The 57,671-nt window shown below is 54.5% G+C and carries 48 protein-coding genes and 1 pseudogene (1 of these 49 running past the window's edge); 24 read left to right on the forward strand and 25 right to left on the reverse strand.

Annotated features, from left to right (window positions below; genetic code table 11):
* The 9 genes from N2245_RS00515 to N2245_RS00555 form a co-directional block, all read right to left on the reverse strand.
* A partial coding sequence (locus N2245_RS00515; protein ID WP_494534776.1) for a cupin domain-containing protein occupies window positions 1–225 on the reverse strand: 225 nt, incomplete at its 3' end.
* Between the two features lie 26 nt (window positions 226–251).
* Window positions 252–1,391, reverse strand: a complete 1,140-nt coding sequence (locus tag N2245_RS00520) for a carbohydrate kinase family protein (protein WP_494534777.1) — start codon at window positions 1,389–1,391, stop codon at window positions 252–254.
* A complete protein-coding gene (locus tag N2245_RS00525; protein WP_494534778.1) occupies window positions 1,388–2,554 on the reverse strand; it encodes a Gfo/Idh/MocA family protein in 1,167 nt (388 codons plus the stop codon). Before N2245_RS00525 ends, N2245_RS00520 begins: the two co-directional genes overlap by 4 nt.
* Window positions 2,541–3,389: a class I fructose-bisphosphate aldolase gene (locus N2245_RS00530; RefSeq protein WP_494534779.1), complete on the reverse strand. Its 849-nt coding sequence runs from the start codon at window positions 3,387–3,389 to the stop codon at window positions 2,541–2,543. The genes N2245_RS00525 and N2245_RS00530 overlap by 14 nt, the downstream gene beginning before the upstream one ends.
* Window positions 3,390–3,434: 45 nt before the next feature.
* Window positions 3,435–6,041, reverse strand: a complete 2,607-nt coding sequence (locus tag N2245_RS00535) for a beta-sandwich domain-containing protein (RefSeq protein ID WP_494534780.1) — start codon at window positions 6,039–6,041, stop codon at window positions 3,435–3,437.
* Window positions 6,041–8,965 (reverse strand): sugar-binding protein, encoded by a 2,925-nt coding sequence (locus N2245_RS00540; RefSeq protein ID WP_494534781.1) that lies wholly within the window; start codon window positions 8,963–8,965, stop codon window positions 6,041–6,043. The genes N2245_RS00535 and N2245_RS00540 overlap by 1 nt, the downstream gene beginning before the upstream one ends.
* A gap of 159 nt (window positions 8,966–9,124) precedes the next feature.
* Entirely contained in the window at window positions 9,125–10,060 is a 936-nt protein-coding gene (locus N2245_RS00545) for a carbohydrate ABC transporter permease (RefSeq protein WP_494534782.1), read from the reverse strand.
* 17 nt (window positions 10,061–10,077) lie between these two features.
* Window positions 10,078–11,007, reverse strand: a complete 930-nt coding sequence (locus N2245_RS00550; protein ID WP_494534783.1) for a carbohydrate ABC transporter permease — start codon at window positions 11,005–11,007, stop codon at window positions 10,078–10,080.
* 12 nt (window positions 11,008–11,019) lie between these two features.
* On the reverse strand, window positions 11,020–12,600 hold the full coding sequence (locus tag N2245_RS00555) for an ABC transporter substrate-binding protein (RefSeq protein WP_494534784.1): 1,581 nt from the start codon (window positions 12,598–12,600) through the stop codon (window positions 11,020–11,022).
* Between the two features lie 219 nt (window positions 12,601–12,819).
* On the opposite strand from N2245_RS00555, the gene N2245_RS00560 reads away from it, so the two are divergent.
* From N2245_RS00560 to N2245_RS00575, 4 genes are all read left to right on the forward strand, one after another.
* The gene (locus N2245_RS00560; protein WP_494534785.1) at window positions 12,820–14,955 is read left to right on the forward strand and encodes a glycoside hydrolase family 38 N-terminal domain-containing protein; all 2,136 of its coding nucleotides are present in this window, start codon (window positions 12,820–12,822) and stop codon (window positions 14,953–14,955) included.
* 105 nt (window positions 14,956–15,060) lie between these two features.
* A complete protein-coding gene (locus N2245_RS00565; RefSeq protein ID WP_494534786.1) occupies window positions 15,061–16,512 on the forward strand; it encodes an ABC transporter substrate-binding protein in 1,452 nt (483 codons plus the stop codon).
* 17 nt (window positions 16,513–16,529) lie between these two features.
* Complete coding sequence (locus tag N2245_RS00570) at window positions 16,530–17,465, forward strand: carbohydrate ABC transporter permease (RefSeq protein WP_494534787.1); 936 nt, start codon at window positions 16,530–16,532, stop codon at window positions 17,463–17,465.
* The gene (locus N2245_RS00575) at window positions 17,465–18,358 is read left to right on the forward strand and encodes a carbohydrate ABC transporter permease (RefSeq protein WP_494534788.1); all 894 of its coding nucleotides are present in this window, start codon (window positions 17,465–17,467) and stop codon (window positions 18,356–18,358) included. The genes N2245_RS00570 and N2245_RS00575 overlap by 1 nt, the downstream gene beginning before the upstream one ends.
* A gap of 51 nt (window positions 18,359–18,409) precedes the next feature.
* Here N2245_RS00575 and N2245_RS00580 read toward each other — a convergent pair whose 3' ends face one another.
* The gene (locus N2245_RS00580; RefSeq protein ID WP_494534789.1) at window positions 18,410–20,119 is read right to left on the reverse strand and encodes a hypothetical protein; all 1,710 of its coding nucleotides are present in this window, start codon (window positions 20,117–20,119) and stop codon (window positions 18,410–18,412) included.
* An 89-nt stretch (window positions 20,120–20,208) separates the two neighbouring features.
* Here N2245_RS00580 and N2245_RS00585 point away from each other — a divergent pair, with 89 nt between their 5' ends.
* The 11 genes from N2245_RS00585 (at window position 20,209) to N2245_RS00635 (ending at window position 34,946) form a co-directional block, all read left to right on the forward strand.
* Window positions 20,209–21,054, forward strand: coding sequence for an IclR family transcriptional regulator (locus tag N2245_RS00585; protein WP_494534790.1), 846 nt, complete (start codon window positions 20,209–20,211; stop codon window positions 21,052–21,054).
* Between the two features lie 11 nt (window positions 21,055–21,065).
* Window positions 21,066–22,022 carry a carbohydrate ABC transporter permease gene (locus tag N2245_RS00590; protein WP_494534791.1) on the forward strand — a complete coding sequence of 319 codons (957 nt, stop codon included), beginning with the start codon at window positions 21,066–21,068 and terminating at the stop codon, window positions 22,020–22,022.
* The gene (locus N2245_RS00595) at window positions 22,019–22,897 is read left to right on the forward strand and encodes a carbohydrate ABC transporter permease (protein WP_494534792.1); all 879 of its coding nucleotides are present in this window, start codon (window positions 22,019–22,021) and stop codon (window positions 22,895–22,897) included. Before N2245_RS00590 ends, N2245_RS00595 begins: the two co-directional genes overlap by 4 nt.
* A 100-nt stretch (window positions 22,898–22,997) precedes the next feature.
* Window positions 22,998–24,326, forward strand: coding sequence for an ABC transporter substrate-binding protein (locus N2245_RS00600; RefSeq protein ID WP_494534793.1), 1,329 nt, complete (start codon window positions 22,998–23,000; stop codon window positions 24,324–24,326).
* A gap of 42 nt (window positions 24,327–24,368) precedes the next feature.
* Window positions 24,369–26,492, forward strand: coding sequence for a glycoside hydrolase family 36 protein (locus tag N2245_RS00605; RefSeq protein WP_494534794.1), 2,124 nt, complete (start codon window positions 24,369–24,371; stop codon window positions 26,490–26,492).
* A gap of 3 nt (window positions 26,493–26,495) precedes the next feature.
* The gene (locus N2245_RS00610; protein WP_494534795.1) at window positions 26,496–28,532 is read left to right on the forward strand and encodes an alpha-galactosidase; all 2,037 of its coding nucleotides are present in this window, start codon (window positions 26,496–26,498) and stop codon (window positions 28,530–28,532) included.
* 135 nt (window positions 28,533–28,667) lie between these two features.
* A complete protein-coding gene (locus N2245_RS00615) occupies window positions 28,668–29,438 on the forward strand; it encodes an SDR family NAD(P)-dependent oxidoreductase (protein WP_494534796.1) in 771 nt (256 codons plus the stop codon).
* Window positions 29,439–29,474: 36 nt separating this feature from the next.
* Window positions 29,475–30,593 carry a mandelate racemase/muconate lactonizing enzyme family protein gene (locus tag N2245_RS00620; protein ID WP_494534797.1) on the forward strand — a complete coding sequence of 373 codons (1,119 nt, stop codon included), beginning with the start codon at window positions 29,475–29,477 and terminating at the stop codon, window positions 30,591–30,593.
* A gap of 12 nt (window positions 30,594–30,605) precedes the next feature.
* Window positions 30,606–31,610 carry an aldose epimerase family protein gene (locus N2245_RS00625; RefSeq protein WP_494534798.1) on the forward strand — a complete coding sequence of 335 codons (1,005 nt, stop codon included), beginning with the start codon at window positions 30,606–30,608 and terminating at the stop codon, window positions 31,608–31,610.
* Window positions 31,611–31,629: 19 nt separating this feature from the next.
* A complete protein-coding gene (locus tag N2245_RS00630; RefSeq protein ID WP_494534799.1) occupies window positions 31,630–32,793 on the forward strand; it encodes a glycoside hydrolase family 99-like domain-containing protein in 1,164 nt (387 codons plus the stop codon).
* An 80-nt stretch (window positions 32,794–32,873) separates the two neighbouring features.
* On the forward strand, window positions 32,874–34,946 hold the full coding sequence (locus N2245_RS00635) for an alpha-galactosidase (protein WP_494534800.1): 2,073 nt from the start codon (window positions 32,874–32,876) through the stop codon (window positions 34,944–34,946).
* A 9-nt stretch (window positions 34,947–34,955) separates the two neighbouring features.
* Here N2245_RS00635 and N2245_RS00640 read toward each other — a convergent pair whose 3' ends face one another.
* The 4 genes from N2245_RS00640 to N2245_RS00655 are packed head-to-tail and all read right to left on the reverse strand — an operon-like array spanning window position 34,956 to window position 39,784.
* Window positions 34,956–35,846 carry a carbohydrate ABC transporter permease gene (locus N2245_RS00640; protein WP_494534801.1) on the reverse strand — a complete coding sequence of 297 codons (891 nt, stop codon included), beginning with the start codon at window positions 35,844–35,846 and terminating at the stop codon, window positions 34,956–34,958.
* On the reverse strand, window positions 35,843–36,769 hold the full coding sequence (locus N2245_RS00645; RefSeq protein ID WP_494534802.1) for a carbohydrate ABC transporter permease: 927 nt from the start codon (window positions 36,767–36,769) through the stop codon (window positions 35,843–35,845). The genes N2245_RS00640 and N2245_RS00645 overlap by 4 nt, the downstream gene beginning before the upstream one ends.
* 19 nt (window positions 36,770–36,788) lie before the next feature.
* Window positions 36,789–38,432, reverse strand: a complete 1,644-nt coding sequence (locus tag N2245_RS00650; protein WP_494534803.1) for a glycoside hydrolase family protein — start codon at window positions 38,430–38,432, stop codon at window positions 36,789–36,791.
* 29 nt (window positions 38,433–38,461) lie between these two features.
* Complete coding sequence (locus N2245_RS00655) at window positions 38,462–39,784, reverse strand: extracellular solute-binding protein (RefSeq protein ID WP_494534804.1); 1,323 nt, start codon at window positions 39,782–39,784, stop codon at window positions 38,462–38,464.
* A 288-nt stretch (window positions 39,785–40,072) separates the two neighbouring features.
* Here N2245_RS00655 and N2245_RS00660 point away from each other — a divergent pair, with 288 nt between their 5' ends.
* The gene (locus tag N2245_RS00660) at window positions 40,073–41,104 is read left to right on the forward strand and encodes a LacI family DNA-binding transcriptional regulator (RefSeq protein ID WP_494534805.1); all 1,032 of its coding nucleotides are present in this window, start codon (window positions 40,073–40,075) and stop codon (window positions 41,102–41,104) included.
* A 330-nt stretch (window positions 41,105–41,434) separates the two neighbouring features.
* Complete coding sequence (locus N2245_RS00665) at window positions 41,435–41,950, forward strand: hypothetical protein (protein ID WP_494534806.1); 516 nt, start codon at window positions 41,435–41,437, stop codon at window positions 41,948–41,950.
* A gap of 289 nt (window positions 41,951–42,239) precedes the next feature.
* On the opposite strand, the gene N2245_RS00670 is transcribed toward N2245_RS00665, so the two are convergent.
* The 4 genes and pseudogenes from N2245_RS00670 to N2245_RS00685 all read right to left on the reverse strand — a co-directional run bounded on the left by N2245_RS00670 (window position 42,240) and on the right by N2245_RS00685 (window position 45,411).
* Window positions 42,240–42,785: a sensor histidine kinase gene (locus tag N2245_RS00670; protein WP_494534807.1), complete on the reverse strand. Its 546-nt coding sequence runs from the start codon at window positions 42,783–42,785 to the stop codon at window positions 42,240–42,242.
* On the reverse strand, window positions 42,767–43,474 hold the full coding sequence (locus tag N2245_RS00675; protein WP_494534914.1) for a GAF domain-containing protein: 708 nt from the start codon (window positions 43,472–43,474) through the stop codon (window positions 42,767–42,769). The genes N2245_RS00670 and N2245_RS00675 overlap by 19 nt, the downstream gene beginning before the upstream one ends.
* Before the next feature lie 51 nt (window positions 43,475–43,525).
* Window positions 43,526–44,350: pseudogene (locus N2245_RS00680) on the reverse strand (PAS domain S-box protein); the annotation flags it as partial.
* A gap of 296 nt (window positions 44,351–44,646) precedes the next feature.
* On the reverse strand, window positions 44,647–45,411 hold the full coding sequence (locus N2245_RS00685) for a DoxX family protein (protein WP_494534808.1): 765 nt from the start codon (window positions 45,409–45,411) through the stop codon (window positions 44,647–44,649).
* 33 nt (window positions 45,412–45,444) lie between these two features.
* Between N2245_RS00685 and N2245_RS00690 the strand changes: the two genes are divergently transcribed.
* The 3 genes from N2245_RS00690 (at window position 45,445) to hxlB (ending at window position 47,951) form a co-directional block, all read left to right on the forward strand.
* On the forward strand, window positions 45,445–46,620 hold the full coding sequence (locus N2245_RS00690; RefSeq protein WP_494534809.1) for a GAF domain-containing sensor histidine kinase: 1,176 nt from the start codon (window positions 45,445–45,447) through the stop codon (window positions 46,618–46,620).
* 14 nt (window positions 46,621–46,634) lie between these two features.
* The gene (locus N2245_RS00695) at window positions 46,635–47,285 is read left to right on the forward strand and encodes a response regulator (RefSeq protein ID WP_494534810.1); all 651 of its coding nucleotides are present in this window, start codon (window positions 46,635–46,637) and stop codon (window positions 47,283–47,285) included.
* A gap of 111 nt (window positions 47,286–47,396) precedes the next feature.
* On the forward strand, window positions 47,397–47,951 hold the full coding sequence (gene hxlB, locus N2245_RS00700; RefSeq protein ID WP_494534811.1) for a 6-phospho-3-hexuloisomerase: 555 nt from the start codon (window positions 47,397–47,399) through the stop codon (window positions 47,949–47,951).
* 177 nt (window positions 47,952–48,128) lie between these two features.
* Here hxlB and N2245_RS00705 read toward each other — a convergent pair whose 3' ends face one another.
* Complete coding sequence (locus N2245_RS00705; RefSeq protein WP_494534812.1) at window positions 48,129–48,395, reverse strand: hypothetical protein; 267 nt, start codon at window positions 48,393–48,395, stop codon at window positions 48,129–48,131.
* Between the two features lie 297 nt (window positions 48,396–48,692).
* Window positions 48,693–49,061, reverse strand: coding sequence for a DUF4258 domain-containing protein (locus N2245_RS00710; RefSeq protein ID WP_494534813.1), 369 nt, complete (start codon window positions 49,059–49,061; stop codon window positions 48,693–48,695).
* Between the two features lie 654 nt (window positions 49,062–49,715).
* Here N2245_RS00710 and N2245_RS00715 point away from each other — a divergent pair.
* Window positions 49,716–50,111, forward strand: coding sequence for a hypothetical protein (locus N2245_RS00715; protein ID WP_494534814.1), 396 nt, complete (start codon window positions 49,716–49,718; stop codon window positions 50,109–50,111).
* On the opposite strand, the gene N2245_RS00720 is transcribed toward N2245_RS00715, so the two are convergent.
* Window positions 50,083–50,376 carry a hypothetical protein gene (locus N2245_RS00720; protein WP_494534815.1) on the reverse strand — a complete coding sequence of 98 codons (294 nt, stop codon included), beginning with the start codon at window positions 50,374–50,376 and terminating at the stop codon, window positions 50,083–50,085. The two genes, N2245_RS00715 and N2245_RS00720, sit on opposite strands and share 29 nt — an antisense overlap.
* A gap of 438 nt (window positions 50,377–50,814) precedes the next feature.
* Between N2245_RS00720 and N2245_RS00725 the strand changes: the two genes are divergently transcribed.
* Together N2245_RS00725 and N2245_RS00730 are read left to right on the forward strand one after the other, a co-directional pair.
* Window positions 50,815–51,198 (forward strand): hypothetical protein, encoded by a 384-nt coding sequence (locus N2245_RS00725; RefSeq protein WP_494534816.1) that lies wholly within the window; start codon window positions 50,815–50,817, stop codon window positions 51,196–51,198.
* Window positions 51,199–51,426: 228 nt separating this feature from the next.
* Window positions 51,427–51,696, forward strand: coding sequence for a hypothetical protein (locus N2245_RS00730; protein ID WP_494534817.1), 270 nt, complete (start codon window positions 51,427–51,429; stop codon window positions 51,694–51,696).
* A gap of 1,027 nt (window positions 51,697–52,723) precedes the next feature.
* Here N2245_RS00730 and N2245_RS00735 read toward each other — a convergent pair.
* The 4 genes from N2245_RS00735 to N2245_RS00750 form a co-directional block, all read right to left on the reverse strand.
* Window positions 52,724–53,161 (reverse strand): hypothetical protein, encoded by a 438-nt coding sequence (locus tag N2245_RS00735; protein WP_494534818.1) that lies wholly within the window; start codon window positions 53,159–53,161, stop codon window positions 52,724–52,726.
* Window positions 53,162–53,320: 159 nt separating this feature from the next.
* Window positions 53,321–54,085 (reverse strand): SDR family NAD(P)-dependent oxidoreductase, encoded by a 765-nt coding sequence (locus tag N2245_RS00740; RefSeq protein WP_494534819.1) that lies wholly within the window; start codon window positions 54,083–54,085, stop codon window positions 53,321–53,323.
* Between the two features lie 13 nt (window positions 54,086–54,098).
* Complete coding sequence (locus N2245_RS00745) at window positions 54,099–55,400, reverse strand: aspartate aminotransferase family protein (protein WP_494534820.1); 1,302 nt, start codon at window positions 55,398–55,400, stop codon at window positions 54,099–54,101.
* Window positions 55,401–55,402: 2 nt separating this feature from the next.
* The gene (locus N2245_RS00750; RefSeq protein WP_494534821.1) at window positions 55,403–56,095 is read right to left on the reverse strand and encodes a GntR family transcriptional regulator; all 693 of its coding nucleotides are present in this window, start codon (window positions 56,093–56,095) and stop codon (window positions 55,403–55,405) included.
* Between the two features lie 243 nt (window positions 56,096–56,338).
* On the opposite strand from N2245_RS00750, the gene N2245_RS00755 reads away from it, so the two are divergent.
* Window positions 56,339–57,671 carry the 5' portion of an ABC transporter substrate-binding protein gene (locus N2245_RS00755; RefSeq protein ID WP_494534822.1) on the forward strand. Its footprint extends 17 nt past the window's final position, so 1,333 of the gene's 1,350 nt are visible here — the first part of the coding sequence; the start codon lies at window positions 56,339–56,341; its stop codon lies beyond the right edge, outside the window.

A 57,671-nucleotide genomic window follows, 5' to 3' on the forward strand; every position in this document is an offset into this window, starting at 1 on the left:
GTGCTCGGGACAGGTCTGGTGGGGGAAGAGCACCAGCTCCTTGGCACACACCCTCTGGGTGTTGATGTAGGTCACCAGCTGCAAACCCGTGTGCTCCAGCTCTCCCAGCCCGAAGTCGGCCACCTCGATATGAGCTCTCTCCTGGGGCGTGAGCACTATGCCCGCCTCCTCCAGCATCCTCGCCGCCCTCTCCTGCGCTTCCTTGTACTCCCTCTCCGTTAGCATCCTCTTTCCTCCTTGCAAGTTATTTTTCATCGATCTTTATCCCTAGGGCCCACCCATATACCAGGGGGATGGGCCTGGGACCAATCTGGTCCAGGCTGCTGGAGTCGTCTAGCCCATCCCGAATCCATCCGGGCCCTTAAAGTATCCCAGCTAGGTATCCCGCTTGTAGCGTCCTGTGACTCCACGCTCGAGGCTCCTACCGCACAGGCTATAGCGATGGCCTCCTTGGGGCCTATGCCTCTCAACAGCGCTGTCAGCAGTCCGGCTACTGTAGCATCACCCGCACCAGTAGTGCCCACAACCTCGGCCTGGAATGCGTTACACCAGAGCTCCCTCTCTGCCCAAACCTTAGCGTCGGGGATGCCCCGGCCGGCAGTCATCAGCCTATCGATGGATCCGGTGCGTAGGTACAGACCATTTTCACCAAGCTTGAGTGCTACCACTGCTGGCCCCATCGCGAGGAGTCTATTCCCAATGTTTACCACAAGCTCGGCATCGACCTTTTGAGTATTATGACCCAGCATGGCTAGCACTTCGACTATACTCGGAGCGAACACATCCACCCACGGTAGGATCCTAGTAAGTATCTCTTGCCAGTTGGCACGGCCAGCAGGAGAGTTTGGATCTGGGTAGGCCATGTCCAAGGATGTGGTCACTCCAGCCATCTTTGCTTTTTTCAGTAGTTGCTCGAGCTCAGCACCTCCATCAGAGTACATCATCCTCATGATTGGGGGATAGCCGAAGTGTAGAATACTAGCATCTACTAGTGCTTCCATGGGTACGTCCCTGCTGCTAAAAGTGTCGTTAGTGCCTGGATAGTGTAGTACCACTCTGTCGATCCCTGGGGGGCTGAGGATCACGCTGTAGGAAGAATATTCACCAGCTGCGATGAGCAGGTTGCATGTTGAGCGCTCGCTCAATCGCCCCAACAGCTCCTTTATCAGATTACCGATTTCGTCATCTCCTATCCTGCCTAGTAGGAGGGTGTTAACTCCGAGCTTCCCAAGTGCTATGCCTGTGTTCGGTACGCACCCCCCAGTGGAGATATCTGCTGGGCCTACGCTCTTGATAGTCCCTGGTGTGACTTCTAGTTCGGATTCCGGGGGCCATCGCAGGATAACATCTAGGCAAATATGCCCTACCACTACGACTTCCGCGCTGCTCATAACTCACCCACCTCCGTTGAGAGGGGCACTACAGAGGCAGCTTCTGATGACTCGAGAGCCGCCGTGAACAATCTATGGCTCATTCCTGCTTCCTCTGGCGTGGCGCATTTGAAGTTCCCGATCATCGCTTCGCCATGTGCTAGCTCGTCCACAAACGCTGCCCACATTTGTAGGATAGCATCCGGCAATCCAAACTCGAATATGCTTCCGGTGATGGTCCGATAGACGCTCTCGTAGCCTAAGTCCAAAGTACGCCAGGCTTGTTCACCTCCTGGCTGGTACTCCAGCACTCGCAATGTCCTAGGATGCTTTGTGCTGAAACCAACTGCTCCCCGCGTGCCCAATACTTCCAGGTACCATGTATTAGTGTCTCCAGGGGAAATACGCTTTGTCTCCAGGGTCATTGGGAAGGTTCCGTCCTCTCCTTCTACCTCCGTGATGAGTAATGCATTATCCCAGGTGTCACAGGGCACCATCTTACCATCCTTATCAGGTCTCTCCGTAACGATCTTAGATAGAATGGCCCGTACATTCCGTGGTATCCATCCAAACCTGGCGGGCAAATGTACTACGTGCATTCCAAGGTCACCCATACATCCATATGCACCGTTAATTGCCGCGACTCGTTTCCAATTGATTGGCTTGTTTGGGTCTAGGTCGCTGGAGTGTAGGAAGCCTGCACGGACCTCGATAAGCTTTCCCAACCTCCCTTCTTGGACAGCTTGCACGATTCGCTGTGCTCCTGGGTAGAATGGGAACTCAGAAGATACCCGCACGAGCACCTCTGGATGAGCTCGTACAGCGCGCATGATGCGCTCGTACGCAGGCAAGTCCATACCAAAGGGCTTCTCACCCAAGAGATGTTTGCCCGCCTCAATCACATCTACGTACAGCTCAGCGTGCAGGTTATGGGGCACGGCACAGTACACCGCCTCAACATCAGTCCTCTCCAGTAGTTGGTAGTGATTCTTGGTAGCTAATCGAATGGATGAAAAGTTATCAGTGTACCAGGGCAAAACAGCTGGATTGACATCGCACACCGCCACCAGCTCGGGCACTATATCCAGATCTAGCAGTGCTGGCCATCGGGCACATGCGATAGCAAACTCCCTACCCATGAGTCCTGCACCAATGATTCCGAAACCAATTCTACGCCGTGGCATGTTCGAACTCCCGCAGCGCCAGTATTACTTGTTCAGGGCTGGCATCATCGTGAACGATCATCATGAGGGCCCGCACCATGGCTTTGGGATAGGTGTGCTGGATGACGTTACGTCCGTAGACTATCCCGCGTGCTCCCTGTTGCAGCAGTGTGTGGGTACGCCTGAAAATCTCCTCTTCTAGCACCTTACCGCCACCCCTTACAAGCACCGGCACGTCGCCGGCGGCTTGTACGACGTGCTTATAATCCGATGGATCCTCAGTAGGATCTGCCTTGATAATGTTTGCACCTAGCTCCACTGCCTGTCTTACCAGTGGGACTATCTTCTCCGGATCCCCGTCCCACATGTAGCTACCGGCATTGTTGGGGCGCATTACTAGCGGCTCCACCATTAAGGGCATACCGTAACGCTCGCACTCGGGCTGCAGCCGGGCTACGTTGCGCAGGCACTCATGGTATAGTTCAGGCTGGCCGGGTAGTTGAAGAATGTTGACCACCACGCAGGCTGCATCTAGTCGTAAAGCCTGTTCTACAGGGGACTCTATCAACTGACTGAACAGGTGGCGAGGTAAAGACTTCCCGTACACATTAGCGACGTCGACGCGTAGCACGAGAGCTGGCTTGTTTCTGCTCGGGATGTCACCTAGCAGCCTAGCCTGCCCAACGGAAAGCTGAATGGCATCGGGGCCGGCCTCCACTATGGTGTGAACCGCAGTCCGCATATCCATAATACCTTCGAGTAAGGACACCTCGTTGAAAAGCCCATGATCTATCGCAACATCGAAGCACCTGCCGTCTGGGGCGAATAGCCTGTTGAGTCTAGGTGTGTAGTTCATGTTCACCTCCTTTCTTCTACCATCTTTCTTCTACCATATAGAAAGCTAGCCACTTTCAGTACTCACACCGGAGATCGCGAATATGTGTAGGTTTGGCTCGCTGGGCAGACCAAGATAGGTTAGCCTGTTGCTTGAATCCACTGGTATCTCTAGGTAGTATATGTAACAGGAGGGTGTGGTATCCCCAGAAGAGCTGTGTCGGTGATCGAACCAGATCACGGGCTCCTCATCATGCTCAGCACCTGTACACCAATCGCTTACTGATAGCGATACAGTGTTCCGCTGTCCGTTGGCATAGATAAGAGTAAACGTGCCGCTATGTGCCCCGTTGGTTGCGTTCGCTAAGATCCCGATCGCGTTGTAGATGCCCTCTGGCACCTCTATCAGCTGGCCGACAGGTACTACCTCATTGTCGAAGCCGTCAGCCACGTCTGGCATCTGAAAGAGCACACCCATGTAGCGTGCCTGCTGCCCTCCTGGAAAGGTGTCTGCTGGTAGCGAGAAGGCGGAGTGGTCTAAGTCGCCGTCTCCTGGATTGCTGTCGTACGAGAAGCCGTCTCCGTTATAGTAGGAAGAGAGATCTACTATCACGCTGGGTCGCTTGGGGTCATACTGCTTGACCACGATCCTAATTGGTTGAGTGTAGGTATCCGCATTAATTGTCGCTCGTGCATAGGCCACGGTGGTACCAAGTGCTACATCTATTGGCGCCGTCAGCGTGAAGTCGTACTCCTGTACCTGGTTGGGCTCCAGCACCAGCACCTGGGGGTCTGAGGTCGTCCATCCAGCCGGCCCCTCGAGCGCAATTGTACCGCTGACCTTGCCATCAATGTTGTTAGTGAGACTAAGAGTGAACTTGCGTGTCTCCCCAGGTGCAAAGTAGCTGTAGTCCGGTACTGACAAGATCTTTACCGGGCGAAGCACTTGCACTCGCACCGGTATGGAGTGTATGGTCTCACCTTCGTGCAGCCTGGCCTGGGCGTAGAACGCTAAGGCCCCATCAGTAACTGAGTTCGCGTGAATGCGCCAAGTTGTCCGGACACTATCGCCAGTGAGTACTCCTTGGAAGAATGTGCTTCCAGCTACCATCTCCACCTGCCATTCGGATGGCAGTCCCTCTAGAGAAAGCGAGCCGCTGATGGGGGTGGGGGTAGAGTTGAGCAGAGTAGCTGTTGCCTCAAAGCTGCCATGGAGCGGCAGCTCAACTTCCGAGGTCTCGAGCCCCAGCCAGGGAGCACGCGCCTTGGAAGCGTCTTCCAACTTTATGGAGAGCGCATCGCCAGGAAGTAGTCTTGTGACATAGCTTGCGCAGCTAACCCTGCCGGACACAGTGCGAGCGTCCACCACCTCTCCTCTCGTGCCGCGCAGCCGCGAGATAGTCATTACTCTGCGTATCCTGTCGCGGGGCAGAAGGAAAGTAATGTGCACGTCCTCCTCTGGAGCATCCTCTGGCAACCAGCATACCAGGTTGACCTCTAGACCATCCTCTGAGCGGGTGGCTAAGTACTTGGCAGGATCGTCAGCGGAGGTTGTCCTCAGTCTTCTACCGGAAGCATCGCGTAGTATCCAGTATGGCCAATAGTTGCGGGCGAACACCGAACCGTCACCGTGGATCAACCCAAAGGTATAAGAGCCCTCCTCATACTCGTACAGACAGAACTGGTGCCAGCCAAGCAAGATGTCTGCGTGCTCCATCAGCGCGAACTGCCTATCCAGAAGGTACTGAATCTTAGCTGCGTCGTCGGAGATGAACTGCTCCGACTCAGTGACCATGAGTTTGGGCCGGCGTTTGGAGGTATGTGAAGCGATGTAGTCGTGCCACAGCAGAACATCTGAGACTATTTTGTCGACGGAGTCTCCATAGGAGTGGTACACAAAGAAGTCCATATCCTCCCCTACTGCGTCAATAAATCTACGACCATAGTCGTAGTAATCTGGATCCCCAGGCGAGTACACGGGACCACCCACCATTACCCCTGGGAAGCGTGTGTGAATGGTGCGCGCTGTGGTCCGGAAGAGCTCGAAGTATTCCTCGTCCGTGCCCATCCAGAACTGCTCTAGGTTAGGCTCATTCCACACCTCGATGTATCTCACTCTCAGTCTATATTGGGGATCTCTGCCGCTGCCGTTATAGTGCTCAACTATCTGGGCAACTATGTTCGCCCACTCCTGTGGATCGGTGGGAGGTTGGTTAGTAGCTCCCGTGGGTGATATCCATGGTGTATTGTAAGCGCAGAGCAACACAGGCTCCATTCCTTTGTCAATGACCTCATGGAAGTAGGCATCATCAGTGTTATCTACGAAGCGGAACATCCTGTCTGGATAGAACGCCCCGGGCTGGGGCGACACTTGATCGATCATAGTCTCAATGCGCTGTTGGAAGCCATTTGGGTTGAGTAGAGCAAATGTATCCTGAGCTATTGCCTGGGCAGACACCTTTAGCTGGGCGTAACCTGTGATGCTCAGCAGTGCTCGATTGAACCTTCCGAGCATTGAACGCGTATCTACAATCACTTCTTTGGATCTACGTGCGCTGCTAATCCCAACACTCATGCCTAGTACGGCCAACACTCCAGCAATCAGCCTCAGGAATTGCCTTCGCGTCAGCCTCCATCTGGCCACAGATCTTCTAATCACGTGCCCACCTTCCATTAGTACACCTCCAGCACTGCCCAGCCTTCTGGTCTGCCTAGGGGCTTGGCTATCAGGGTGTTGCGACCCTGCAGCACATACGGGCTAAGGTCTAAGGCAGTGTCATCCCACAGCGCTATGTGGTGGCTGCTGTGCTCGCTAGTCCCAGCAACTAGCATGAGTCTGCTACCGTTGACGCCCAACTCGATCGCCCTCATACCATGGTTATGCACTACAAGCCTCGCCGAACGCTGAGGTAGCTCGAAAACGATCGATTCTTCCTGCTGGCGTCCAGCGCGACGTTCGATGCGCATCGCAGCCTTGCTAATAGCATCTACGAACCACCATGTAGCAAAGAGCGATGGGTTCCAGGCATTGCCCACGCCAGGGGTGAGCGCCATCCAGCCCTCACGACCGCTGCCGTCGTCCTCATTGACTAGGAATGTGAAGCCCATTCGTGTTCCGTTTCGAGGTTCCAGCGGCGCTAGCTCCGATAGGGGTATGGCCAGTTCATAGATTATGTTCCCTCTCGCACCACGTTTAGCGACTAACTCTGCTGTCTCCACTAGTCCTGGGGCCTGATCACCTCTCCAGCGGTACACTTGGGGACCATCAGAGGTGAGCGCGATGCCCCACTCCTGATCGTCGGGCTGAGGACTAGTGCCTCCGTCATCAAGGGGATCAAAGAACAGCTGGATACTGTCACCCATCCAGATATTGCCGTCAGTGTTGTGTTGACTGAACACGTCATCCGTCACGCGGGCAGCGAAGAAGAGGTGCTCATCATCCCACATCACCCGAACTTCAGCAGATAGGTCCTCGGGAGACCAATTCGGCAAGCCGACAACCTGGTCTGGAGAGTCCAACATGACAGGGAGGGCTGGGCCCCAGTCGGAGAGAGCACCATTGATCACGGGTTTACCGCGCACTGCTGCCGTCGCGAAGAGTCGCCTGGTGGTCGACACCTCCCTCCCATCACTGGTAGTGGCTTTGGCGGTAACCGGGTAGGCATTAGCACTATTTGTCACCACCTTCTGCAGGCGATAGATAAGAGTGATGCTCTGGCCTGGATCAAGGGGCCCGAACGGAAGCGACGCATTCTCCACCTGCCAACCTTCAGGCAGTGACAGTTGCACGATGCCCTCCTGAACTAGATTGATTCTGTTGGTCACAGTTACCCGCAGAGTAGGAAGGTTGGTCGGCAGATCGTCTAGTCCTGCTATCTCCAGCCCCAGTGGGGTGATGCCACTGACGACGCCCTGAGCCAATATACTCCGCATTTGAGCTCCTAATACACCCTCGCCAGTGACAAAGGTAGGCCCACCCTCTAGCGGGACAACGAGCTTATTGTTACTGTGCTCTCCTACTGGCGCATGCATCATGTCGTACGCGGTCAATGAGTTTGGAGCCCCAAGCGCGATCTCGCCAGCCTCGGCAACGCTCCAAAGCACTGCAACTGATCCATCTTCTATCTCGAACACGTAGGCGCGGATCGCGGAGCCCATGGGCACTTCTCCGTATTGCTGTGCACTTCCTAGCAGGTGGGTAAGAGTGGCGTAGGCTGCGTAAGCTGGTTTTGGGGTTAGGTTGGGATGCACTATACCCCAGCCAGGAGGCTCCGAGCCATAGTTGAATGTGAACACCAGATTGCGTGACGAGCCTGCGGCGACCGTTTGTGTGTTGGTCCGGACTATGTAACTGGCTTGCTCCCACTCAGAGACTCCACCGTAGGTGTCCCATCCCATCTCAGTGATCCAGATAGCTACGCTCTTTCCTCCGTGCTCATCTAGGAATTTGCGCGTATCTCGGACGCTCTGCACGAAACCGCCGGTCTCGGGCCCCGTGGGACCAGGATATAGGTGGATTGCCAGCGCATCGTAAGAGTCAATGCCAGCCACAGCAATTGCAGTTGCATCGAAGCTTGGGCCGCCGCTGGAAACAACAACTGTCGCACTTGGGTCTGCTCTGCGGATAGCATCGGCAGCTGCCCTTACAAGCAGCCCAAACTGCTCAGCGGTGCCAAACCAGAAAGTTGGGGGCTCGTTCCAGACTTCCCAGTACTGTATGCCATAGCCATCGGTCCAGTCCGCCTGTTGCGCGAGCAAACCTCCAGGCTTGTAGCGACTTACCACCTGGTACACATAGTTAGCATAATTGGCCACTGCCGTATCGAAATCCACATTACCCTCTTGTCCACCGTAACCATAAGGCACAGACCAGGAAGCAAAGTAGTCCAGCAAACCAAGCATGAGTACGCCCTGTTGGCGGGCGCTCATCACTGCCGGATCGAATACCTCCCAGTGGAACTCGCCCTGGCTGGGCTCAACACTGTCCCAGAATATCTCCTCGCGTGTAAAGGCTATGCCTGCCTGGTGCACGAGCTGCAACCTCTGGCGTGCCTCCAGTTCATCAAAGCGGATGCCAATGAACGCGCCTCCTCCCCCGATCCCCCAAGGAGATGAGGGCTGTATCCCTGATAGAGGTGGTGGAACGACTGCCAGGGAGGTGGCGGCCGAGACCACTACCTCAGTGTCAGACAATAGCTCAAAAGTTGCCGAGTAGTATCCGTGCCTCGTGTTGCCCATACGCAGGACTTGGCTTATATCCACCCCCTTTGACAGAGTGACCTCCTCGGTTCCTCGTAGCACGCTCCGGTTGCGAGCGTCCCGTACGTCGTACCGAAGAGTGTAGTTGCCTTCTAGCCCCTCCTGAACCCTCATGATGGCTCTCAGCAAGACCTCCTCACCCTCCAGGAAAACGTTGCCTAGATGTCCTGTGTCTATAGTTAGGCTAATGGAGTCCTCTTCGGCATATGCTATAGTCTGATGGGCACACGGCCTTATACCTCTTAGCCTGCCGAGGCCGAGCACGCCTAGGCAACCAGCTCCCAGCTCAAGGAACCTTCTGCGCGTAAGCTTCAATCCGTAAGCCGCCCTTCTAGCCATGACACACCCCTTGATCAATATAATACGTTAACACATGTAATAAATTTTTAATTATATAAGTTATCATATTAATTTCAACGTCTGGGGGTATGGTGTATCTTATATCATCATCCGGGCTTGAAATGGGATTATCATTGAGGTGTGGCACTTGTCTCTCCTTCAACCCTTCAATCCAGTGAATGCTATGCCTCTTACCAGCTGTCTTTGGAAAATCAGCGCAGCCATGATTGGAGGTAAGGCGGTGATGAGTAGGCCCGCCATCATCGCGTTCCATTGCACATTGGAGGTGTTCAAGTAGTAGAGTGCTACTGAAATCGGCTGCTTGTTGGGATCCTGGATAACGAGCAAAGGCCACAGAAAGTCGTTCCAAGAACCTGTGAAGGTGAAGATGGCCACAACTGCAAGTACCGGCCTGGAGAGGGGCAGGACTATCCGCAGGAATATCTGCAGAGCGGAAGCGCCATCAACACGCGCTGCCTCTACCAGCTCATCCGGTATGTCGTCGAAAAAACCCTTAAACAAGAAGATGTTGAATGCGCTAGCCGCAGCAGGTAGCCAAATAGCCCAATAGGAATTGAAGAGGCTTATGTGCAGGATAGGCAGAGACCTTATGTTCAGGAACTGCGGGATGAGATACGCCACACTAGGTACCATAAGCGTACTTAGGAAGGCCAACAGTACCACGCGGCCGAAGGCGGGCCGCAGCTTGGAGAGCGCGTATCCTGCCATGCTGCTCACGGAGATTTGGAGCAACAGTGTGCCGAGGGCGATAATCAAGGTGTTTTTGAAGTATTTGGGGAAAGGGAACACCTGCCAAATCAGTCGAAAGTTAGCTGGATCCCAAGATCTGGGCAGCAGACTGGGCGGAAACCTGTAGATCTCTGCTGTGGGCTTGAAGGCGTTCGTGAACATCCAGTACAAGGGAAAGATGGCTGTCACAAGTGCTATGGAGAGCACCAGCAGGATCATAGCATACAACAGCCTGTAGCGCCAAGTGCGTAGATCCATCTGCGAGATTAGTGAGCGTTCCTGTGCTTCCGCTCTGGTGCTTACCTCTTCCACCAATGGTGCGGGCTTTCCTATGGGTATGGCCATGACTTATCCCCCTGATTTTATGGCTGCTGCAACTTGCGTGTCAGCGCGAAGTACACGATCGAGAAAGCCACAAGCACAACAAACAACATCAGCCCCAGGGCCGTAGCCGCTCCGAAATTGGAGTATGCGAAGGCATACTGATAGATCAGCAACATCACAGTGAGCGTAGCGTTGTTTGGTCCTCCTCCAGTCATGACGAAAGGCTCCGTGAACACCTGCATAGTGCCAATTATCTGTAGGATCAGCATGATCAGCATCACGCCGCGCAGCTGGGGCAGCGTGATATACCGCATTCGCTGCAGCACCGTAGCCCCATCGATCTCGGCAGCCTCGTATAAGTAAGCTGGGATACCTTGCAGGGCCGCCAGGTAGATCAGAGTGGTCGCGCCCGCATAGGTCCAAGTGGACATAATAACCAAGCTTGGCATTGCCAGCTTGGGATCCTGATACCAGCCCAGTTGTGGTAGCCCAAGCTGTTGGAGCAGGCCATTGAGCAACCCGTTGCCTGGGTCGTAGATCCACTTCCATAGTAGCACGACTACTACTAATGGCATGATCGATGGTAGGTAGAACCCCACCCTGAACAGCGCCTGACCACGGCGCACCTCGTTGACAAGTATAGCCAGTACCACGGGCACAAAGAATCCTATCACCAATCCCAATCCAGCAAAGTACAAGGTATTCCGCCAGGCGATCGGCAGGAGAGGATCGCTTAACACGTACCTGAAGTTCTCCAATCCTACCCACCTCGCATCCCCACCAAGCGTAACTTGCTGCAAAGCTACTGTGAAGCCTTTTGCTATCGGGTACCAACTGAAAAGCGCGAACACTAGCAGCGCCGGGAATAGGAAAGCGTAGGCTATCATCTGCTCTAGCAGCTTCCTCCTGAAGTGCACCCACGCCATCCCTCGCACTATCGATCTCGAGTCGGCCCTTGCAGTGCGCATGTCAGCTCCCCTCTACGAAGCCTTGTCCAGGAATCTGGTCTGGAACTCCCGAGCAGCGCGACTAAGCAGCGTTGCAGGGGCGGCATTCCTATCCGTTAGTACTGCCTGCACTACAGGGTCCAGCAGAGCGTACAGCGCCTGAGCTTCTATTGGCGGCTCGGGTCGAGCGTACCTGCCGGCTTCCTGAATGTATAGCCTATAGTTCTGTGTGGGCACGTTCGTGTACCGACTAATGATCTGTTGGAGCTTGCGCTGGTACTCCCCGCGCATTAGCGGTATATCGGGCAGTCCCACGAGCTTACCTGCCATCGCCGCTGCCTGGGTGTTAAACAGCACCTCATTGAGATCAAACTCCTCCCATATAGCGAACCAGAAGGCCGCCTCTCTTGCCTCAGGGCTACTCTTAGCGTTGATGAAACGAACCGCACCACCTGTTTGCTCCGCACGACCCGCAGGACCAGCAGGTAGGGGCGCCATGCCAAAGTCTTCCAGCTTGCCTCCGTGCTGGCTCACAACTATGTCGATCCAGCCAGGGGAGAAGATCGCCATCGCCAGCTGCTCTGAAGCCAGCATAGGGAAAATATCGTCCGCCTTCAGCAGCGTGTTGCGCGGCAGCACGTCGTATCTCCATCGCAAGTCATGGTAAAACTGCAGTGCACGGGCAGCCTGAGGGGAGTCAAACACTGCTTGCCACTTACCATTGACCTGCCTCTCGAAGTCCCCACCAGCCTGCCAAACAAAGTTCAACAACTGCCACCCCCCCTGGTTGCCGGTGGTCAGCACTGCAAAGCCAGCTTGGTTCTTGCTCCTATTTGTTAGCTTCTGGGCATAGGTTGCTAGCTCGTCCCAGGTCCTGGGAGGCTTTTCAGGGTCGAGTCCGGCCTGCTTATAGAGTGCCCGGTTATAAACCAGTCCCATAACGTAGCCTCCGGCTGGTATCCCATATATGCGACCATCCAGGCCGGTCACGATCTTGAGCATCCCAGGGTTCCAATCCTTAAAGTACTGCCAGCTCTGCATCAGATCGGTGATATCGGCTACAACCTTTTGGCTAATCAGCTTCTGGACTTCAGTAAAAGGTACCAACCAGAGATCACCGGCTGTGCCTCCTTGTATCCTAGCGGGGAAGGTCGATGGGTCCCAGGCATAGGTATCACTGACTATCTTGACATTTGGGTACAGCTTGTTGAACCTGCCTATTTTATCTTTCCAAAGCTGGAAGGCTGCACGGTCCTCCGGACGCGGCGTGTTCTCCACCCGAATGGATACGGTTTTACCCCCAGCTATCTGCTTAGGTAGTCCTATTGAACCCTGTGTTCCCTCTCCCAGTGCTGTGGTAGGCGTGGCCACGACAGCTGTAGGCGATGGGGAGGGAGAACTGATAGCTGTAGGGGACGGTGAGGGTGAGCTCGCCGCTGTGGGAGAGGGCGACGGAGGCCTCATAGCGCCCGTGGGGGAAGGAGAAGGGGAGACTCCCGTGGTTGTGGGGGTGGTTCCAGTGCCACCTCTACCACAAGCCTCCAATGCCGTCAGGAGCGTGGTTATACTCACTATCTGCACGAACCGTCTGCGGCTGATGTGATGATCCTGCATTGTCTTACCTCCATGGTGCATTGTGTCTATAGTCCACTCTGTCGAATTTCTTGATGAAGCTCGCCGTGCGGACCACCTCCTTTGTGTCACGACCACTTGGGTATCTCCCGACAACCTGTTGGCTCTTTATCGGTCAAGTTGTTGACTATCTTAGAACGTTATGCTAACGTTGTCAATACCCTAAGCAAGACTCAAGTCAAAAACTAGGAGGGAGAGGAGATGACTGTCGTGCACATGATCGGTAATGCACACATAGATCCAGTGTGGCTTTGGCCTTGGCAGGTTGGGGTGGATGAGGCACTAGCCACCTGTCGCTCTGCCGCAGACCGGTGTGATGAGTACCCAGAGTTCATCTTCACGCGTGGTGAGGCCTGGATATACCGTTGGGTGGAGAAGCTAGACCCTCAGCTATTTGAGCGAATAAGGCGACTCGTGAGCATCGGGCAGTGGCATGTGACTGGTGGCCAGTTCGTGCAGCCGGACTCGAACCTACCTACAGAATTCGGCTGGAGACGCCAGCTCAGACACGGCCGCGCGTACTTCCGAGAAAAGTTTGGAGTTGTGCCGCAAGTTGCATACCAAGTGGACTCGTTTGGTCACCCCCTGACTCTGCCTGACATCTTGGCTGAGGAAGGTTACATAGGCTTCGTGTTTCATCGCCCCAGCCCAGAACAGCTGCCTCTGCCTGCACAAACATTTAGATGGCGAGGTCCCAAGGGGGGTGAGGTGCTGGGATTTAGGATTGTACCCTCGTACACCTATTATTATGAGGATCTGTATGAGCGGATCATGATGGCAGTGGAGGCTTCAGGCGAACTAGGTCACACGATGTGTTTCTTTGGAGTGGGCAACCATGGTGGTGGACCTACCAAAGCCCAGATCGAGTATATACTAGACCACTACCATGCCTGGGAAGGCATCGAGCTACGTTTCAGCACGCCTCAGGCATTCTTCGAGGCAATATATGACCAGCGCGATCGGTTGCCAATAGTAACAGAGGAGTTACAACATACATTCCCCGGCTGCTACAGCGTGATGCACGATATCAAGCAGAGGCAACGGCGGGCAGAACATCTGTTAGTCCAGGCCGAGGACGCGGTGCGGGCCTTCGTGGATGAACCACAGCAAGCGGTTGCGCTCCATGAGAGACTAAACCAGGCGTGGGAGGACCTACTACTAACGGAGTTTCACGATGTGTTAGCTGGAACGGCTGCTCCCCGGAGCTGGGATTCAGTGCGGGCTATACAGGGTAGGGCCCAGATCTCAGGGGAGGAGGTGATGGTTGAGGCTACTAGGCGCTGGGCTCATCGGCATCTGCCAGCGGTCAATGAGCACCAGTTGGTAGTAATGAATCCTGACCCTGCACCTTGGCGAGGATATATTGAGGCTGAACCGTGGTTGGACTTCAGAAGCTGGGATGATCGTTGGGTGAGCGATCTCGACGGCAACTCCGTGGACCACCAGGTGGTGCAGCCAGATGCTCCAGGAACGACTCGCATTCTGTTCCCAGCAGAGGTAGGAGCGATGTCAGCGTTGCAGTTACTGGTGCGCCAAGATCCTAATCCTACTAGAAACGTTACCACTGACCTACACGTCTCAGATACGGTTCTGGAGAACACTCACTTACGTGTAGAGGTGGGAGAGAGGGGAGTCGAAGCTCTATGGAGTGAGGACAAGTTGCTCCTAGAGGGCATAGGGCTACACCTGCGTACCGACCATACGGACACATGGACCTTCCACACAGACAGGTTTGACGAGCCTGTGGAGTCGGAGTTTATGGTTCGAACATGGGTGGTGGAGGAGCAGGGTCCGCTGCGTGCCCGGCTACGAGCAGAGGGAAGGCTAGGGGAGTCGCGCGTGCGTTGGACACTCAGTCTACATCGTGGTGACCCTAAACTCCATATCAAGCTTGAAGTATTGTTTGCCGAACGATACAGAATGCTGCAGATGCCGTTATGGCTAGCTTCCAATGTGCAGCGTTGGAGGGACGGTCAAGCTGGAGGCTGGGTGGAACGCACCTGTAGTGCTGTCGAATGGCCAGTGCAGGGATGGTCTATGGTGGACCTTAATGGGAGACAGTTGGCAATAGTTACTCAAGATGCCTACAGCCTAAGCCTGGACGATAGTAGATGGCAGTGGACACTGCTGCGCAGCCCGAGGATGGCTTGGATGGGACAGGACCCTGAAGTATATGGAGGTCGGGATGAACACACAGACCAGGGCCCACACACCTTCGAGTTCGTGTTGTGGGTAGGGAAAGATCTTGGAGAGGAAGCATTGGAGATCGCTGCCAGGCAGCAAGCACGTCCACCAATAGTGTTTGATAGGTATGAAGGGCTTGTTAGACCCCTCTGATTTCCGGCCACTAGTTGACAGGTTGTAGGTCGCGTATTAACATAAGATCACCAGGTTCTATTAATAGAACTATGTTCGCATATATGAACAAAGGAGTGGGGTGCCATGGGTAGAGGCCGCATGAGTCGAAGGCGTTTCCTAAGGATGGTAGGTGTGGTTGCTGTAACTACCCCGCTGTACGCCTGTGGGGGCGCTGGCACCACAGGCGTCACTCCTACGGTTGCCCCCAGCACGGCGCCAGCCCCTACAGTGCCTGCGACGCCTATCAGTGTATTCCCAACCGCTGTGCCTACTAGTGCTAGTAATGTGGTGCCTACCACGACCATTGGTCAGGGTAAAGTAACTGGACAGGTCGAGTTCTCCTACTATAACTGGGGACCTGCCAGCATACAGTACTTCAAGGACATGGCGGCGGCGTTCATGAAATCTCATCCGGGCACAAACATCAAGCTTACGCTGCCACCAGGTGATCAGTACACCACGAAGCTCAAGATCTTGCTAGCTACAGGTACAGGTCCGGACATCATTACCACAACAGATATCACATATAGGCTTTTTAAGGAGGGGCGACTCCTGGATCTAACGTCCCGTGTGGAGACCGATCCTATACTCCTTGACGGCTCTAAATTCATACAAGCTGGTTGGGACATTTATCGCTTTGGGACTGGTCGCATCTATGGTATGTACTCTGGTGCGGATACGCATCTACTATACTATAACAAAGATCTGTTCGACAAGGCGGGCATCAAGTACCCCAGTGCCGACTGGACTTGGGACGATTTTGTTGATGCTGCCAAGGAGCTCACGGTCCGCAAAGGGGACAAAGTAGTGCAGTTTGGCACATCCCTTGGCATCCTGGCAGCTTATTGGGGATGGGCCAACCTGGTGTGGATGGAGGGTGGGGATATAGTCGACAAGCGCCCGTTCTATAGCAGGCTCACACTGAATAACCCACCAGTCATCAAGGTATTGCAGTTTATCCAAGATCTAATGTACAAGCACAAGGTAGCTCCCACTCCAGAGCAGGCCAGCGCTCTGGGGGAGGCAGGCTCCTTTGAAAGCGGCAAGGTAGCCATGTTACTCGATGGCGGCTGGGGGATACAATCGCGTAAGCAGATCAAGGCCTTCCACTGGGATGTGCAGATGATCCCCAAGGGGCCGAAGGGTTTCATCGGGGCATTCTGGCCAGGAACTCCCATGCAGATCAATGCCAAGACGAAGAACCCCGATCTGTGTTGGGAATATGTCCGTTGGTTCGCTGCCAGCAAGGAGGCGCAGGAGCTGATAGCTAAGCAGCTGATCCAGGTGCCTGCCAGGTTGGACGTTGCCTTCTCCCCTACATTCCTTCGTCAACCAGGCATGCCCCCAAACGGCGAGGTGTGGGTTAAGTCCCTAGAGCACGCCAGGCCCGCAGACATCCAGAACCCTAACCAACAGGAGATGATGGACAAGGTATGGAACCCTAATTGGGATAAGTTCATCAGGAACAAGATGACGCCGCAGGAGTTCGCCCAGATCGTGGAGACTGAAGGTAACAAGCTCCTGCAGTCGGCCTAAGGCTATGGGAAACAAAGATGGTTGGGAGCAGGAGAGCTGGTATCCAACTTGTCAGTATTAGAATGTCGCTGAGGCGTCGTGAGGCGTTGGAAGGATATATGTTCATGGCGCCGGCGGTGCTTGGATTCCTGCTGTTTACTCTGTTCCCGATGCTCGCCTCGTTCGTTCTCAGCTTCACCGACTATGACCTGCTCTCGTCTCCCAAATGGGTGGGATTAGACAACTATCTACAGATGCTCCACGATCCATTCTTCTGGCAGTCGCTGAAGGTTACCACTATCTATGCAGGGGTTGGACTTCCGCTTGGGCTCATTCTCGCTCTTGCCGTGGCGGTCTTGATGAACCAGAGGGTACCAGCTATAGCTCTTTGGCGCACGGTGTACCTCCTGCCGTCGGTTATCTCGGGAGTGGCAGTGGCGATCCTATGGCGTTGGCTGTTTAATCCCGAGTTCGGACTGCTCAATGTGCTGCTTGGGTATCTAGGTATCCAGGGTCCAGATTGGTTGGGGAGTACCACCTGGGCACTTCCCTCACTGATCATCATGGGTTTGTGGGGCATTGGAGGGAGCATGTTGATCTATCTCTCGGGACTGCAGAGTATACCAACAGAGCTGTACGAGGCGGTAGAAATAGATGGGGGTGGAAGATTTGCTAAGTTCTGGTACATTACCCTACCGATGCTCTCGCCTGTTATCTTATACAATCTCGTCATAGGGTTAATAGGCTCATTCCAGTACTTCACTGAGGCTTATGTGCTAACTGGAGGCGGGCCCGAGAATGCTACGCTCTTCTACATGCTTTACCTCTACCGCAATGCATTCAACTACTTCAAGATGGGATACGCCTCGGCACTGGCCTGGACGTTGTTCATGCTGGTCCTGCTGCTCACTATCGCGGTGTTTAGAACCACTCCGATGTGGGTGTACTATGAGGGCGAGAGGAGGGGTAGGTGATGGCCAGGGTATCGCAGCTACAGGTCATGTTGTCTGCGAAGGAAAGATTGTCCACACGTGTTTGGCGTAGGCGCATTGAAACGGGCCTCTCTCTCTTGATCATTCTACTGGGAGCCTGCGTGATAATGATCCCTCTAGCATGGATGGTCTCTACATCATTAAAGAGGCCAATGGACGTCTATCTCTTGCCTCCCAGGTGGATTCCCTCTCCACCACAATGGGGAAACTACGCTGAGGTATTCATTGCAGTACCCTTCGGACGCTATCTGCTCAACAGCACCATTGTATCTGGGCTCACGGTTGTAGGCAGCGTTCTGTCATCCTCGATGGCGGCCTATAGCTTCGCGCGCCTACGCTCGCCAGGGCGGCATCTAATATTCATGGTACTTCTGTCTACTTTGATGCTGCCAGGCGCTGTGACGATAGTTCCAACGTTCATCGTGTTTCAGAAGCTGGGGTGGATCAACACCTTCAAACCCCTGATCGTGCCCGCGTTCTTCGGCAATGCCTTCTTCATTTTCCTCATGCGTCAGTTCTTTATGACTATACCTTTGGAACTGGAGGATGCTGCGCGTATCGATGGCGCCAACAGCCTACAGATATTCCTGAGGGTCATGCTGCCTCTCTCCAAGCCCGCACTGATCACTGTAGCTATATTCGCTTTCATTGGTTCCTGGAATGACTTCTTTACCCCCTTGATTTATATCAACTCCGAGGACATGTACACTGTAGCCTTGGGAGTTGCCAACTTCCAGGGCAGTGCCAGGGTGGGGCCGCAGATGCATCTCCTGATGGCAGCCTCGTTCATTGCCACGATCCCAGTGCTGCTGGTATTCTTTGTTGCCCAGCGTCTGTTCATCCGTGGGATAGTGTTCACAGGCATAAAGGGCTAGATGTTTACATGAGCTATTGGACAAGCAGCAAGTCCATCAGGCCAACATCACCTATAGCGATTCGATGGGGTCTTTCCAAGCTGGCGAAGGTTCTGCCGCTGTCAGCTCCGAAGGCCGATTATAAAGTGGGTAGAAGACGCCCTTTGGCTCAACCCGCATTACTGCCTCTCCATGCCAGTAGCAGACGCACCATGCCCGTCTAGCATCACTACCAACCTCGTAGCATACCACCTTTTGAGGCAGTGGATAGTACAGTTTTGCTTGCTGCATCTCCATTAGAGAAAACCGTACATAACCGTCGTGAGATCTCAATTCAGCTAATCTACCATCCTCGAATGCAGCCAATGCCTCCGAAACGCCCTCTGGCAACCGCACCTCCACATCCTGATGTTGGTAGCTAAGAATATCTAAGCGACCTTGTGAAGGTTCATGGCTCAAGACACGTAGAGCTGGGGTCTCCACGCTGAAGCGCAGATTCACCTGCGACCCTGCTGTGGTTTTCTCTATCGAATGCTTCCAGAGGTCGTAGAGGCCACGTACGCCTGCAGCGTTGCAGCACTGCATAAGTGCCGCGGCCTCGGGGTAGAACGCGTCGTTGAGTGTTGGTCTGGAGGCGAAGCCACCCACCTGGCTCTCGACAACACCCTCGAAGCGAGAGTAGCGCCCTTCCAACGGAGGTGCTTCGTCACTGGGAGGTAGTGCCTCGACCGCTGCCCTGAATCTCTCTAGGGATAGTAGCTGGCTCTCCAACAGATGGTTGCGGCCGAAACGCTCAGCATCAGCATAGTAGCGGCGATCCACGTGCTGGCCAAGCAACAGCGCTATCTCGATCATGTCGGTGATGCAGCAGATCTCACCATGACAATGTCCCAACCCCTCAGGAAACCACCCAAACTCGGTCCCCCAACTCTTAGCATGTTCATAGCTTTGTCTAGCCCACGCAACGTACTCGCGATGTCCGAGCACCAGACCCAACTTGAGCACGCCTAGGATGAAGTTAGATCGTGTGTGGAAATGACCTTCTAGCTCTCCTGCTGGAAATCGCCACTGACCATCAGGGAGATACCCGCTGGTGTGATACAGAGCCAACTTGGCAAGCCCGTGAGCTAGCTCCAATGCGGGCTCGTATCCCGTCGCCTCGTACAGTCTGATAGCCGGTACTATCGCAGCAGCGTTGTACTCCTCGATGCCTGGGCATAGACCAACCTCGCGGAATTGCCATCCACCCTCCCTGTAATATCCTTCTGGGAAGAACAGCCCGTGGGGCGTGTGTATGGCTATCGCAAGAAGCCCATCCACCAAGCGGCGCGCTGCCTCTAGATAGCGCTCGTCGCCCGTAGCTAAAAACCTGGTCGTCAGTCCCATCAGGGTGCCCCTCTGCGCCCAGCTAACTTCGGCTGCTCGCTGCCCCTCCTGCCAATCGATGGCCAGTAGCCCCTTGCCCCAAGGCTCAGCCCAGGGTTCTAGCGGTAACCAAGATAAGTTATTCGGTCCAATTAGTCGGAACATCCATTCTTCTAGAAGATGCTCAGCTTCCTCGGTCTCCCCTCCGGCCATAATATGAGCTAGTGTCAGGGCATCCACATGTCTGCCTGTGCCATCACCGCAATCCCACAGACAGTGGTCGGCGCGTGGAGGGCGGGATCGCCATGATGCTAGAAAGTACATGAGCCCATCCATAGATGGATCCGTCAGATCTATGAGAGCGCGGGCACCCAATCGCGCTCGTGCCTGTAGGTCGAAAGGATGGATGTTGCTCACTACAATCCCTCCCAAGAGCGTTGACAGCTGTGTTGATGAATGCTATTATAAGGCTACTGAGTTCATTGTCAAGAACAAGGTTCATAATAGTGAAAACAGATCGATTCGTTGGACAAGTGAAATCAGCTGCACGAGCATTGGACATCCTGGAGCTGCTCGCTGAGCACGAGGATGGGCTAACGCTCACACAGATCTGCAACGCCCTATCGATGCCGAAGAGCAGCACGCACGCGCTGCTCAGGACCCTGATGAGCAGGGGGTATCTCTCCCCGGGGTTCCAAGCAGGCACCTATCGCCTGGGGCCAAGGACTTTCGAGCTTGGCAGTGCCTACATGCGCAGCGTGGACCTTATAAGAGAAGGACAGGAGATAATTCGCCGTATATCTAGATTATGTGGGGAGACCACGCACCTGGCTACACTAGATGGCAGGGACGTCATCTACGTGGCCAAGGAGGAGGGGAACAATCTGATCAGGATGGTCTCAGCAGTCGGCAAGCGATTTCCAGCCCATGGTACAGCTGTAGGAAAAATGTTGTTGTCTGGCTTGAGTGCTGACGAGCTTAAGAAGCGCTATCCGCCGAGTGAAACACTGCCCAAGCTCACTCCCAATACTATAACTGACCCAAAGGTTTTCTATCGAGAGTTGGCCGAGACCAAGGCAAGGGGCTATGCGCTGGACTACGAGGAGTCTACTGTGGGGCTGTGCTGCGTGGCTGCGCCCGTTTACGATGCTGATTGTCAGATGGTAGCAGCTATGAGCATCTCCGTGCCTCGAGTCAACTTCACGGCGGATCGTTGCCGTGATCTGTTGCGCCTCGTGCTCGAGGGTGCATCCGAACTCTCGACACGACTGGGATATCACAGTGACGAGGGCGTTGTGAGATGGGACGAGGCTCGTAACCAGGCAGTCGGTACACCACATGAAAGTAGCTAGGAGGTCAATGAGTGGGGAGGAGCGTTAGAATAGGTGTATGGGCGTCCTCGCGGACGCTGGCTGTGCGTCCGCGGCGCCTTGGGCTCTGGCAGCGAGAGGTGCTCCATTGCTACATCTTCATGGCACCAGCAGTACTCGGATTGTTGCTCTTCTCATTAGGCCCCATGGTAGCTTCTCTATTGCTGAGCTTCACGCAGTACGACGTGGTCTCCTCGCCCAGCTGGATAGGTTTAAGAAACTACCAGGATCTAATACACGACGATCTGTTCTGGCAGGCGCTGAAGGTCACGTCGATATACTCGGCAGTCAGCGTGCCAGCTAACCTGGCGCTGGCATTGCTGCTGGCCGTGCTGCTCAACAGGCGGTTTCGAGGGGTCTACCTTTTCCGCACGGTATACTACCTTCCAACCGTCATCTCAGGCGTAGCGGTGGCAATGTTGTGGCGCTGGATGTTCAACGCAGATTACGGCATTATCAATTTGATCCTTGGCAAGCTAGGGATACAAGGACCAGAATGGCTGACGAGCGAGAGGTGGGCACTACCAGCACTCATAATCACCAGCCTCTGGGGGGTAGGAGGCACTATGCTGATCTACCTAGCTGGTCTGCAGGGTATCCCTGTAGAGCTGTACGAGGCAGCCGAGATCGACGGTGCAGGTGCCTGGGGTAAGTTCCGCCACGTGACGCTCCCCCTAATATCCCATGTAACGTTCTTCAACCTGGTTCTTGGGGTGATAGGATCGTTGCAAGTTTTCGCGGAAGCCTACGTGCTGACTGGTGGAGGGCCAAACAATGCCACACTGTTGCTGTCCATTTACCTATACAATAATGCCTTCCAGTATCTCAAGATGGGCTATGCCTCCGCTATAGCTTGGGTAATGTTCGTGATAGTGTTGCTACTAACACTACTGGTTTTGAGGTCCTCTACCTTATGGGTGTTCTACGAAACAGAGGAGGAGAAGGGATGAATTTGAGTGCGCGCTACCGGGAAATGCGCTGGGCTTGGGTAACTCACCGCGAGGTGGTGCTGACTACTGTATCCATATTGGTGCTGGCACTAGGGGCAGTGGTCATCCTGATACCATTCTTCTGGATGTTGTCCACGGCACTCAAGCCCGCCAACCAGACCTACATATTCCCCCCAGTATGGATACCAAGCCCCCCGCAATTCCAGAATTTTCGCGAGGTGCTGGACTTGGTCCCCTTCCTTGCCTATGCTCGCAATACTTTTATCATCGTCTTCTCTGTAATGGCTGGCACGATCTTATCCTGCTCCTTTAGTGCTTACGGTTTTGCACGTCTAAGGGCACCAGGTAGGGATCTGATCTTCCTAGGATTATTGGCAACCATGATGCTACCATCTACCGTAACGCTGGTCCCCACTTACCTAGGTTTCAACAAGCTGGGGTGGATCAACACCTTCAAACCCCTCATTGTACCTGCGTTCTTCGGCAATGCTTATTTTATCTTCCTCCTACGTCAGTTCTATCGGACTATCCCAAGGGAACTGGAGGACGCCGCCAAGATGGATGGTGCTAGCTACTACCGCATCTGGTGGAGTATCATGCTCCCGCTCACGACACCAGCCCTAGCGACGGTGGCGCTCTTCACATTTATTTGGACCTACAACGATTTCTTCGGTCCGCTCATCTACCTCACTGACGAGTCGAAGTGGACAATAGCCGTGGCGCTTTCCCAGTTTCAGGGTTCCCCTAGGATAGGTCCTCAGATGCATCTGTTAATGGCTGCCACGACTCTGGCGATAATCCCGCCTATAGCATTGTTCCTGCTTGCCCAGCGTTACTTCGTGCGGGGCATAGTTATGACAGGACTCAAGGGCTAGAGTGGGAGCTTGTTGGGGAGGAAGGTGATTTAGATGACTTTAGAGTTCATGCATCTCTGTAGTCTATAACCCCAAAATACAACACAGGAGGAAAACATCTATGCCAAGTAGAACCCTGAGCCGCAGGAATTTTATCAAAATGTTAGGGGCTGCTGCCGCGGTAGGCGCGATAGGAGCTTGTGGCAGTAGTGTCTCAAATAATAACTCCTCTTCTGCTCCTACCAAGTCAGCTTTGGAAGAGTTCTCTGCGTTGATGTGGCAGGTATCGCCGACGACGGATAAGAACTTCAAGCAACGTGCGCAGATGTTCAATGACGCTCACAAGGATAGTTATAGAGCTAACTTCCAACTCCTTCCCTATGATCAGTACTGGCAGAAGATTCCATTGGCCTATTCGGCTAACAAACCGTACGATGTTTACTTCTGGGATGTGCAGGCATACGGTCACTATAAGAAGGGGATGATCATCGATGTTCAACCCTATCTGGACAAGGCAGGGTTATTCGACAAGGACAAATACCCTACCCAGCTGTTCGATGTCTGGAGGCTGGACGGTAGCCATATGTATGCTGTGCCTGAAAACATCCAGACAGTCGCATTGTACTACAATCGCAAGATGTTTGATCAGGCTGGAATAAAGTATCCAGACGAGCGCTGGACATGGGATGATTTCCTAGCAGCCGCCCACAAGCTTACTATAAGGCAGGGCAGTAAGGTCGTACAGTGGGGTGTGGATCCTGGAGTGTTACAGGTATGGTGGGGGTTACAGGTGCTGTCCTGGGATCAGGGCTCAGCGTTCTTTGACAAAATAGTGGAGCCTACGAGATTCAATCTGCAGGATCCTGCCAACATCAAAGCTATGCAGTTTGTCCAGGACCTGATATGGAAGGATAAGGTAGCACCGAACGCTGCCCAGCGCGCTAGCATCTCTCAAAACGTAGGGCCTTTCCAGGCTGGTAGGACTGCAATGTTTTTTGGTGGTAGCTGGGATATGTCTCCGCTGTTGCAGGCCTCTTTTGAGTGGGGCATGGTCCCTTGGCCAACATGGCAGGGTAAGCGTGTTGTTCCATACTGGTTGGGAGGATGGGTGATATCTAAGAAGTCCAAGGTGCCAGAGGCAGCGTTCGAGTGGGCCAAATGGTCGTCCACGGACTTCCAGATGACGATGGCCAAGCAGCACGACTGGATACCGATCCTCAACTCCGCCAGACTCTCCAAGGAATCCTTAGAAGGGCAGCCGGAGGGCTATCGACTGGTGCTAGATGCTGTGACATCCTCAGAGGCTAAGCTGGGAGATGTCTACACGGCCAACAACCAACAGATAGTGTTCGAGGTTTTTGGGCCGGTGTTGGATCAGCTATGGAACAACAAGATTACGCCTGAGCAAGCGGCCAAGACCATCGATGAGAAGGCTAACAAGCTCCTGTAACCTAGGGGCCAATCCACGTCACACTAACGGAGGGGTAGTGTAATGATTGTGTTCGATGAGGTAACAGGCTCTCTGAAGATGGATAATGGCCTCATCTATGTCGAATGGCATATTAGTGAGCGGGGAGAAGTGATCTGTAGCAGCCTTCGGCCAAGTAATGCTGATCCTAGCCAGAGCTGGCTAGATACATCAATAAGCTCCCCCCTGTACGAGCTAGAGTACAGGGGCGGAGCCACCAGTGGACAGAACGTGCTGGTTCCCTTGAGATGTGAGCGGTTGGTAGGGCAGATCAATACGGCTAACTTGTATGACGGCACTGATGTGGCTGCGATCAACTTCTCGCCCGCTGATGCTCCGTTGAAGGTAACTTGGTGCCTCAGATGTCATCCTAACCATGCAGTGTTACGACAGTGGTTTGAGCTGACAAATACCTCTGATTATCCAATCGTGATCGAGCGCTTACCGGTGTTTACCTACGTGCTTAGAGCACCAAGTAGACGTCTCAGGGCATACTGTGGGTTAGGTCGGGAACGGTCTCGGGAAGGCAGATGGGCTGACTGGCATACATGGCGGTGGATTGAGCTAGGCCCTGGAGTGAAGGAGGCTGTTCACTCAGGGTATAGGAAGGAGGCCACATGGTTAGGATTGATAACACCAGATATAGGACCGGGAATTTACTTTGGATGGGAGTCGAATGCCGAAGCCATTTGCGAGTTTGGTGATGTATACGGCGACGGCGCAGTATGGGTCGAGTGCTACCTGCGTCCCGAATATAGACTTGAACCTTGGGAAACTCTTAAAGGTCCTGCTGGCTTCGTTGGTCTCGCCGATGGAGACTTGGACGAGCTGGCTCACCGGTGCCAACGGTATGTGGAGGAGGTAATTGCCCGGCAAGTGGAAGATGAAAAGTTCCCTTACGTGGCTTTCAACAGCTGGGGGTATGGTACCGACATCGATGAGGAGTCTGTGCTCCGATGCTTAGATATCTGCCACCACTTGGGTGTAGAGTTGTTCGTGGTAGACTTCGGGTGGGAAGATCCTGATTGGTTGCCACTGAAAGATAAGTTCCCACGGGGACTGGCGCCATTGGCAGAGGCCGCGCACGCCAAGGGAATGCTATTTGGGATCCACCTTAGCTTCGGCAACGTCTCATCACTATCGAGCATGTACCAACAACACCCGGAATGGGTCAATGGTCCCGGTCAGTGGGCTTACAACAGGGAAGGAGAGGTATTTGCGGTTACACTTGGCAACCCCGCAACACGTAATTGGATGCTTGGCAAGTTGCTTGAGATCATTGATGAGAACAAAATCGACTACTTCCTAACAGACCACTACCTCTGGGGGGCATGCAATCCTCAGGTTCAACATCTACACGCAACCAACGACTACATGACGGTAGTTGAGGGTTTTGACTGGATCATGGATAGGCTACGCCAGCTGCGACCACATGTACTTATCGAACACTGTGACAATGGTCTGAGTCTGCCTACATTTAAGATGGTGCAGCAACATGTGACGTCCATAGGCGCTGATGCTGCCGGAGCACTCTACGAGCGCATACATACCTGGCGTATCTCGCATGTACTGCCCCCGCGCTACTTGGCTCATTATGTGTGTGACCAACCTATACCAGGTCACTATGTAGGCAAATGGTTAGGAGATTATGAGTATCGCAGTCATCTCTTCGGCGGCCCGATGATACTGATGACTCACATCCACCTCCTACAGGAGGGGTCCTCGGAGTGGAGATCCCTCCTACGTCAAATATCCCTGTATAAGCGCATCCGGCGACGAGTAGCTCGTGGCAAGGTGCTACATCTACTAGAGCCACAACCTTTGGAGAGAGTGGGGCATGGATGGGACGGCTGGGACGCCATCGGCTCGTATGATGAGCTGACGGACTCCGCAGTCATCTTCGTATTCCGACTAGGCGGTAGTACGGCCAGTCGTGTGATACCCGTGCACGGGCTCAAGGAGGATACCATATACAAAGTATCTTATGAAGATGCCTGTGAAAGTTACCATGCCAGTGGTCGTGACCTCATGGCCAAAGGATTGGAGCTAGAGCTTCCTCGAAGTGGGCAGGAGCCCGTGATTGACCTCAACGGCATGGTGCGTGCCTCAGAGGTGGTATATTTGGAGCCGGCTGAGAGTGGAGAATGAGCTATGTCAGCTGCATGTGACTTCACACCTGGTGTGCAGCCCATGTGGAAGTTACGCAACGAGTATCTGGAAATGGAGCTGTGCGCTTGCTCCCGAGGTTTGTGCCTAATCTCGCTGCTAGATAAGTCATCGGGTACTTCTTGGTTGGAATCTGCCTACCACCCGCTGACCTATGTATCCTTTCAGCCTTCCGTCGATATGAATGGATGGACTCTCCAGGACTGGGTGTGTGAAGAGGAGGAAGGGGCAATAAGGTTGGAGGTAACTCTGACTCATGGATCGATCGTCCTTGTGGAGTCGCTGTGGCTGTCTTTTACTATCCCGGTATTTAGGCGGTGGGTCGAGCTGCACAATACCGGTGGGCATGCACAGGAAGTACTACAATACCACTTGCTAGATTTGTGGCTCCAGCATGACTTACGAGACTCCTCTCTCAACCTGTTCTACGTGGAAGCTTTTGCCGGACACAGATGTGACCGATGGGATCCAGGAGATGCTAGTTTTGCATTGCATAACCTAGAGTTGGCGGCGGGTGATGCCATGCGTCTGCCAGTGGGTGCATACCAGCAGTGCTGTAGCTGGATCGCACTCAGAAGGCCAGATGGTGCGGGGCTGGTTTCTGGACTGGAGTACGATGGTCCTGCGGAATTCAGGTTGTTAGATGTAGCTAGGGTCCCAGGCGCCTCCACGTGGCGCTCATCAGTATATATGGACAGAGGTGTGAGACTGGTAGCATCCCCAGTTGAGACGCTGCACGTCAGAGTCGCGCCTGATGGCATCTGGAGGAGTCCAGCAGCCTTCCTAGGAATATTTGATGGTGATTGGGACGCTGCAGCGCAGGTCACACATGCTCTGGTAGAGCACAAACTCTCCCCTCCTTATCCCGACAAGAGCTTCCCATATGTGATCTTTAACACCTGGGGCTATGCTTGGGACCTCACGCCAGAGATCACCTTGCGTTGCCTCGAGGTCGCAGCCGATGTCGGCGTGGAAGTGTTCGTGGCAGACTATGGGTGGGCAAGGGGAGTGGGTGATTGGGTCTCGTTGCCAGTCAGGATGCCTCGATTAGACGAGCTAGCGGAGAAGGTGCACTCACTCGGTATGAAGTTCGGCGCGTGGATGGCCTTCGCCAACGCCTCACCGGAGAGTAATATACTCCATGAGCATCCCAATTGGACGGCGTGGCCCAATGACTGGGGAAGCTTTGGTACACGTGCGCTGTGCCTAGCAGAGCCGGAAGTAAGGCAATGGGTTACGGACCAGGTCATCAGAGTCGTGAAGACTTATGGGCTGGATTATCTCGTGCATGACTTTGAGCTGATCACTCCATGTGAACACCCTGCACACTCTCACCCCCCGGATCCTGCTGGATACCATAGCGCAGAAGGCTACAGGCAGGCGCTGTGGGATCTCAGAAGAGCTTGCCCTGACCTGATAATAGAGAACTGCCAAGGAGGCGGCAGGATAATGACCTATGCCATGACCACTATGCACGACACCTCCATCACCACGGACGGCGCTGTGTTACTTGACCCTCTGGGACGTCGAAGGGCGCTGTATGGAGCGAGCTATCCCTTCCCACTACGTTATTGTGCCAGCTACATGCAGGAAAGCCCAAGCGACTACTCCTGCCGTTCCTGCATGATTGGTGGCCCTTGGATCCTCATGGGTCGCGCAGCTGAGTGGAATGCATTGGAGGTGGAGACGGTACGACGTAACGTTGCGCTGTATAAGCGAGTTAGGCCGCTGTTCAGGGAAGCACAAGTTTACCACCTACGATACCCAGATGGCGTGGGATGGGATGGTTTACAGGTTCACCACCCATCTAAGGACATTGGCGCTGTGCTCCTTTTCAAGCCAAATGGATCTTCACCCGTACAAGTGAAGTTGAAAGGCCTCGATCCCGATGTTGCCTACTCCCTTGTCTCAACTGATGGGCGCATTTGGGAGGTTGGCGGGGATGAACTGATGCGGTTAGGAATCTCCTTGGATATTCCAGAGCAGGGGAGTGAGGTGATTTTGTTGAAGGCTAAGACGTGAGTCTTTTCTATAGCCGCTGTCGGTGCTCAGGATGACTCTGTGTAAACACTGAATGGGTAGTCGAGTGCCTTGATAAGCATGCTGATGGCCGATCGTACAATTGGAGTGGTAATCCCTTTGTAAGGAGGATGCAAAGTGCGTCTTGAGGGCAAGGTCGCTATTGTTACTGGAGCTGGCCGTGGCATTGGGCGTGCCATAGCTGAGCTATTCGCGCGCGAGGGCTGCGCTGTTACCTTGGCAGCGCGAACGGAAAAGGAGATCGCCGAAGCTGCTAATGATATCGTGGCAATGGGGGGCAAGGCAATGGCTGTGTGTACAGATGTGGGGAAGCAATCTGATGTCGAGAGTATGGTCTCTCGCACCTTAGAAGCCTTTGGACGGATAGACATCCTGGTGAACAACGCTGGGATATTTAGGGCAGGAGATTTCATCACTACTCCTCCAGCTGAGTGGGATGAGGTGGTGAGAGTAAACCTGTATGGAGCTGTGCACTGTGCGAGAGCTGCTGCGCGGTCAATGATAGCTGCAGGTGGAGGGAGGATTATCAACGTGTCCTCGATTCATGCCTATAGGGCAGAGCCCCTTGCTTCGGCATACGACGTTGCCAAGGGGGGATTGGATCAGCTGACCAGGACCCTGGCAGTAGAGCTGGCACCGCATGGCATACTAGTCAACGGAATTGCCCCCGGATTTATCGATACCAGCATGTCTATAGTAGAGGGGACTAACGAGCTAGAGACTGAGACCTTTCGCTCCATTTATGTAGAGCATAGGAAGATACCGCTTGCCCGTGCTGGCCAACCAGAGGAGGTGGCTAGGGTAGCATTATTCCTGGCATCGGATGATTCTAGCTATATAACCGGCGCAGTGATTCCTGTTGATGGTGGCCTATCGGTTACTTTCTAGTCACCACGCACGGCAGGTTTACATAAGGAGGACGTTATGAAGATCACTGACGTGGAGGCTATCTACCTGAGGTTACCAGAAGTGGACCCAACGAGGGCAGATGGTACCCAGGATACACTCTTGATCAAGGTACATACAGATGAGGGGATAACGGGTATTGGAGAGGTAGATTCATCCCCGCTTGTAGCGAAGGCGGCAATAGAAGCCCCAGTTTCGCATTCGGTGGCTATGGGGCTGAGGTACGTGCTGCTAGGGGAGAATCCCCTAGAGGTGGAACGGCTCTGGGAGAAGATGTATAGAGCGACAATTTACTTTGGAAGAGTAGGACCAGCGATGCATGCCATGAGTGGGATAGATTTGGCGCTGTGGGATATTCGTGGCAAGGTCATGGGCAGATCGGTTAGTGAGCTGTTGGGAGGAGCCAGGCGTGATAAGCTGAGGGCATATGCTAGCTCTCTAATGCCTGAGACTCCAATGGAGGTCGCTAGGCTAGCTGAGCAGTATGCAATGCAAGGGTATACTGCGATGAAGTTTGGTTGGGGTCCAATCGGGAGAGATCGCAAGTTAGATGAGGAGCTGGTGCAAGCTATACGCTCGGCAGTTGGAGATGATGTCGATGTGATGATTGATGCCGGTGGCGTCTGGGATCTCAAGGAAGCCCTCAGGATGGCGACGGTGTACGAAAGGTATGGGGTTTACTGGTTGGAAGAACCTCTGGCGCCTGATGACCTAGAAGGGTACAGGTGCCTGTCGGACCACACGAGCTTGTATATCGCGGCCGGAGAGCAAGAAAGTGGAGTATTAGCCTTCCGAAGACTGATCGACGAGGGGGGCGTGGACATCGTGCAGCCGGACCTTGGAAGGTGTGGGGGATTGACGGAGGCCAAACGGATCGCACAAGTCGCACACGAGAGACACAGAAAGCTAGTACCCCATGCTTTCAAGAGTGGGATACTCGTGGCCGCAAGTGCTCATCTAGCAGCTAGTATCCCCAACGGCTTCATGATCGAGTACACGGTCTCTGAGTCCCCTATAGCTAGGGATCTTGTGAGCACTCCAGTCGATTTGGTTGACGGCTATGTGCGTCTGCAAGATCGTCCTGGCCTCGGTGTGGAGGTGGATGAGGCCGTTGTAAGTAAGTACAGGGTGACATGAGGAGGGAATAGTATGGTCGCAAGTGTGTCAACCGATTGGAAACTACATGACCTGAGAACGGTTATATTGGAGAATGAGCTACTCAGAGTAGTGATCCTGCCAGACCTGGGAGGCAGGATATGGCAGGTGGAATATCGTCCTAGATCTTTTGACCTCCTCTGGCACCATCCTAGAATCAAACCTCGTAACGTGCCCTTTCACTCTGTATACGATGACGTGTTCTTTGGAGGCTGGGACGAGTTATACCCAAATGATATCCCAGAGGAGATCAACGGGGAGAGGATGCCAGACCATGGAGAGATCTGGGCTCTGCCCTGGGAGTACGAAGTGGAGTCCAAAAGAGGAGATGAGGTGGCGGTTAGGTTGCAAGTAGAAACCCCGATCAGCTCCACCAGGTTGGAGAAGCGACTTGCACTGCGGACAAGTGAGACCATTCTAAGGTGTCACTACCGTCTAACCAACACAGGACGCATAGCTCAACCGTTTCTCTGGAAATTGCACGTCGCCCTGAATGTAGATGAGCACCTCAGAATTGATATGCCAGCTCAAAACATGTACATCGAGGAGTTTGGGGTCAGCAGGATCGGTCGCACAGGTGTTGACTATTATTGGCCCTATGCGACTGATGAGTCCAATAATAGGTGTGACATGCGCTGGGCTATGCCGTTCGATTCTGGAGTCTGCGAATTCCAGTACGCAACACACCTTACGGCTGGGTGGTGCGCTGTGACCCACACACGAGATAAACTGAGCTTTGGTCTGGCCTTTGAACCTGAGGTGTTGTCCTCCTGCTGGCTGTTTGCTAGCTACGGTGGCTGGCGCAATCTGAATGTGCTCGTACTGGAGCCTTGTACGGGTTATCCTGTCAGCGTAAACGATGGATTGCAGCAAGGCACCCATCGCACGCTCCCGCCTGGTGGGACCATTGAGTGCGAAGTTTCTGCTGTCGTACGAGAGGGGCTGTCCGCTGTGGACTATGTGGATCTCGAAGGTAACATGCAAGGAGTGACCATTTAATTTCTAAGGGGGCAGGTAGATGGTTGTGGATGAAGTGGAAGTAGCATGTTATGTGTTTCCCCACTACCATCATAGCGCACTCAACGATCGTCTGTACTCACCAGGCTGGACTGAGTACGTGCTTTTGAGGGGAGCAAGGCCTTGGTTTTGGGGGCACTATCAGCCTAGAACGCCGATGCTTGGAGAGCTGGACGAGAGAGAACCAGATACTTGGTACAGGTACATCCGGTTAGCCAAGGAGGCTGGGATAGATGTGTTCATCTTCGACTGGTACTGGTATGCTGGAGGTCCTGCCCTGCACGAGGCATTGGAGGACGGGTTGTTGGGTGTAGAGGACCTTGATGGAATCCAGTTTGCTGTGATGTGGACCAACCATCCTTGGGCTTACTGGTTCCCGACCGCTGGAAGTAGCGCCAGAGACGAGTGGTTAAGACTGTGGGAGGACGAGAACCTTGGGGCCTACGAGGTGGTTTATGATGCACCTAAGGGTGAGGAGGTATGGCGTAGTCTGAGCTACATTGTCGCCAGATACTGCTCTCATCCTAGCTATTGGAGGCTTGAAGGCAAGCCAGTGGTATCTATCTGGGACGTGTGGCTGCTGGTAAAGGAGTTTGGGGTAGAAGGCACAAGGCAGCTTCTAGATGCTCTGCGGGACCTAGCTAGAAGGATGGGTCTACCTGGTATCCATTTCCATGCCACCTGTCAGGAACCCGGGGTGCTGGCTAATATGGGGCAGGTGTTAGCAGCTGGTATCGACTCCTATGGGCTGTACAACTCCGTGGCTGTGGGTGCAAGTAGGCTACCTGTTACTGACAACCTACCTGGCTACGAGGAGGCTGTTAGGGAAGTTGTGAAGAAGGTATGGCCCGAGCAGGATGCCCTCTCAGAACTGCCCTACTTCCCTTGTGTTAGCCCAGGCTGCGACGATACCCCACGCCACATCATGCCTTCAGAGTCGCAACATCCCAGTCAATGGCGGGTTAGGCCTGTGGTGGGCGAGACACCAAAGGTGTTTGAAGAATTTGTGCGAGCTGGCTTGGATTTCCTTAGAAGTAGGCCCAATAATCCGCCAGTACTGCTGATAGGCTCCTGGAACGAGTGGACCGAAGGGCACTACTTGCTGCCTGATACACGGCTAGGATTCGGCATGTTGAGGGCTCTTCAGAGAGCCCTGAGTAGTTAGCAGCAAGAAGTGCTCCCCTGGAGTAGTCTGTAGGCTCTGTATATTATTTGTGTCCATGAATGTGGACTTGGGAGGTTAGGATGCAAGTTAGCTATGATGGCACAAGCCAGCGTTGGACTATGAAATGGCAGGATACAGCACTGTGCCTGAGACTCACAGAGGGATACTTGGTCTGCGAGTACTTTGGTCCTGAAGATCAGATCCAACCATTGCCCGAGTGGCCACCATCCGATCTAGTACACTTGACTCGCACCGAGGCAAGTGTATACTTGGCACCTGCCGATCAAGTGGTACGCTGGACGTTACGTGATTGGTCACAGACACTGAGCAATACTTGTGACCTTACGTTGCAGGCGATCGACTTACCCCTTGTAGCCACGCTTCGCTTTAGAGTAGACGAAGTGACAGGTTTGCTCCGTCGGCACACAGAGTTGATCCATTCTGGTAATGCTGGTGTATTGGATATAAGTTGTGCCTACAGCCTATCCGTCCTGCTGCCTTCGAATATCCAAGAGTTGGTGTACCTAGGTGGAAGATTGGTTGCTGAGGCGCAGGTACAGCACATAGCGTTGCCACAAGTAGCGGTGCTATTGGAGAGTAGAGCTGGTAAGGCTGGCTACGAGTTTGCGCCCTATGTTGCGTTACTGGCACCTGGACGCACGTATTTGTGTGAGCTGTTATGGTCTGGTAACTGGCAGCTGCATATATACAGGCGACCAGATCACAGAGTGGCCCTTGCTGGAGGATTAAACTCGTGGGGTCTGCGGCACCGACTGCAGCCTGGGGGGCATCTACCACTGCCTGATGCATTGCTTGGCTGCGTACCTGGCGACCTGAACGCTGCTACACAACGCCTACATGATTACCTACGTCGCATGCGTCCGGATCCTGATCGCCTCATTCCAGTACAGTTCAACACCTGGTACTCGTGCGGTGAAACCGTACCGATCTACAAAGTGAAGCCGTACGCATCCAGGGCTGCTGAGTTGGGCTGTGAAGTGTTCGTCCTGGACGCCGGATGGTACACTACCGAGCACAGCCAGAGGAGTGAGAATTGGTGGTCACGCACGGGTGACTGGTTAGTAGATACCAAGTACTTCCCGCATGGCTTAGAGGAACTTAGCGGATATTGCAGTCAGCTGGGTTTAGGTTTTGGGATCTGGTTTGAGCCGGAAGCAGTAGGACCAAGTGCCCGCCTGCGTCGGGAGCATCCAGAGTGGCTACATGCGATCGGCGGAGTAAGCCCTCTAGCCGAGCAGCGCGCTGTACTGCACCTAGGTATTCCAGAGGCACGCATACATATCCGCGAACGAATACTCAATGTATTGCGCGAGACCAACGCTACCTGGATGAAGTGGGATTTCAATACTGACCTGCTACAGGGTGGATGGTCACCTGATATCCCGAAAGATTTGACTGATCAGGATCCTTTGATCGCCCACTACCAAGGCCTCTACAGACTCCAAGACGAGCTGCGAATGATGTTGCCAGATATGGTGTTGGAGATGTGTGCCGGAGTGGGCAGTCGCTTCGATCCAGCTTTAATGTCACACGCTCACACCTACTGGATCAGCGATCAGACGAATTCACTGATGAAGTTAGCTATCCATTTCGGTAGCCAGCTGGCCCACTGTGCAGTAGAGTGCAACGACTGGTTGGTAGAATGGCCTCCTTATGATGGCCTATGGGGACGTCAATGGGTGGACGAACGTGGTGACCTGGCCTTTAGAACACGTGTGGCGATGCTTGGCACCTTCGGTATCAGCTCTCCCCTTGAGAGATGGGAAGCTGAGGATATGACGCTAGTCCGTACGCATGTTGCGTGGTACAAGGCACTCATTCGTCCCGTTATCCATTTCGGCGATCAGTACATGCTGACGGATCCACCACCCATTGATGGCAACGGTGATTGGGCAGGTATTTGGTATGTGAGTAAGGATCGCTCACGTGGTGTGCTCTTCGCGTTCAGGCTAGCAAGTGCGGACGCAGTACGCAATTTTGAACTGCATGGGCTACTGCCAACCGCGCACTATCGCCTGCGCACCCCTGAGGGGTGGAGCGCGGTTTGCAGCGGTGCGGAGCTTACCAGAGGCCTTACTGTCAGGCTCGATCAACGTTTCCGGTCGTCCTTAGTGTTTGTGGAGAGGGAGTAGAGAGCTATCTTACTCCCTCAAACCTGTAGTAACTATTCCCTGGATGAAGTAGCGCTGGGCTATGAAGAAGAGGAGTATACAGGGTAACAGAAACATAAGGGTGCCTGCCATTTGGATGGTAACGTCCGTAGGCTCTGCCCGGGCGGCACGCAGGAAGTTGATGCCCAGCGCCAGAGTGTACTTATCTATGTCGTTCAGGTAGACCAATGGGCCTAGAAAGTCATTCCAGTTCGTCACGAAGGAGAAGACGGCGACTGTTGCCAAGGCGGGTTTCGATAGCGGCAGCAGGATCTGCCAGTAGATTCGAAACTCTGAGGCCCCATCTATCTTAGCAGCATCGTCCAGCTCCATCGGAATGGTCATGAAGAATTGCCTTAGCAGGAATACGTAGAATGCAGGCCCACAGAAGGCGGGTACTATTAAAGGAAGGAATGTGTTGATCCACCCAAGCTCCCTGAAAAGCATGAACGTCGGAATAATAGTCACTGGGTAGGGGATCATCATCGTGGCTAGCACCACTAGGAATAGGATGTCTCTACCTGGGAACCTGAAACGTGCGAAGCCATAGGCCACGAGCGAGGAGGATAGTACTTCGCCGATGAGTGTTAGACCTGTAACAATGATGCTGTTGCGTAGGAAAGTTAAGAAGGGTATAAAGTGAAACACTGCAGGGAAGTTGGCTAGCGTCGGTTGGTCTGGAATCCACTTGGGAGGATAAGAGTAAGCTGTGCCAGGCGATTTTAGCGCTGTGGACAGCATCCACAGGAACGGCAGGGCCATCGCTAGTCCAAGCATTGACAGCACCAGATAGGTGCTCAGCGTCCCTATAATTCTCCCCAATAGGAAGCGTCTGGCTGAAAGTCTCTGTCTAGCATGGTTGGCCACTCGTGTGGTGATCATGTCCCTCTTAAAGCCCCCTCGTAGTGGATATACGCCCTCGATAATCTTAGGATGAGGATGGTGAGGCCGATGATGATCAGGAAGAGGATCCAAGCCAGCGCGGATGCATAGCCCATATCGAACCAGTGGAAGGCATTCTGGTAAAGGTACAGGACGTAGAAGAGCGTGGCGTAGTTGGGTCCTCCTCCCGTCAGCACGTAGGCATAGGTGAACGTCTGGAAGGATGATATGATCCCCGTGATAACGTTGAACAAGATAACAGGAGAGATCATCGGAATCGTCACATGCCAAAGCTTAGCTAAACGCCCAGCGCCGTCTATCTCGGCCGCCTCGTACAATACTCTAGGCACACCCTGTAGAGCAGCCAAGAAGATGACTATGGCACCTCCTATACCCCAAAAACTCATCACTATCAGCGCTGGTAGTGCCCACTCAGGACTTGCTAACCAGTCAGGGCCACGTATGCCGAAAATTGACAGCACATAGTTGACTACACCGAAGTTGGGATCGAACATCCAGCCCCAAATGACGGCAGTGCCTACCCCAGATAGGACCACTGGTAGATAGAACAGGGTCCTGAAGAATGATATCCCAAATACCGCTCTGTTGAGCAGGACTGCTACGAGCAACGCTGCCATGACTCCCAAGGGAACGCTAACCACGGTGTAGGTTGCCGTTACCCTAAGCGCTTGGAAAAACAAGGGATCGGTGATAAGCCTCTTATAGTTGGCCATCCCTACAAACTGGGGTGGCCGCAGAAGAGTCCAATCAGTCAGACTTATGCCTATCGAAGCTAGGATTGGCCCCAGTTGGAACACGAGGAAACCGATCAGCCAGGGCGAGATGAACAGATAACCAAAGAGTTGCTCGCGCCTCGAGGTAGTAATAAAACTCTGTCTGCGACCAGGATGGTTTCCAGTCATCTGTTGACCACCCCTCAAGCTACCATTGGACCTTGATCCAACTAACTGGGCGTTCTGGGGTCAGCTGAGGTTCATATTCCATCTCCATAGTCAAGCGTCGATAGATTGGGTAATTCTCCCTTACTGGGGCTATAGAGGTAACAGTGCCTCCTTTCCACCGTACAACATACTCCTGCCCAGCCAACTTCTCAATCTCTTCTGCTAAGCGCTGTGGGTAGGTAACGACAACCGTCTGTCCAGGCTGCAATGTGCCTAGGTCGAGGTACCTGTTACACCAAGTCGGTAGCTGATCTTGCCCATCGACCATGATCCGGAGTTTCTCCATGTGGGCCCACTCGGGTACTCGCAGATAGTAGTGCTCGGGTAAATGCACCAATAGCTGCAGCTCTCCCCTGTAAGGTTCATAGCTGATGAGGCTAGCCCAAGGTGTATGGCGGTTGAACGCCAGATTGACGTGCACGCCCTCTGCATCCTGAGTTATTGCATAGCTCCACACTAGACAGCATGCACGCACTCCCGATGGCGTGCAGCAGCCCTCGACGATGCCTTGAGGGTCCCCAAGCAGCGCGTTGGGGAGGGAGGCGCTGTCAAAGCTGCCCAGTAGAATTTGTCTAGCTAGTGCGTGTTCCACATCATGGTGGTCTGGCGGGATGACGCAATCGACGTCCCTTATCTGGCTCTCAAGCAGATGATTACGCACAAACTTCTCTACATCGTCCCAATAGTCCCCGATGCCGGCAGAGGAGAGCTTGATCGCCAGCTCGATCAGGTCTGCTAGTGCGCACGTCTCACAGGTGCAGGCATAAGGTGTGCTTTTAGGGTCGAGGCCCAGCCCATCTGGTATCCATCCGAAGGAGCTGGTGTACGTCCGTGCGTAGGAATACACCCTGTTGCTCCACATTATCAACTCTTCATCACCTGCTGCTAAGGCATACCTAAGCACACCGAGAGTAGCTGGAAGAATACCACCGCTGTGGGTATGTCCACGAAAAGTACCGTCCCAGGTGATTGCACCACTGTGGTACACGTAGTAGCGGGCCAGCTTGCCAGCCAGCTCCAGTGCTCGATGGCTGCCAGTGGCTTCATAGTATCTAGTGAGTCCAATGAGCTGTTGCACTGAGTATCCAGGCATTTTACCGTTCCAGAGCCCTCCATCATGCCACCTACCTTCCCTCCAGATATCCTTGGGGTAAAAGCAGTAGTCTTCCTGATGGACGGCTATCCGGCTTAGTCCAGAGATTAACGCCTCGATTCTAGCTTCTACTGCAGCATCCCCAGTCAACATGAACCAGCTCACCAGCCCCAGCAGTGCTCTTCCCTGGCAAAACATATCGGCCTCAATGCGCGACCAGGGAGCCTCTGCGTTATAGAAGAGACCATCACTGGGGTTGGCACGGCTGAGAAGAAAGGTCCGCAGCTTTGCTTCGGCCTCCACCCCTCTACGATCGCCTGTCATCTCCCTAGCTAGAATGAGGGCATCTACACACCTTCCTGACATGTCACAGTAGTCCCAGCTCGTATGCTTGATATGTGGGGGCGAGCTACCAAGATCTAATAGGAAGTAAGGTTCATAGTCGAGCACTGGGTCCAACCGCGCGAGTATGTTGTCCATAGCCAGCTCGACAGCCTTCTCAAGAAAGTATGTGTTTGGCACCTGTACCATGATCGGACTCTCCTTATTCCTTATCAGTACTAGCGCCGTTGGAGCTCGGCATTCACCCGAGGGCAAACCTTGGCTGCCGCCTGGGCTGCCGACTCCCTACCAGAGAACACCAAGTCCAGTTCCGACTGGATGATAGTCGAGATTTTGTCCCATTTAGCACCCGCGCCTGGATACCTAGCGTACTTGGCCTCATCGATATAGATCCCGTAACCCTTTTTCTCCTTCTGAGGAGTTAGCCACTGGGAGTAAAGTGGTTTGTAGGAAGGTACTGAGCCTATGACCTGCAAGCGCAGCTTTTCGCCCTCCGTGGCGAAGTACTTCACGTACTCCCAAGCGGTGCGCTTCATCTTGGATTGTGGAGATATTGCCCAGGTCAGGTTCATCAAGTAAGTTGCTCTTTGTCCAGCTAGGCTCTTTGGAACGAGCGCGAAACCGTACCTAAGCTTTGGATTCTGGTCGAAACCGGTAGGCTCCCAGCCGGCGCCCAGATACATTCCCACTTTGCCAGACTTAAAGGCATTGGCAGGCCCGCCGAGCAACTTGAGTGCTGAGGTAGCAGGTGCCACCCTATCCTGTGTAAGCATGTCAGCCCAGAACTGGATAGCCTGGGTCGCCTTAGGGTCGGTCAGGGCACATGCCGTCTCATCGCGGTTGAAGACGTCGGCGCCGTTAGCCCAGATCCAGTAGAGCCATGTGGGATAGAAAGTGTAGTCGAATACGATGCCCCATTGGACTATCTTGCCACCCTGCGTCACTGTAAGACGTCTAGCTGCCTCTCGTACATCACGCCAGTCCCAGGAAGCATCTGGATACTTCAGCCCAGCCTTGTCAAATAGATCTTTGTTGTAGAACAGTGCGGCTGGATAAGGCACATACTCTATGGGAAGGGAATAGAGCTTGCCGTTCCAGCTGTTCACCGCCAGAATGGCAGGATCGAAATCTTCCTTCTTGATGTTAGGATCAGCTTGGATGTACGGATCTAGATCGAGTAGTTGTCCAGCCTTGGCGAATGCTTGCACATAGCCTTCCCACATATCAAATACGTCAGGGGGTGAGCCGGAAGCGATCATAGTCTGGAGCTTTTCAAAATAGTTGGTGCCCGCTGGTAAGATCTCTTGTTTGATGCGCACGCCAGGGTGGTCTGCCTCGAATTGTTTATTGATGCGGTCACGTATCTTAAGGTCTTCTGGTCCACCTGGACAGCAAACAAACACGCGGAGCACGCCTTTTTCATATTGTCCGCCACTGTTCGATATAGTCGTCGTGGGAGCAACAGATTGAGTGGTCGATCGACCGCAAGCAGTCAAAAATAGCGCCAACGCTATAAGCAAGTGGATAGGGAAACGCCGCATCACTACTACCTCCGCCTTAGGTATGGGAGGGATCCAACGCTGTACCCCGCTCACACGAGCAAAACATAGTTTGTTCATGAATGTGAAATAAATTCACTATTAAGAACCAGGTTTCTTTATTTTAATCTCCTAAGCTTTGTTAATCAACTGATATAAAGAGACCAGATCCTCCGTCGATGGGTTTGAGAAGGTGCTGATCCTACCACTGCCCACTGTCATTGCTCTACAATGTATTACCATCTGCTAGGACTTGGTCCCAAGCGACATTTAGAACGAGGTATTATTGGGTTGCGTAGACAGGTGACTCTTCATGATGTCGCACGAGATGCCGGCGTCTCGATCAAAACCGTGTCGCGCGTCATCAACGGCGAACCATACGTCAGCCCGAGTACACGCGCGCGCGTGCACGAGGCGATCGAGCGGCTCGGCTATCGTCCCAACGAGGTGGCACGCAGCCTAAAGGGTAAGCGCTCCAAGATGATTGGTCTGATGATCGCTGATATCTCCAACCCCTTCTATGCTATGATTGCCAAAGCTGTGGAGGAGGAGGCGCGTGCTCGAGGCTATTCCGTGGTACTATGCGCCTCGGGCGAGGATGTGGAGGTCGAGCGGGAATACGTGGAGCTGCTGTTCCGCAAGCGATTGGACGGGTTATTGTTGGTGCCTGCGGCCAACGGCCACGAATACCTACTGCGGGAGATCGCCGCAGGTCTGCATGTTGTTGCGCTCGACAGGCCGATAGACGATCCCGAAGTTGATGCTGTGCTTGTCGAGAACCAAGAGGGAGCATATCGGGCAACGCTTCATCTGGTAGAGCACGGGCACAAGAGGATTGGTTTTATCGGGGCAGGTAAGCAACTGTACACGCTGCAGGAGCGATTAGCGGGCTATCAGAAGGCGTTGGAGGAGCATGGTTTGCAGTCTTTAGTGCGACTGGATGCGCCAGATCCACCTTCGGCAGCGGATGCTATGCGCGAGCTTTTGGACTCACCTGATAGACCAACGGCCGTCTTTTGCATGAACAACCTCATAACGATAGGTGTCCTGGAGGCTCTTGAGGAGCGAGGGTTACGGGTACCCGATGACATGGCAACTGTAGGCTTTGATGACTTCGACTTGGCCGGGCTGCTACGCCCGCGCCTGACGCTCGTGCGGCAGCCAGTCGATGAGTTGGGCAGGCAGGGTGCACGCCTGCTGTTCGAGAGGTTAGAGGGATTATATACCGCAGCTGCACGTCGGATAGTATTACCTACGAAGCTGATGGTCAGGGAGTCTTGTGGCTGCTCCTATGAGCAGGTGAGTAGCAAGGTGCCTGATTAAGGGACCATGACGAATTGGCCCAGCAGCGCCAATGGTTTTCGGGTCAGGACCGTCTTGCAGCAGATTTGCTATCTACGTGCTTGGCTTTGTGCTCGAGGCCAGAGGAGTCAAGGACGCTAAGTGACGTCTTTACAGGACTATAGATTATTTTGCCGTTAGCACATTTCCCCCACGAACCACGATGCCGCCGATCGATTATATCTATCCGGTACCTTAGGCCTACCTTATATGCGGGCTATTGGAAACACCTCGGAGCACGAAGTGTAAATGTGCTCTTGTCCCGGTGGAGCTAACTCGTTCCACCCACTCACTTACTAGAGTAAATAGTATATGTTGCTTAAGGGTATGGACAAGGCTCTGCGAGCATATCAGACTAGATCTGCCTCTGAGCTGCTATCTTTTATGGTCACCGCATTACTTGACATAAGTCAGTATCACTTTAGCATTAGAACCCATAGGGATCAGGCGATAGTGTTCTGCTGCTGCCGGCACGACGAAGGTCTCCCCGAAGTGGAACTTAGAGCGCCCACCGTGCTGCGTCTCAAGTGCTACCCCCATACCCTCCACCACGTGGAGGACGTGGCACCTACCGGCGGTGGTAGACTCCATCGGTCCAGTGAGATCGTAGCGATGCACCGTATAGAACAGCTCCTCTTGGAATGGCCGATAGCCCTAGAAGCTAGCAATCTGACATCAGCTGGAGCCAAAGATGCAGGTGATATGCACGACGAGAGCCGCGATTACTGTAGATCCTGGAAGATAACGGAGCCGAGATTCACACGATCCATGCTCTCAGGCCCCTACATGTCTGTATTGATTGCGGTCGAGGCGCTATCGCTGCTATAGGTCTTAACGCGGATGAGCCCCAACAACAGGTTTCGAAGCTAGATCTTAGGCACTTTAGTGCAATTTAGCTGGGGGTGTGACCAGTACCGAGGGCACAAGCCCCTATTCAGAAGATAGGGTCTTCTTGCACTGAGTGTCGGATATCAACAAATAGTAGCCCCCTCTCCGCAAATCTAATCTAGACTGTGGGAACGATGGTTGCAGAGATCGCCATCAAATCGCTCATCCTCTACAAGGATTTTGCCGATAAGATAGGTGGTCCCGCTAGGGTACTGAGATCAGGAGCGCCCTAAGGAGCACGATTTGTCTTCTCAGCGTCAATGCATCTAAGATCATATCGTGTGGGCAGCTTGATGGTAAAGGTTGATCCCAGTCCTTCCTCGCTCTCCACCTCTATGGTGCCTCCGTGTTGCTCGACTATCTGCTTGGCGCTGGCCAGTCCCACACCGATGCCTCCTACCTTGCTTCTGGCGTTGCTGGCACGGTAGAACCTATCGAATATCCTTGGGATCTCAGCCGTGGGAATGCCCAGGCCATGATCTCTCACCCTAACCACAGCTATATCCTCACCATCTCTCTTCTCCTGAGAGATGGTCACCTCTATCTCCCCACCATCCGGGCTGTACTTGATGGCGTTGGATACAAGGTTGGTGACCACGCGCTCCAGGCGAGTGGCGTCCCAGAAGCCTGTAAGCTCGGGGCTTTCCACAAACAGCTGTATATGGTGTTTGTTGGTCGTTCTCCGTTGATCCTCTACTACCTTTCTCGTTAGCTCCACCAGAGATACGCGTTGTCGGTCGAGCTCAAGCCCTTGCCCTATCTGTGTCTTGGCCAAGTCCAACAGCTCCTGTACCTGTCCAGTCTCTGAGCTACCGTGCGGGCCATGTTATCCAGCGATCGCTTGATGCCCTGATCCTGGAGCTCTCCAACCGAACCCAGCCTTACCCTGAGCGCCTCCAGGTATATGCCAAGCGCAGCCAGCGGGTTCTTGAGGTCGTGCGTGATCAATGCCAGGAACTCGTTCCTGACCCTGATAGCGTTCTGCAAGTCGTTGTACAGGCGAGCGTTATCCAGGGCGATGCCCGCACGCCTACCAAGCTCCTCAGCGAGCTCAAGATCTCCCCGTACATACCTTCCTTGTTGAGAGGTCAAGAAAGAGATAACCCCTAGCGCTCGGTCGCGTGCTAACAGTGGAGCGCACATATAAGATCCTGTAGCAAGCATTTGCGGTGGGGATAAGGCTCCTGTCCCCGTTGCTCGCTCTGAGAGCAGTCCCTCTGGAAGCTGTGAGGAGGAAGATGATCGGCCCGTCTGGAGCACCTGCCAAACTGTGGGCACATCTTGGGGTTGGTACTGCATGCCCTCAAGGTGCTCCCTGAGCAAGCTCTCCGTTGTCTGATCGCTATGTGCGACCGCTACCCTCTGGAGGGAGCCGTCAGACAGCAGCAGATCGACCATGCAGCAATCAGCTAATTGAGGTACGATTAGGTGCGCTAGCATCCGAGGCATAGCCTCGTAGCTCATGGAGGAGACGAGCAGTTTGCTGGCTTCTGCCAGGAATCGCAGGCGATCCTCAAGCTGCTTGCGATCGGTAATGTCACGCACTGCAGCGAAAACTAGCAGCCCGTCATCGGTGTGCAGCGGGCTCAGGCTGATCTCGGTCGGGAACACGGTGCCGTCCTTGCGCTTAGCCCACAGCTCCATGCCTATGCCCATTGGCCTGGTGCGAGGAGACCTATAGTAGTTCTCCCTGTGATGCCTGTGGATCTCTCTGAGGTGGTCGGGCAACAATATCTCGATCGATTAGCCGATCAACTCCTCGCGGGCGTAGCCGAACAGCTTTTCTGCCTGGGAGTTGACCAGCAGGATACGCCCATCCCGATCAACGGTAAGGATCGCGTCAGGTGCGGTCTCCAGAAGTTCTCGGAAGCGAGGCTCTGCTAATGGGGTTCGGCAGCGGACAGCCATCCCTAGCACGCCGGCTACCGTTTGGATGAAGATCGCCTCCTCATCTGTGAAACTCCTATTACCCCTCGTGTACGCGCTGATCACACCCCAAGATCCTTCCGGCCCCTCGATCGAGGCGCTTACGCCCGCCCTCACGTTGTGGTTCTCTAGCAGGGGATCCGTGAACCGCGGCTCACTTCCCGAAGCTTCGACAGTTGCGTACCCCACCAAGCCGGTGCGCCATCCCACTCCGGCTCGTAGCAGTAACTGGTTGCCCTCCACCCGTTCGAACACCCCGCACAGATCTGCGCGCATCGACTGGCAAACGACCTCCATAACGTGTTGAAGCCAGGTGTCCAGATCGCGCGCTGTTGGTTCCGAGCGCGCGATCTCCAGCAATGCGCGCTGGAAGGTACCTCCTACCTTAACCTCTTCCCCTGATGTCTGGTCCATGGTGCATTTAGTATAACATCAGCCGACCGGCCTGCACATCGCCCTCGCTCTCAAACCATCCCAGCAGGTAGGAGGTAAGAGACTACGGCTATCCGTAGGTATGTGGGCTGATCACATCCACTGTTTTATGATTTAGGGGCTAAACAACCCAGGAGATAAGTATGCGCTTGCTGCTAGCGTACGCTAGCAGGCTCGGGGTCACCAAGGAGGTTGCCTAGTTCATAGCTCCTGAGCTCGAGAGCAGTGGTCGCTATAACAGCGACCACTGCTGCAGCTTACTGGGACAAGATCGGCACTCAAGTTGCCGAGCGCTCTGGGCTTGCTCCTGTCTCTGGAACTCGTGTCCATGCTTGGCTGATGAGTGGGATGATCCATCGATCCAGACCCCACCAGCCGGCTGGTCTCCAACCCACTATGAGCACCAGCTCCAACGCCAGGAGTATGGGGTTGGTGGAGACCGTGCCTGCCAGCAGGTAGTTAGCGTTCATCACTCCCCCAAAGAAGGCTGCCACCCCAGTCAGGAATCCCAAGATGAGAGCTATGCCCACCAGCACCTCACCCCATGCAACCAACCATCCAAACAGCGCTGAGTTCGGTATCACCACCTCCCTTAGGAACCAGGCGTACCAGCCCTGTACATCCGGATGCTCCCCAGCCGTCTTGGCCAAAGCCCCTTGTGCGAACCCTCGTACGGCCGCCCCAGCCTGACTACCAGTCCAGGCAGGACTACCCACCTTTTCTATCCCGGCCTGCAGCCATTCATAGCCAACGTAGATGCGGATCGGGAGCAGCAATAGTGATGCCCCATATCCAAAGCGGAGGAACTGGAACCAGCGCCACTCACGGTGGGGGATCTCATCCTCGCTGACGGTATAGCTGCCGGGTCTGTAGCTGCGAGATAGCAACCACAGAGTGACCAAGAACAACAGTACACCTACGACTACGGATGTAAACCCCAACCCCTGGTCAGATCCCGGCCTACTACTGTAGGACAGTAGGAGTGCACCCACCACAGCTGCCCCCAGTGTCCACCAGTGGATTGCGTTACCTCTTGCGTTCATGATCTCACCTCCTGGTAGGAAATAGTCCACTTCGTGTTTGCCTACATCGGCAGGCTACAGGCCAGGCTCTTGCAGCAGGACAGGGAGCTGTTGGCACTGCACGAGGCCGGCGTCGACATCTCATCCGATCTGGATCTAGAGGCCGTCCTGCAGAGGATAGTGGACAGGGCTCGCATATTGGTGGGGGCTAGATATGGCGCGTTGTCCATATTGAAGGAAGGTAAGGTAGAGCACTTCGTTACCTCAGGCATCGCTCCCGAGGAGCGTGAAAGGATCGGACCGCCGCCGCCCGGACACGGGCTATTGGGGATCGTGCTGGAGGAAGGGAAGAGCCTCCGGCTGCGTGACTTGACGAGACATCCAAAATCTGCGGGTTTTCCTCCACACCATCCGGTAATGCGCTCTCTCTTGGCGGTGCCGATAACCTCCCATAGTAGGGTAGTAGGCAACCTGTACTTGACTGAGAAAGAGGGAGCAACTGAGTTCTCCGACGAGGATGAGCGAACCTTAAGAAGGTTTGCCACTCAGGCCGCATTGGCCATCGACAACGCACGCCTACACAGTCAGGTGTGGGAGCTGGCCATTACCCAAGAGAGGACGAGGATTGCTCGGGAGATGCACGACGGCCTGGCGCAAGTATTGGGCTATGTGAACCTCAAAGCGCAGGCAGTGGGTGACCTGTTGCGGTCGGGACGCACTGAGCGCGCGCTGCTCGAGCTGGATAAGATGGCCGAGGTGGCACGAGGAGCCTATAGGGACTTGCGGGAGCAGATTCTAGCCCTGCGCGTTGTGCCTACGGGAGATGGTAGCTTCCTTGAAGCATTACGTACCTACCTTGAGCAGTGGGAGGAGCAAAGCGGTATCCGGGTGGATATAGATGCATGCGTGAATGACCCCCATCTGAGTCCTAGGGCCGACCTACAGCTGCTACGTATCCTGCAGGAGGCTCTGGCTAACGTGCGCAAACACTCAGGGGCCACTAGGGTCAAGGTCGTCCTTCGGGAGAACCACAGGCACCTTGAGGCGGTGGTGGAGGACGACGGACGAGGCTTTGATCCCGCAGGTGTGCTGCCTAGGGATTTCCCTAAGTTCGGACTAGCGATCATGCGAGAGCGTGCTGAGTCCATAGGGGCGCGTCTTGATGTAGAATCTTCCCATGGTGCAGGCACGCGCGTGCGGGTGTGCGTGCCCATGGATAATCGTGACTAAGTGCGGAGGTGGAGATGAGGGTACTGATAGCGGACGATCATGCACTGTTCCGAGATAGCCTACGCACGTTGCTGGAGGCCAAGGGGGTGGAGGTAGTAGGGGAGGCCAGCAACGGTCGAGAGGCCATCGAGATGACTCGTCAGCTGCAACCGGACGTGGTGTTGATGGATCTCAAGATGCCGGAGCTAGATGGTCTAGCTGCTACCCGTGCCATAAGCACCGAGATGCCCGAGGTGCGGGTGGTGATCCTGACTGCTTCGGAGGACGACGAAGACCTATTTGAGGCTGTGAAGTCGGGCGCTCAGGGATACATGTTCAAAGACGTGCGCTCGGGGCAATTCTTCGAGCTATTGGAAGCCGCAGCCAGGGGGGAACCAGCCTTCACCCCTGGTCTGGCGCGCAAGCTGTTGAAGGAGATGGCTCGGCCGTCTCAGAAGGAGCCCAAGCAGCTTGAGGTGCTCACAGAGCGCGAGAGGGAGATTTTAGAGCTGCTCGTGCAGGGCGTGACCTCTAACAAGGAACTTGCGGAGCGCTTGATCCTCTCGGAGAACACGATCAAATACCACCTGCGCAACATCCTGGACAAGCTACATCTTGAGAACCGCACGCAGGTTGTTGCTTACGCGCTGCAGCATGGGTTGGTCAAGACCCCCAAGCCCTCCTAGCGCAGGGCCTTGGCTATCCTGTCTACTCACACATCTTCCTACCCCCTGATGGAGGCACGGAGGGTGTGGGTTGGTGTATACGATCTCTCAGCGTTGAAGGAGGTATGAGCTGTGGACGAGCGGGTATATAAGCAGGTGCTGGATGAGATCCAGCAGGTTTTAGCGCGCGTATCCAGGGAGCAGGTAGAGGCCTGCCTCAGCCTCCTCCAGGGTGCACGCAGGATAGTGCTTGCAGGTGTCGGGAGGGAAGGGCTTGCTACTCGTGCCTTTGCGATGCGCCTGATGCATCTAGGCTTGCGGAGCCATTGGATATGGGATGACACCACTCCTGCCATAGGCCCTGGAGATCTACTAGTTGCCACCAGCGGCTCGGGAGCTATAGGGCATATCCACTACCTAGTGGAGCAGTCCAAGCTGCGGGGAGCTAAGACCATGGTGGTGACCGGAGATCCTGGTGGCCCTACGCCCCAGATAGCCGACGTCGTGTTGTGGGTACCTGCGACAGTGTACAAAGGCAGATCGGAGGTGGTGCCTTCCATCCAGCCGATGGGCAACCTCTTTGAGCAGAGCCTGTTCCTGTTGTTCGATCTGCTCGTGATGGAGCTGCAGGCTAGATTGGGAGTAAGCAGTGAGGAGATGGAGGCCAGGCATCGCAACATCGAGTGACCAAGCTGACTAGATCGCGCTCATGGACCTGCTCGATCCTTGGACCGACATCTTCAAGCGGGATACAAGTGGGGAAAGTATTATTTGACATAAAATATAAACTCTGGGACAATGCACCATGCATTTGCCCATATATATTACGGCGTCGCAGGCGCACGGCCAGCAAATGTCTTGCGCTCATGGGGTAGGGGCTTGATCGATGTAGCCATGTTCGTATGCCGAATCTACCCGTGCGAATCCGGCGTAGCGCACCGGGTGCTCCATGGCCGCTCGGAATCTTACTAGGCGGGCGAACTTCTCGGGAGAGAGCGAATATGAGGCTTGAAGCGCCTCTCGAATATCTTCCAGCGATCTCTCAACTGCTAGCGCCACTTCCTGCCAATTACCTAGAGGCAGCTCGATCGAGGTGCCCAGGGATAGGAGCTTGCGGCAAGGTATAGGCATCAGCACGAGTTCCCGGATAGCATGCGCCACTGCATGCGGTCGAACCGCTTGACTCCCCCCGTATTCTCAGCTCCCTACAGTCCTTCTGTGTCCATCCTAGTGCCCTAGCTGTGGCAGCACGCGCGGCTTTATTTATATGCCCATCGTAGGTCACCATACTGCTTGAGGCAGCAGTAGGTGCCTAGATCCTACCGTCCTCTATGTGACACATGGAACTCAGATATTAGGGTGTGATCCCAAGCCTTGGCTTGGGATCACACAACCTTGGTAGGGCCCAAGTACAGTGGGAGGGATCCATCAACAGCAGCTCTGGGCTGAAGATGTCCTACCCAGTATATACTCGGGCCCACCATATTTAGAGGTGCTTCCTAGCCTGTAAGGTGGTTTCCGCTTGACCCTCTTGAGAGCTCTACGGTTTCGGTACACCGTCAGGACGTTGGGGCCTTCTGTCACCACAACAGTGCCCTCAAGCTTAGAGCAGTCATCTCTTGCCAAGTCACTGGCCGGTATGCATTTGCGCAGGAGTACGTAAAACGTAACGCCTGTGCGCCGCAACACCACGCCATGCTTTATAACGTACTCGACCTGTTGGTACGAGACGTGCCTCTGCTGCATACGCTTGCGAGCATGGAAAGAGAAGTTACGCTCTATGCTGCTTATAAGCACCTCCTGAGATAAATTTGTTTGCAGCTGTCACGCTGCTCCCAAATTATACTAGGGTGCACGTTATAGATCAATAGGTGTGTGTACTGTGTGTGCAACCTGATGGGCAGCATGCTACCGCCCCGCCTTAGGCCCAGCCGCTCAGCTCCGGAGGGACGGCCGAGATCTACCCAACCTCCTTGCTACCTATAGGCTTGGAGGTACAGGTCCCTAGCATCTTCTTTCTCCCCGGTCAGCATCCCTAGCGCTGGATCTTGTAACCGCTAAGTGGGGTGTGCCGATGACCTATGATGAGTATGTCCTGTGTCCTTCTTCTACACCAAATCGCTTCCCTTGGAGTTTTATTTGCCCCTTTTTTGTGCTCGGGAGATTTTTACGCCGTTTTCCCCTTCTGGGAGGTTCAACGTTGAACCCCCTATTGTCTAGTTCGCGCAGGTAGATGTCCGGGTTCGTGCTAAAAAGGGAGTATTTTTTGTCCTAGTTGTGCAGGTGATGAGGGTTTGAAGCCCGCATAACACCTAGAGGAAAATACCGACCTATCTTATTCCCGCTTCTAGATTTACCCCTTGCAGTGTGGAAATTGGGTTCGCAATTAGGTGTTCCCGCGGGCGCCTTTGCGGGTGGCCGGCCCTGACCTGTGGCAGGGGTTGCGCCGGCATGGCTTTTAGGCGGGTGCCGGGTATGGGGGTGCCGGTTCCGCGGGCCGTGGCGGGGACGTTGGTGGCGCGGGGTGTGGGGCGTGGAGGCGGCGTGGGAGGTGGGAGACCTCTTGGGGTGGGTACTGGCCCCTGGGGGTTGGGTCTGCTGGACAGTGTGTGGGTCGTCTTCCTGGAGCCAGGGTGGAGGTGGTCAAGGTTGCGATGGGTAGATGTGTCCCCGCCTCCTTGGGGCCAGCGGTTGGGTGGGATCGGCCAAGGTGGTGCCGTGGCTGGTGGGTGCGTCTCCTTAGGGCCGGAGGGTGTGGGGGGCTATCATCCCTGCTATTCGGGGTGGCGTAGGGCGGCGTGGAGGGCCAAAAAGGGGGCTAGGTTGACGTCTTGTGGGCCGAGGTGAGTGGGGGGTTATGTGGTGTGGGGGCAGTGGGGCGACGTCGTAGCGGGAGACGAGGTACGCGGGGCAATCTGGGGAGCAGGGAGCGGGCGTGCTGCTCGTGGAGCCGGGCGAGGGCTTCCTTGGCCGCGTCCTGGGGGATGGCGTGGGCCAGGAGGATGCCGCGGACGGTAGGGGCCATGGGGGGCGCGGCGCGATGGGGGTGGGCCCACAGCAGCGCCGGCAGCAGCGCCAGCAATGCCAAGAATATCCCGTATCTATATCTCACCTTCTGTCCCTCCTATGCACCTTCTGCTTCTATTAAGGCTATCTACGGATCCCACACAAGCTTGGGGGGATCTGGTGAGCATACCCCCTCCTTTCATGTCAAGCAGAATATGGCACATCTAGCCTACCCAGGCAAAACCCAGCGGCTCCTGGGGAGCGACAGAGATGCGTAGTAGGAATGTGCGCTTACTAACAAACGCCTTATGTAGTATCTTATGGGCTAGATGAGCATCAAGTAGATGACTACATCATACATATATCTACGTGTGTGTGCAAGATGGAAAGGGTAGTACTTTTGGGCTATATAACGTACCCGCCAAGTAGATCACCACGGTGAGCTCCCACATGGCTTCGGTCATTTAATTCTCATCTTGCTGTGTAGTATGACTTACAAGGAGAGTCGATCCGATCGGAGGAGAGCGCGAGCCCACCCAGTCGGATGTGGAGGCCCAGATCTAGAGCATCACATCCAAACTCGCCCACAGCTCCCGCCGGGCGCCAGCGCACAGTATCGTCCCCGGCAGGCAGTGGAGGTGGATGTCGAGCAAGGATACGCGCCCTCACCGGACAGGGAGAGGTGAACGGGCAGCAGCTCCTCCGGGGGCACAACCGAGGAGCTGGTACCCGCCACGAACAGGGTGTCCGTCATCGACATCCCATGCCCCAGCCAGCAGCTGCGGCGGACTGGGAGTCCCAAGTGGATGCGCACGTACTCCGCATCCTGAGGCTGCTGGGCGACGAGGAGCTACGCGCGCTCTCGGGCGGCGAGGTCACTGTTGACAGGGGTCGATCCATGAGTCGCAGCAGAGGTGATTTGATATAATAATGGGTTGTGTGAGCCTTGTGGGGTTTAATGCTACAGCGCTTCCTTGTATGCCTTCTGGTCCAGAGCGCGGCGGAACCTGCTTGGCAGTGATCTCCTAGCATACCACGTGGCGGAGAAGCGCAGGAGATCCTTCGTGGTCATGATGCCAAGCTCCTTAGTAGTGAGAAGTGAGCGAGGAGAAGCCCCTGGCGAGGGTGCAGTTCGTGCTGATACCCTGGTGTACGCGTGGCTGTCGGAGCCCATCACCCTGTCGTACAGGGTGATGGGCCGCTGGTGAAGGCGGAGTTGGGGGACCTGATGCAGCTGATGGAAGCCATCAAGATCTTCTACCCCTTGGTAAGGGAGCTCGTGCCCCGGGCGTGGGCGCTCGGGCTGCGGATACCCCCGACTGGAGGCTATGAGTCCCGGAGAGCGGCTGTGGGCGCTGCGGGAGCGGGGGGAGGAGATAGGGCGGGTGTGCTCTCGGCTGCGTTCCCTCTCCCCATAATGGGGTAGAGAGCGGGGGCTAGGACGGCATTTCAACGTCGAGCTCCTCCTAGCGGAGATGGGGGTACTGAGCAGTAGGTTATAATACGGGGATCGGGAGACGGTCCAGTTGTGGACGACTTAGGTAAGGAAGCACCTGGAGGAGCTTGTGTGGATGGTTCTATTGTTGCAGTATTGGGTAGCTGGACGAACACGGAGTGGACGCAGCGATCAGCTTGGAGATGTCGTGGGACGCGGCGGTGAAGGGAGAGTAATTACTTCGTAGAATGCATCTTCTGCGAAGTAATGTGTCGGGCTCAGGCGAAGATCTGAGGTGTTGTGAGCGGTAAAAATCATTTCAGGATATCGTCGATGTTGCCTAGTTTGCTTGATGGTCCAGCGCTGTGCAGGTGCTACAGATAGACCGTTCTTGGCTAGTATGCGCTGGTGTAACTTCAGGCCACGGATCTACCTATTATTCGGTTCCTGTGACGGCTGATAGCCCAGCAGCCAGCGCTAGACGCCAGCTAGTGCTCAAAAAACACTTCATTGACATGTTACATCACAGCAAGGTACGGCGGATCCCAACACATGAACGAGATGCTGTTTGGACAAGCAGTGTGCCTGCTGTAGATTACACCGAGGTGGCGGCAACACAGGCTTGGGCGGATAGAGTTGATGGTCAACATTCCACCCTGCATTATCTCGTAAGACGGACGAATTGTTGTTATGTCAACTTATAGCTTGATACCGACGGCTCGGGTGCCTGTTCAAGCAGTCTTGCATTTATCCATGGACCATAGTGTTCTATACGGCATCTCCGCATGATCTTCTCTAGCCATACTCCTGATGACCAGATTAAGGCCTTATAGCAGGAAGCTACTAGCGCTGCTGCCAGTGCTGATCTCTAGCTTGAGGATAGGCGATTAGATACTAAGCAGCGCGATAGCCACCATCATGGGGATAAAACCTTGGTAGTGTCGGTAGTGAGAATAGCAACCAACTAAATTGCGATGAGAGCTCATTTATCTCCTTTGCCCAGCTAGTGACCTGGTGATTATCCAAGCTCACAGCAAACAGCTTCACGGTCGGCGGCGTCTATCAAGTGATGAAACCGTTTGTGCACCCAATGTTTCCTCCCGAGGAGCGTTATCTGCCCCCATCGACCAGATACCGGACCAAGGCGCGTCTTTCGAGGCATTACGCCGAGCAGCTTCTTAGGTTTAGCTCCTCCCGAGAACTTGGTGCTCTCGAGCACGTATATGCCATCATCCGTGATAGCTACGCAGCGATACTGGATCCAGAAGATCGTTAGGAACGTTAGGTAGTTGATTATGAACAGCCAGAAGTATGGTGCGGTCTGGCACACGAATATCTGGTGTATGCGGCTACCAGGCGGCAGGAAAGGGGTTACACGCCTTACTAGATCTGGCCTGGCCGTATCTGATGTCACCATGTAGCCCACTATAGCATATCTCTGCCCGTAGCACCACATGGTCTTTAATCAACGGCGGTAGATGCTCCACACCTCGCCCATTACAGAGACTTTAACCTAGATTTTCGTTCTGTACGTAAACCCATGACTTATCCGAGCTTGTGCTGTGGCTTCCTGTATGCTGTACTTGATGGCCTGATGCTGCGCCTGAGGACACAGCTATATAGCAGAGGAGGCACCGCCATCCACGTAGAGCGCCGCCCCTGTAACACCGCTGGCTTCATCAGAGGCTAGGAACAATGCTGCGTAAGCCACCTCGCGCGTGGAGAGCATCCTACCGTTGGGTTGCTGCTGCTTGATTAGCACGTTCAGTCGCTCAATGCCACCTAACTCCTCGGCCAGCCTACGATTCATGGGTGTGTCCACCCAGCCCGGACATATACAGTTGCACCTTATTCCCTTCTCGGCATAGGACACCGCGATAGCCTTCGTGAGACCTATTATGCCGGCCTTCGATGTGGTGTAAGCCTCGTAGCCCGGCTCAGTCAAGGTCGCCATGACGGAAGACATATTTATGATCGAGCCTCCACCCTGCTTCAGCATATAAGGGATGGCCCCCCTGCAGAAGAAGTAAGTGCCCCGGAGGTTCACATCGAGCACCCTGTCCCAAGTGTCATCATCCAGCTCATGGAAGGCTCCGGAGTACATCACTCCCGCGTTGTTGAACACTACATCGATTCGACCGTACTGCTGCAGGGCAGCCCCAATCGCCTCTACCGCAGTCGATCTATGGGAGACATCGCCCTTGATGCCAACAACCTCAGCCCCTCCAGCCTTGAGCTGGCCGACTACTCCCGCTAGCCCCTTAGCGTCCAGGTCGACCAAGACAAGTCTTGCTCCGTGCTCGGCAAACACTTCGGCCGTGCCCATACCTATGCCGGAAGCCGCACCGGTTATCACCGCTACCTTACCCCTCAACCTCATAGCCCTCTCCTTATTACAAGCATATGTGTGCTGGCATACCGGAGAGCAACTGCCTGGCGACCTCGAGGGTCATGGCCACGTCTTCCTCGGTGTGAGCAGCACTTACATGGTTGCGCTTGAGGGCTGTGGGCAGCATGAATATCCCGCGCTCGCACATCGATCTCCTAAACCAGAGGTCCCTCTCTGTATCGTTCCGCAGCAGATCCTCGTAGTTCTCTATGGGCCCTTCCATGAAGTAAGGCACGAAGACCGAGCCAAAGCGAGCAACGGTCATGACGATACCCAGCTCCTTGGCTATCTCCTGGAGGCCGTTGGCGGCCATCTCCGCCAGCCGGAAGCAGTGCTCGTGGACCCCGCCAACCTCCAGCTCATGGATGGTCGCTAGCGCCGCTGCCACGCTGCTCGGCGTGCCGTTGAAGGTGCCTGCAAAGAACACTCCTCCCCCGGGCGCTAGCCTCTCCATGTACTCGGCCCTGCCCACCAGAGCCGCGATGGGGTAGCCGTTGGCCATGGCCTTGGCAAAGGTCGACAGGTCGGGAGTGACCCCACATATGCGCTGGTACCCTCCGAGATCGTGACGGAAACCCGTGACCACCTCGTCGAAGATGAGCAGGCTGCCGCTCGCGTGGGCGATATCCCGCAGACCCTCCAGATAGCCCTCCTTGGGGAGAACACAGCCTATGTTGTGGGGTATCACCTCCACGATGACCGCGGCTATCTCGTCACCGTGCCTGCTCATGAGGTCGCTGACGGCCTCGAGGTCGTTGAAGGGGAGCACGAAGGTGTGTGCTATCTCCTCCTCTAGCATCCCCTGCGATAGCGGGTCCTTTTGACCTGTCTTCTCTGGGCGACTGATCACGTTCATGGCCACCGCATCGTGCCAACCATGATAGGCACCCTGGAACTTGACGATGGAGGGGCGCCCAGTTATGGCTCTCGCCAGCCTGATCGCAAGGTAGGTGGCCTCCGAACCGGAGTTGCACAGCGCCACCATCTCGGCGGATGGTATGTGCTCGGAAATCTTCTCAGCGAGCAACACCTCCAAGTCGGTCACAGCTGTTCCCAAGAGGTCCAGCCTCTCCATTGTTTCCCTCACGGCGGTGTTCACTGCCAGATGGTTGTGCCCTAGGATAATGGGGCCGAACGCGGCGTGGTAGTCCAGGTAGCGATGGCCGTCGGCATCGTAGAAGTAAGCTCCCTCGGCTCTGACTATCGCCATCGGCCAGGGCAGAGCTCTGTTGTTGGAGTTGACACCCCCTGGTATATGACGCCTTGCCCTCTCAACCCAGTGGGCATTACCTCCTGTATTCCCCATAGTTAGCCTTCCTCCTCTTGGTTGAACAAGGGTGAGAACCTGTGCCTGACCGACTGACAGTGGAACAGCACCAGCCTAGCGGCCTCATCGGGATCTCTCTTTACCAATGCTTGTAGGATGAGTCTATGCTCGCGGTTGGAGGCGAACATGCACTCTCGATCCAAACACTTGCCGTAGGCCATGAGGAATAGATCCGTCTTCTCTTCATTTCTATTGACGACCTCTGCTAGCGACCTGTTGTCTGCAGCCTGCCCCATGAGCCCGTGGAACTCCCTGCCGGAGCGCAGGAAGGTGGGGACGTCCTCGTCATTGGCTGCATCTTCTCCCATCTGTATCGCCTTCTCCATCTGCTGTATCTGCTCATCAGTTACACGGAGACACGCTCGCCTAGCTAGGTAGGGCTCGATCACCTCGTTGGCTGTGAACATATCTATAAAGTCCTCACGGGTCAGCCTGCGCACGTACATGCCTCGACCGTACTTGGTCTCTATCAGACCATCGTGTTCGAGCATGAGCAGAGCCTCCCTGACGGGGGTCCTACTGACATCTAGCACCCTGGCGATCTCTTCCTCCACCAGCGGATGCCCGGGGAGAAAGCGCCCCTCGAGTATGGCCTCCTTGATCGCGGCGTACACCAATTCCCGGTACCGCCTAGGCTGCCCCAACGTAGGAGGGATCCTCAACACAGCCTCCATGCCAACACCTCCTGTAGTGTCTTTTTGTATACAAATATGCCGGTATGTGGACTTAAGTCGCGGATATAGATTCATTATAGCCCTAATAAAGCCTATTGACAACCACAAACGGCTATAATATAATGTTACACAATCTTTATCCGACATAAATCAGTATAATTGTATACAAAATGCCGTGGACGTCTCTTGGGGGCTATTGGGCGTAGGGTGGTCGACTGTAAGGAGGGAAGGAGGAGAATGCACATGGACTGTCAGGCACGGTTGTTCTCAAGAAGGTCATTCCTGAGGTTGGGAGGGGTTGCGCTGGTTGGTCTAGCGGCCGCCTGTGGTGCGCCCGGCAGCGGCACGCCATCGCCAAAGACTGGAAGCTCAAGCAGTAAGCCCGTCAAGATAACCTTTTGGAACGCTCTGTTTCCTACCCAGGACCCTAACAAAAAGAAGAAGCTTGAGGACTTCTATATCTACCAAGCTATCAAAAGGTTCGAGTCTGCCAACCCTCATATTAAGGTAGAGCTGGTGTCGATACCTGCCGGCCCCGATATGTTCACCAAGTACCGCACGGCTAGCATCGCTAAGAACGGCCCCGATGTCTTCGGTTGTTGGTCTGGCAGCTACATGCTCAACGTCAAGCAGTTCTTGGAGCCCCTGGACAGCTATTTCACCCAGCAGGAAAAGGACCGCATCATCGGTTGGGAAGCCGTTACGGATGGGTTCAAGCCTGGAAAGGGTAAGATCTATGGCGTACCGGCCGGGCTAGATGGTTGCGTGTGCATCTTCTACAACAAGGATTTGCTTTCGAAAGCCGGCGTGGATCCCAGCAAGAACTGGCCATCAGAACTTGAGGGCTTCCTCCAATTACTACAGCGGATAAAGTCGACCGGAGTCATCCCCATGACTGTGGGCAACGGGGGTAACGTCTACTACATACTTAACTATTGGCTGGCACAGATGGTAGATGGCGCACCCGGCTTGGAGGATCTGATCAACGGCAGAAGGAGATTCAGCGATCCAAAGCTGGAGGCCGTAGTTCGGGATTGGACCAAACTACGACCTTACACTAATCCTGGTGCGGAGTCCGCAGGCGATGAGGCTGTGCAGTTGTTCTATCAAAAAAAGGCCGCCACTACCCCAAGCGGCTTCTGGATAATCAGCGACGCGCGGTCTGCACTGGGGGATGCCCTGGGCATGGCGAAGATGCCCAACTACAGCGACAATGCACCCATCAAGAACGGGGGAGTGGGCAACGTGGGATCGGCCTTCGTGGTCTCCAACTACTCCCAGCACAAGCAGGAAGCGGTGGAGTTCATCAAGTTCCTGATGAGTAAGGAGGAGCAGGAACAAAAGGCCAAGGACAGCACTAATAACTTGGTCAACGTCAAGGACGTCGATCCCGACAAGCTCTACAAAGACCCGTTACTGGCGCTGCAGTACAGGTGGGGCATTGAACCAAATGTGATTCCCTGGCCGGACAACCTCCTACCTGCCGAGCTCACGGCCGAGGAGGTAGCCCAGGCTCAGCTCGTATGGACCGGCAAGCTCAGCCCCAAGGACTTCATGGGGAAGCTGGACAAGAAGC

The sequence above is a fragment of the Thermobaculum sp. T2p genome, from assembly GCF_059335935.1.

Coding starts and splice junctions, on each gene's coding strand:
- N2245_RS00520 (WP_494534777.1), bottom strand. CDS start 1,391: ATGAGCAGCGCGGAAGTCGTAGTGGTAGGGCATATTTGCCTAGATGTT.
- N2245_RS00525 (WP_494534778.1), bottom strand. CDS start 2,554: ATGCCACGGCGTAGAATTGGTTTCGGAATCATTGGTGCAGGACTCATG.
- N2245_RS00530 (WP_494534779.1), bottom strand. CDS start 3,389: ATGAACTACACACCTAGACTCAACAGGCTATTCGCCCCAGACGGCAGG.
- N2245_RS00535 (WP_494534780.1), bottom strand. CDS start 6,041: ATGGAAGGTGGGCACGTGATTAGAAGATCTGTGGCCAGATGGAGGCTG.
- N2245_RS00540 (WP_494534781.1), bottom strand. CDS start 8,965: ATGGCTAGAAGGGCGGCTTACGGATTGAAGCTTACGCGCAGAAGGTTC.
- N2245_RS00545 (WP_494534782.1), bottom strand. CDS start 10,060: ATGGCCATACCCATAGGAAAGCCCGCACCATTGGTGGAAGAGGTAAGC.
- N2245_RS00550 (WP_494534783.1), bottom strand. CDS start 11,007: ATGCGCACTGCAAGGGCCGACTCGAGATCGATAGTGCGAGGGATGGCG.
- N2245_RS00555 (WP_494534784.1), bottom strand. CDS start 12,600: ATGCAGGATCATCACATCAGCCGCAGACGGTTCGTGCAGATAGTGAGT.
- N2245_RS00560 (WP_494534785.1), top strand. CDS start 12,820: ATGACTGTCGTGCACATGATCGGTAATGCACACATAGATCCAGTGTGG.
- N2245_RS00565 (WP_494534786.1), top strand. CDS start 15,061: ATGGGTAGAGGCCGCATGAGTCGAAGGCGTTTCCTAAGGATGGTAGGT.
- N2245_RS00570 (WP_494534787.1), top strand. CDS start 16,530: ATGGTTGGGAGCAGGAGAGCTGGTATCCAACTTGTCAGTATTAGAATG.
- N2245_RS00575 (WP_494534788.1), top strand. CDS start 17,465: ATGGCCAGGGTATCGCAGCTACAGGTCATGTTGTCTGCGAAGGAAAGA.
- N2245_RS00595 (WP_494534792.1), top strand. CDS start 22,019: ATGAATTTGAGTGCGCGCTACCGGGAAATGCGCTGGGCTTGGGTAACT.
- N2245_RS00600 (WP_494534793.1), top strand. CDS start 22,998: ATGCCAAGTAGAACCCTGAGCCGCAGGAATTTTATCAAAATGTTAGGG.
- N2245_RS00605 (WP_494534794.1), top strand. CDS start 24,369: ATGATTGTGTTCGATGAGGTAACAGGCTCTCTGAAGATGGATAATGGC.
- N2245_RS00610 (WP_494534795.1), top strand. CDS start 26,496: ATGTCAGCTGCATGTGACTTCACACCTGGTGTGCAGCCCATGTGGAAG.
- N2245_RS00620 (WP_494534797.1), top strand. CDS start 29,475: ATGAAGATCACTGACGTGGAGGCTATCTACCTGAGGTTACCAGAAGTG.
- N2245_RS00625 (WP_494534798.1), top strand. CDS start 30,606: ATGGTCGCAAGTGTGTCAACCGATTGGAAACTACATGACCTGAGAACG.
- N2245_RS00630 (WP_494534799.1), top strand. CDS start 31,630: ATGGTTGTGGATGAAGTGGAAGTAGCATGTTATGTGTTTCCCCACTAC.
- N2245_RS00635 (WP_494534800.1), top strand. CDS start 32,874: ATGCAAGTTAGCTATGATGGCACAAGCCAGCGTTGGACTATGAAATGG.
- N2245_RS00640 (WP_494534801.1), bottom strand. CDS start 35,846: ATGATCACCACACGAGTGGCCAACCATGCTAGACAGAGACTTTCAGCC.
- N2245_RS00645 (WP_494534802.1), bottom strand. CDS start 36,769: ATGACTGGAAACCATCCTGGTCGCAGACAGAGTTTTATTACTACCTCG.
- N2245_RS00650 (WP_494534803.1), bottom strand. CDS start 38,432: ATGGTACAGGTGCCAAACACATACTTTCTTGAGAAGGCTGTCGAGCTG.
- N2245_RS00655 (WP_494534804.1), bottom strand. CDS start 39,784: ATGCGGCGTTTCCCTATCCACTTGCTTATAGCGTTGGCGCTATTTTTG.
- N2245_RS00665 (WP_494534806.1), top strand. CDS start 41,435: ATGTTGCTTAAGGGTATGGACAAGGCTCTGCGAGCATATCAGACTAGA.
- N2245_RS00675 (WP_494534914.1), bottom strand. CDS start 43,474: ATGAGCTACGAGGCTATGCCTCGGATGCTAGCGCACCTAATCGTACCT.
- N2245_RS00685 (WP_494534808.1), bottom strand. CDS start 45,411: ATGAACGCAAGAGGTAACGCAATCCACTGGTGGACACTGGGGGCAGCT.
- N2245_RS00695 (WP_494534810.1), top strand. CDS start 46,635: ATGAGGGTACTGATAGCGGACGATCATGCACTGTTCCGAGATAGCCTA.
- N2245_RS00705 (WP_494534812.1), bottom strand. CDS start 48,395: ATGCCTATACCTTGCCGCAAGCTCCTATCCCTGGGCACCTCGATCGAG.
- N2245_RS00715 (WP_494534814.1), top strand. CDS start 49,716: ATGGCTTTTAGGCGGGTGCCGGGTATGGGGGTGCCGGTTCCGCGGGCC.
- N2245_RS00725 (WP_494534816.1), top strand. CDS start 50,815: ATGTGGAGGCCCAGATCTAGAGCATCACATCCAAACTCGCCCACAGCT.
- N2245_RS00735 (WP_494534818.1), bottom strand. CDS start 53,161: ATGTGGTGCTACGGGCAGAGATATGCTATAGTGGGCTACATGGTGACA.
- N2245_RS00740 (WP_494534819.1), bottom strand. CDS start 54,085: ATGAGGTTGAGGGGTAAGGTAGCGGTGATAACCGGTGCGGCTTCCGGC.
- N2245_RS00745 (WP_494534820.1), bottom strand. CDS start 55,400: ATGGGGAATACAGGAGGTAATGCCCACTGGGTTGAGAGGGCAAGGCGT.
- N2245_RS00750 (WP_494534821.1), bottom strand. CDS start 56,095: ATGGAGGCTGTGTTGAGGATCCCTCCTACGTTGGGGCAGCCTAGGCGG.